Genomic DNA, 55193 nt, shown 5'->3' with positions numbered 1-55193 from the left:
CTCCAGCCACCCTGAACGGTGATAAGCTCTGCCTGAACGCTTCTCAATATCTACTGAGCAGTGTTCAGGTGTCAAGGAGGATCATGAGCGAGACGAAGATCAGCCCACAGACGATCGCGCGGACCTCGCTGCGGTTGCTCAACGAGACCGGCCTGGACGGGCTGTCCATGCGACTGGTCGCCAAGGAGCTGGGAGTGCGCGTCAGCGCCCTCTACTGGCACGTCCGCAACAAACAGGAGTTGCTGGACACGATCGCCGAGACCCTGTTCCTCGACGCGATCGACGGCCTGGAGGCCCCGGCGCGCAGCCAGTCATGGGACGACTGGCTGCGCGCCCAGGCCGGACGGCTGCGACATGGCATGCTGCGATACCGGGACGGGGCGCGGGTGTTCGCCGGCACGCACCTCACCCATCCGGCGCTGTTCCGTATGACGGAGCTGACCTTCCGCACCCTCATGGACGAGGGCTTCACGCTGAGCCAGGCATCGAGCGGCTACCACGCGCTCTACCACTACACCGTGAGCTACACCATCGAGGAACAGGCGAGACAGGGATCGGGCTACGGCGAGGAGAATCCCTACCAGCGGCCGCTGGAGGTGGACCCGGCCAGATACCCGCTCTCGGCACAGATCCTCGGCGGGAGATGGCAGGAAGACCCGGACGCGGGATTCGAGGACGGCGTCAGGTTGATACTGGCCGGTATGAAAGCGACCCGTGCCATCGCCTGAGGGCCGTGCCACGGCCGGCCGTCGTGCTCCCGGCCCGGAGTCCTCGGGCCGGTGAGCGACGACCCCGGCCATGAGACGTTCCGGCACACCGCCAGGGGCCGCCTCGAAGTGACCGGCATGAACGCCGGTCGCCGGTCCTTCAGAGCGTGACCACGATCTTTCCGCGCTGCAGGCCCGCCTTCATGCGTTCGTACGCGGCGACCGCCTCCTCCAGCGGGTACACCCGGTCGATGACCGGGCGGCCGAGCCTGCCGTCGGCGATCCGCTCGGTCACGAAGGCGATCCCGCGCCGCAGGGACTCGGGGTCGCGGACCTCGTTGATCAGCGAGTAGCCGTACAGGCCCGCCCTGCGGTGCACGAGCGACAGGATCGGGAAGCTCACGTCGTTCGTGCCCGACAGTCCCCCGTGAACGTACGCGATCCCGTTGAAGGCGAGCGCGTTCACGTACTCGGCGACGAATCCGCCGCCCACGCCGTCCGAGATGAGCCGGACGCCCTCCCCGCCGGTGATCGACATGATCGCCGCGGTGACGTCCTCCTCCGCCGTCGCGACCGTGGCGTCCGCGCCCTGTTCCATGAGGAAGTCGCGTTTCGCCGAGGTGCGCGTGGTGGCGATGACGCGCGCGCCGAGAGTCTTCGCGATCCGGATCGCGCCGAGGCCCGTGCCGCCGGACGCCGCCGTGATCAGCACCCAGTCGCCCGCGGCGACGGGGAAGATCTCCTTCATCGGGTAGTACGCCGTCAGGTACTGCATCCAGAAGCCCGCCGCCTCGGCCGCCGACCAGCCCTCCGGCCACGGCGTCGTGAACTCCTCGCGGGCCAGGGCGTACTCGTTGGCGCAGGAGTACGGGCCGTCGATGTTCGGGACGGTGCTCACCCGGTCGCCGGCCTTGAAGCGCGTCACGCCAGAGCCGACCGCCGCCACGATGCCGCTCGACTCGTAGCCGAGCCGCATCGGCAGGTCCGAACGCGTGTAGTGGCGGTTGTTCATCAGCAGAATGTCGGCCTGGTTCAGGCCGTACGCGGACACCCGGATGGAGGCCTCGCCGGGACCGGGTTCGGGAACGTCGAGATCGCGGATGACGAGGCCGAGCCCGGACTCGTCGCCCTCGCCGGCGCGATCGTAGACAAGGGCGCGCATGGCCTGTCGCGGTGCTTCGGGCATGGGTGTACTCCTCGGTTCTTTGCGGGGGGTCATGTGCGGGTGGCGGGTCTGCGGTGGTCCCGGCGGACGGTCCCGCCCTGAATGACCATCGCCAGGTTGCCGGAGTAGCGCGTGAAGTCCCACGCGTCCCCGTCCAGGACGATCAGGTCGGCCGCGCACCCCACCGCGATCCGGCCGACGTCATCGAGTTCGAGCAAACCGGCGGCCGATCCGGTCGCGGCGTGCAGGGCCTGCGGCGGGGTCATCCCGGCCTGGACCAGCATCGTCAGCTCGCGGTGACTCGATCCGTGGGCGAAGACGCCACTGTCGGTGCCGCCCGCGTCCCGCGCGGTCGTCACGCCGCTGTCGAGGAGCCTGCGGAGGTTGCCGATCGCCTCGTAGAACGGCAACGAGAACGGCTGACTCTGGATCTTCGCGAAGTCCATGCCGGCGAACATGGCGTGGACGTGGGCGTCGATCAGCCCCGGCGCCACGAGCGCGCCGGTGGCATCGATCACCTCGTCGCCGTCGAGTCCCGTGCCCAGCGCCGCGATCCGGCCCGATTCGATGGCGATGTCGGTGAGGGTCGTCTCGGCGCCGCTGCCGTCGAACACCCGCCCGCCGCGCAGGACCGTCCTGGTCACCGCGACATCTCCTCGACCGGGCGATACTCCATGTCGTAGCCGAAGTGGCGCGGCCCGGCGAGCTCGATGCCCGCCGCGGTCCGCCAGCGGGGGTCGCAGGGCAGCCCGACGACCGCGACGCGGTAGCCGTACCGGATCTCCTCGGCCGGAATCGGCTCGCCGGTGTCGATCTCCATCGACATGATGAGGTCGGGGCTGGTGGCGACCACCTGCCCGTCGCGTTCGGCGGCCAGGTTCTCGTTCTGGAAGTGCACGGTCATCCGGCGCCCGCGGTACTCGTCGAGCCCGCTCAGGTGGGCCTTCCCGATCGTCCAGCCCCGCTCGTTGCGCCGCTCGACCTCCTCCACCTTCCCGGTGAACAGCAGCACGCCCCGCTGCTTGGCGAGCACGGCCGCCACGGGGGAGGTGTGCGCGGCCCGCGCCTCCCGGATCGTCCGGCCGAGGTCTTCGGCGAGCGAGATCGCGCCGTGGACCAGGCGTTCCTTGGCCTCGGCCCCGGTCATCGGATACAGCGCCGTGGCGGCGTTCGCCCCGCTGGCCCCCACGGCCGCCCGGGTGTACGCCTCCGCCCACGCGTTCGTCGCGCTGGTGAGGTACATGACGTTGCCGTGCTCGTCGGCCATGACCATCGGCGTGGCGCGGCCACCGTAGAGCGTCGGCGTGACCAGTTGCAGCTCGGGGAAGGCACGGCCCATCCCGTCGGCGTCCACGATCGGCACGCCCGCCGCCGCGGCGGTCGTGAACGGCGTCACCGCGTTGAGCCCGCCCGCCTCGGCGGCGCAGACGTAGGCGAACGTCTGCCCGGTGAGGCGTTCCAGCTCGCGGAGCACCCGCACGTACTCCTCCGCGCGCGGCAGCTTCTCGATGAGGACGCCCGGCGCGCCCAGCCCGGCGATGAAGACCACGTTCGCGTCGTCGGGGACCTCCTCGATGTCCACGAGCGGGACCGGGCCGTGCCGCCGGATCGCCTCGCGGGCGAGCAGCATGCCGATGTACGGGTCGCCTCCGCCGCCGGAGCCGAGCACCGTGGAACCGAGGGTGATGTCGGCGAGCGCCGCTTCGTCGATGAGTCGCATGGTCAGCGTCCTTCCGGGGTCGTGACGAGGTCGCGGAACGGCCCGACGGCCTTCACCTTGATGCGCACCGCCATGCCTCCCGGCAGGTGCGTGAGCGGGACGTCGTCGGTGTCGATGATCCGCACGGAGTCCGGGTCGGCGCCCGCCGCGACGGCGCGCGCGACCGCTTCGGCCTTGGCGGTTTCCAGGGCGGCGGCACGGGTCGTCCCGGTGAGCGTGTACACCCGGTCCACCTCGCCGCCCGCCTCCGCGAAGGCGGCGCCGACGGCGTTCGCGACGCCCGCGTGCTCGGGGATGATGACGTCCTTGAAGCCGGGAAGGGCGGCGAGGAGCGGCCCGCCGCCCCCGACGACGATCACGGGGATGTCGCCCGCCGTCAGCTTGGCCTTGTCGATGGCCCGGACCAGCCGATCGGTCACGACGTCCAGCGCGCGCCGCACGGTTTCGGCGGGGAGGCCGGAGACCGCCGTGGGGTCCCCGATCGGGTCCGCGCCGCCCGCGACCGCGACGTCCGTGAACGTGAGCGTGTCGCCGCCGAACACCCGCGCCTCGGACATGATGCGGTAGCCGACGCTCTCCGGTCCGACCACCGCCCCGTCGCCGGTGACCTTCGTGCCGCCGCCGAGGGCCAGGGACAGGACGTCGGGCATCCGGAAGTTGCTCCGCACACCGGCCAGGCTCATCGCCACCGTGGACTCCCGGGGGAAGCCGTGCTGGAGCATTCCGATGTCGGAGGTGGTGCCGCCGACGTCGATGACCACGCCGTGGTCGAGGCCGGTCAGCAGGGCCGCTCCCCGCATCGAGTTGGTCGGCCCGGACGCGATCGTGAAGATGGGGAACAGCCGTGCCCGGTCGAGGGTCATGACGGTGCCGTCGTTCTGCGACAACAGGATCGGCGCGGAGATGCCGACGCCGGCGACGACCTCCTCCAGGCCGTCGATCACCCGGCCGGCCAGGTCGAGGAGCGCGGCGTTCAGGATCGTCGCGTTCTCGCGTTCCAGGAGACCGACCCTGCCGACGAGCATGGAGCGGGTGATCGACGCGTGCGGCAGCTCCTCGCGCAGGATCTCCTCCGCGCGGATCTCCGGATCCGGATTGACCGTCGAGAACACCGAGCTGAGGGCGATGTGCCGGACGCCGGAGGCGGCGATCCGCCGGGCGATCTCGCGCAGGCCCGGCTCGTCGAGTTCGTTGAGTGGCGAGCCGTCGAACTGCGACCCGCCGGCGCACACGAAGGTGCCCCCGTCCACGACCTCGCGCAGCCGGTCCGGCCAGTCGATCATCGGCATCAGCGACTGGGGCGGCGTGGCGAGCCGTACCGCCGCGACGCGTTCCAGGTCACGACCCTGGGCGATCGCGTTGATGAAGTGCGTGGTGCCGATGAAGACCGAGGCGATGTCGTCCACGGCCACGGCCTTCCGCACCTCGCCGAGCGCGGTGAGGATCCCCGACGTGACATCTTCCGACGTCGGGGCCTTGGTGGCGGCGACGACCCGGCTCCCATCGAGGACGACTGCGTCGGTGTTGGTCCCACCGACATCGATTCCGACGCGCAGCGGCACGTTGATCCTCCTGTTGGTTCATGGGCTCACACGCCCGGATGGTTCACGCCTCGTGGTACTCGGCGATCGGGTGGAACGGGCGGCCGGCCGCCTGGACGAACAGGCGGAGGGGCCCGCCGGACATATAGGTCACCTGGGTGTCGGCGACCTGGCTGATCCTCGTGTCGGCGGGGTCGGCGCCGGCGAGGATCGCCTCGTCGATCGCCCGCCGCTCGCATTCCGCCAGCCGCCCCGCCCGATCGCCCCCGGCCTCGACGAAGCTCCACACGCTGGCCGAGACCGAGGCGAGCGCCGCGCCCACGGCCGGCGCGACCCCCGGGGCGGACGCCTGCGGGCCGAGCACGGGCAGGTCGCCGACGCGGCGGCGGAGCCTGCCGACGAGCCGGTCCCCAGTGATGGGCGCGGTCATGGGGGCGGGTTTCGGGAAACCGAGCGGCATGGGCTGGTTCGTGCGCACGCCCGCGAGCGTCGATGCCGGTTCGAGTACGAGCCGCCCGTGGCGCAGTACTCCGGCGTCCGCGCTCCGGCCGTCGTCGTCCACGACGATGGCGTCAGTGGCCCCGGCCGGCCGGGCGCGGCCGAGTACGGCCGTCGCCAGGCGTCCCGCGACCAGATGGATGGGAAGGGCCGCCGCGCGCGACGCGGAGACGAGGGTGCCGTCGTTGCGCGCGACGAAGGGCTCCGCGCCGAGGCCGAGTCCGCGAAGGGCCGACCGCGCCCCGGCCAGCGTGCCGCGGGCGTGCCCGCTGAGCGCGGCGTTGAGAATGGCGGCGTTCTCGCGTTCGAGCAGCCCGAACCCGCCGACCTCGCAGCTCAGCGTGATCGGAAGGTCCGTGCCCAGGACCTCCCTGATCAGGGCCGCCGCGACGCGTTCGGGCCGGTCGTCGAGGTAGGAGAAGGAACCCGCGACGGCGATGGCGTCGCAGGCGTCCCGGCAGCGCCCGGCGAACGCGCGGATGGCGTCGACGTCGAGCGCGCCATGGGCCGAACCGTCGATGTCGGTGCCGCCGCCGGTGCCGAGCCAGGGGCCCGCGACCCGCTCCGCGAGGGCCCGGGGCCATCCGGCGAACGGCGGCACGGCGGTCGTGGGCGTCGCGCCGACGCGGAGCACCGCGACCCTGCCCATGGCCTGGTGCTCTTGGAGCCGGTCGGCGAAGGCGGTGGTCGCGAGCATGATCGGCCCGATCGCGTCAGGGCCGACGGGTTCGAGGGCCGCCCGGACGGCGGTGGCGAGGGCTCCGTCGTCCGACGTCCCGGTCGAGACGATGTGGTCCCACTCGTCGATGACGGCGGCGGTGACCAGCGGCCCGGCGGCGGAGATCCCGAGGCGGAGCGGCGTCATCGTGCGGCACCCGCTCGCGCCGCGATCGAGAAGTCGGCGTAGTCCACCCCGTAGCCGAGTGCCCTCGGGCCCGCGAGCCGTAGGCCGCGCTCCGAACGCCAGCGGTCGTGGGCCGGCAGGGCGATGACATGGACATCGCGGCCCGGTGTGGCGTCCTCCGTCGAGAGCGGCTGCCAGGTGTCCCGGTCCGCGACGAGCAGGATGTCCGGCACCGCGGCGATGATCTCGCCCGCCCGGACGGCGAGGTGGAACTCGTTGCGCAGTTCGACCCGGAGCGGTTCCTCGGTGCGGTCGTCGGACTCGATCGCCAGGGACGACCGGGGCCCGAGCCCGTCGGAGAAGGACAGGCGGCCGGTGATGACGCCGCTGCCGATGACCGCGCCGCCGTGGTCCGCGAGCACCGCCGCGGCCTCCGCCTCGCCGAGCGCCGCCAGGCGGCCGAAGACGCGGCCGAGTTCGAGGCACCGGCTGACCGACCCGCGCAGTACGTGGGCCCGGCAGAACCCGGCGCTGAGGGAGGACGTGCTGAGCACCGCGAGCCAGCCCATGGTCTCGACGACCGGACGTACCAGCCGCTCGGAGGAGAGCGCGCCCGACTTCTGGATCGTCACCGTACGGCCGTACGGGTCGCACAGGATGTAGGCGTCCGGCTGGGCGTCATCGAGTTCGAGCGTCGACAGGTCGAGACTCGGCACCCCGCGACCGGCGAAGTCGCCGTCGACGCACGGGACGCCCAGCAGCGCCGCCGCGGCGAGCGGATAGAGGGCGTTCATGCCCGCCATCTCGTAGGGCATCACCGCCGCCGGCGGCCGGCTCCTGAGCGCGTTGCCGGTGAAGAGGATCGGCGGCTCGGCGGTGCCCAGCAGCTTCTCGGAGAGGGCGTGCGGGGAGCCCATGAGCGCGAAGGGGGCCACATCGGCGTCGTCGTCGAGTTCGTCCGCGCCGATGATCTCGATCGGGCCCTGCTCGCGGAGCACCTCGCCGAGCATCACCTCGGCGAGGAACGGGTCACCGGCTCCCCCTCCGCCGAGGACGGCGGCGCCGCGCGCCATGGGGGAGATGTCATCAGCCGTGAATCTCATGGCCAGGTCTCCTTAGCTTGTGTGGAAGCATCGCTTACCAGATGAACGCCGTCAGTGTGCAAGGTGCCCACAGTTTTCCGGGAGACTGGGCACCATGCCGGGGGTAGTGCCATGGTGAACGTACGCGCGATCGTCGAGACGTTCGCCTCGCCGGGCGTCCGCGACACCTTGAGCGGCGGTGACGCCGCGCTGGGGCGGCCCGTCGGGGCCGTCGCGATCGTCTTCCGGATCGAGGAGGTCGAGACACAGCGGCCCGGTTCGCTCGTCATCGTGCCCAGGGAGGTCGTGGCGAGCGGCGATGTCGCCCTTGACCTGCTGCTGCGCCGGGCGGCTGCGGCGCGGGTGAGCTGCGTGGTCGTGGACGCGGGCACCGGCGAGCTGCCCTCGCCCACGCGGCGGCTTGCGGAGCGGTTCCAGATCGCGCTCTGGCGCGAGCCCGGGCTCGATCCCGGCCGGCTGCGTTCGGACATCGAGCGGCTCGTCCAGAATCCGGAGCTGGTGGGCGTCGGGGTGGTCCGCGCGGTCAGCGAGGTCATGCTGCGTCCGGCCCGCGACGTCGGCGAACTGGTGGACCGCCTCGCCCAGGTGATCGCCTTCCCGGTCGCCCTGATCGGCCTCGACGGCCACCCGATCGCCGGTCCCATGCTGGCACCCGCCGATGACCTGGCGCGGGCGTTGCACTCGTTCGGCGGGCAGGCCGGGTTCCGGGGCGCGGTCGTGGAGGGCGGGACGCGGGAGAGCATCGTGGTCGTCGCGGGGTTCCCGCTGGCGGCGGGCCGGCCTCGGCTGTGGCTCGGCGCGCGGGTGCCGTACGGCCTGGACGCCCCGTCCGGGCACATCCTCACGTCGTTGCGGATCGCGTCCCTGGCGTTCTCCGCGCATCTCGCGCAGACCTCACTGGCCTACGAGCGGGAGAACCGGGAGGCCGGTGCCCTGCTGGACGAACTGCTCCGCAAGGGCGACGACGTGGCGCTCGCCGACATCGAACGCGCCGCGGCCCTCGGCTGGCAGTTGGTGGGATGGCACGTCGCCGTGCAGGTGGGGGCCGGTAGCGGCCTGGCCGACCTGCCGTCGGCGGCGCTCGCCCGGTCGCTCACCCAGGCCCTGCGCGCGAACTCGGTGCCCGCCCAGCCCGTGGACACCGGGCGGGCGGTCGTCTTCTGGACGACGACCACCGCCGCGCCGGACGCCGAACAGCTCGCGCTGCTGGCCGGTGGCGTCCGGGCGGCGCTGGAGGAGGTCGCCCGGGGGTACCCCCGCCTCCGGCCGCGCGCCGGGATCGGCGACCCGCACGAGGGCCCGGGCGGGATCGCCCTCTCGCTCGACGACGCCCGGCACGCGCTGGCGTTCGCCGAGTCACAGCAGGGGAGGGCGGTCGTGCAGCGCTCGGCCACGATGACCGCGAACCGCCTGGTACGGACCTGGCTCCCCGAGGGCGCCGCGCGGGACGTCGTCGCGAGCCTGACCGACCCGATCCGCGACGCCGATCCGACGGGCCAGCTCATCGCGACGCTGCGGACGTTCCTCGACAGCGAGTCCAACGTCTCGAAGACCGCGACCGTGCTGCACATCCACCGCAACACCGTGATCCAGCGGCTGCAGCGGATCCGGTCCCTGCTGGACGTGGACCTCGACGATCCCGGCGACCGGCTCGCGCTGCGGCTCGCCCTGCGCTTGACGCCCTAACGGGGGTCGTAGGCCGCGGTGACCAGGGCGGCGTCTTCGCCCGCCCAGCCAGCAGGGCCGATCCGCGGCTGCGCTGAAAGGGCAGCCCGACGTAGGTCAGGCCGGGCACCGGGCTGACCCCCGCAAAGTGGACGGGCTTCCCGTCGGCCGGCGCGCCGGGTACGCGGACCCAGCCATGGTCGGCGTGGTACCCCGTCGCCAAGATCACCGCGGCCGGGGCGATGGCGTCCCCATCGGCGGTACGCAGCCGTGGGCCCGCCGTGGCCGTGCCGGTCAGCCGGTCGACGAACCCTCGCAGGGTGGCCGGGGCGCGCCCGGCCGGAATCTCCAGAGGGACGTGCCGGCGAGTGAGGGCCGGCAGGCCGTCGGCGGGGCCTCGAACGATCGCGTGCGGAGTGTTCGCCGGGATGAGCGTGGCCGTCATGGCGCGCTCGGCGCCGTCGGTGTCCCGCAGGACGAACCCGTCGCCGATCAAATGCTGCACGGCGTGATGGGCGTGCATCCCGGCCGCGCCGATCCGCCCGCCGTCATGGGCGTCATCGCGTGAGGTCAGGGGTTCATGGTTAGCCGTGTGATTATCTCATGCCGAATATGATGGCGCGCATGGGAGACGTGGTCGACGCGATTCTCGGCCAGTGGCGGCGTGAGCGGCCTGATCTGGATCTTTCGCCGATGGGGGTCTTCGCCCGGATGGGGCGGGTGACGCGGCTGGTCGAGACGGCGGTGGATGAGGTCTTCGTCCGGCATGGCCTGCGCTCCGGCGAGTTCGACGTACTTGCCGCGTTGCGCCGGTCCGGAGCACCGTTCACGATGATCCCGTCCGAGCTGTCGGCCGTCCTGATGATGTCACGGGCCGGGATGACCAACCGGCTGGACCGCCTGGAGCAGGCCGGGCTGATCGAGCGGAGGCTCGACGCGGCCGATCGGCGCAGCTTCCAGGTCGTGCTGACGGACAAGGGCCGCACGGTGATCGACGAAACGCTCACCGATCACGCGGCGACCCTCAACAGGCTCGGGACGGCCCTCGGGCCCCAGGACACCGACGCGCTGGATCGGATCCTGCGCGGCCTGCTCGCGTCCTGGGGCTGAGCGCGTCAGAGCGCCGCGTCGCCAGACGTCGGCGATGGCGCGGGTGGCGGTGATGTCGCTGGTCGGGTCGCCGTCCACGAGCAGCAGGTCGGCGCGCATGCCGGGCGCGACCCGGCCCCGGTCGGCCAGACCGGAGTGCGCGGCGGGGACACTGGTGGCGGCGGCCCTGGCAGCCCCCGCGGGTGGATAGGGTCCAGACGTGAACGAGGGGCGATCGCCGATCGGGCGCCGATGGCGGCCGGGGCGCCGGCTGGCGGTGGACATCGCCGTGGCGGTGGTGCTGTTCGGCGCCGGCCTGGCCGTGCCCGAGCTGCTGGCCGGCAAGGTCGCGGCGGCCGGGGTGATCCTCGCCGTCTGGCTGCCCGTCGCGGTGCGCAGGCTGTGGCCGTGGCCGGTGCTAGGCGTGGTGCTGGCCGCCGCCGCGGCCGGGGCGCTGCTGCGGGTGGGCGAGACGTACCTCGCGTCGGCCCTGGCGCTGTACACCGTGGCGGCGCTGGAGTCCCGGCGGCGCGCGGTCACCGGGCTCGTCGCCACGCTGGCCGTGATGGTGCTGCACGGAGCCGGGTGGCCGACGTGGCAGGAGGCGGTCCTGCCGGTCGCGTTCGCCTGGCTGCTCGCGGGCTTCTCATGGACCCTCGGCGTGGCCGTACGCGAGCAGCGTGCCCGCGCGGCCCTGACCGCGCGGCGGGCCGTGGCCGAGGAGCGGCTGCGCATCGCCCGCGACCTGCACGACAGCGTGGCCCACAGCATGAGCCTGATCACCACGCGGGCCGCCATCGCCAACCACCTGGCGGAGTCGCGGCCCGACGAGGCCCGCCGGGCGCTCACGCTGATCGAGGAGACCGGCCACAACGCGCTCACCGAGATGCGCCACATGCTCGGCGTGCTGCGCGTCGGCCCGGCGGAGACGGACGTACCGGGGGAGCGGGGCCCCGGCGGGGTCCCGGCGCCGGGGCTCGGCACGATCGCGGACCTCCTGGCGGCGGCCCGGGCGGCCGGCGTCGAGGTGGAGGCGCGCCTGGACGAAGAACTCCAGGTGGCCGACGGCGTGGGGATGGCGGTGTACCGGATCGTCCAGGAGTCGCTGACCAACGTCGTCAAGCACGCGGGTCCGGTCAGGTGCCGCGTCGAGGTGGCCCCCGGCGGCCCCGGCGAGGTGGTGGTCACGGTGGCCGACGAGGGCGGGTCGGGCCCGCCCGCGGGAGGGCCCGGTGGGGGCGGCCACGGTCTGGCCGGGATGCGCGAGCGGGCCGCCCTGTACGGCGGGACGCTCTCGGCCGGTCCGCGACCGGGCGGCGGGTTCCTGGTGGAGGCCCGGCTGCCCGCCTGGCCCGCCGACGAGCCGCCACCGCCCGCCCCGGACGCGGCGAACGACCCAGGGTGAGGACGGAAGGACAGATGGCGAACGGCAGGCCGCACCGGGTGCTCCTCGCCGACGACCAGCAACTGCTGCGCGTCGGATTCCGGATGCTCATCGACAGCGCCCCCGACATGGAGACGGTCGGCGAGGCGGGCACCGGTCGCGAGACCATCGAGCTGGCCAGGCGGCTCCGGCCCGACATCGTGCTGATGGACATCCGTATGTCCGATGTCGATGGCATCGAGGCCACCCGGCTGATCCGCGCCGACGCCGCCACCGCCACGGTGAAGGTCCTCATCCTCACGACCTTCGACCTCGACGAGTACGTGTACGCCGCGCTCCGGGCCGGGGCGAGCGGCTTCCTGATCAAGGACACCCGTCCCGACGCCCTGCTCGACGCGCTGCGCGTGGTGGCCGCGGGGGAGGCGCTGCTGGCCCCCACGGTGACCCGGCGGCTGATCACCCACTTCGCCCGGCACGCGCCGCACGACCCCGGCGTGCCGGAGGCCGACCTGACCGGCGTCACCGGGCGGGAGCGCGACGTCCTGGTGCTCATCGCGCGCGGCCTGCCCAACCCTGAGATCGCGATCCGGCTCGGGATCGGCCTGGCCACCGTGAAGACCCACGTCCGGCATCTGATGGCCAAACTGGGCGTGCACGACCGGGCCCAGCTCGTGATCGCGGCGTACGAGAACGGCCTCGTGCGGGCCGGGGGAGTACGCCCCAGGGCGTAGGGGGCCGGCCTCCCCGTACCGCCGCGGTGCTGGTCACGCCGGTGGCTCCCGTACCGGGCCTGTGCGCGCCGGGCCGATCGCCTCGCATCCAGGGCTGAGGCCGCGAAAAACGGATGGTCCTGGCGGAGGAGCGGGTGCGTACCGCGGCACGAGGCGCATCCGGGCAGGTCATCGACACACTGAGGGCATGAAGAAGACAGGACTCGCCGCGGTGCTGGCACTGGCCGCGGCCGTGGGGGCCATCGGTGCGGCGCCGGGGGCATCGGCGGCGACCAGGAAGTGCGACACGAAGGCGCTGCAGCATTCGCTCGATGAGATCGTGAAGGCCAAGGGCGCGCCGGGCATCCTCGCGACGGTCGGTTCCCCGGCCTGCGGGCGGGTGTCGCTGGGCAGCGGGGTGGCGGACATCGAGACGGGCCGGCGGATGCGCGGTGACGAGCGGATCAGGATGGGCAGCGTCACCAAGTCGTTCACGGCGACGGTGGTGCTCCAGCTCGTGGCGGAGGGCAAGATCAAGCTCGACGCGCCCGTGACCCGGTACCTCCCGAACGAGAAGATCACCGTTCGCGACCTGCTCCAGCACACCAGCGGGCTGGCGGACTACACCTCCTCCGAGGAGATCGACGCCGAGCGCGACCGCTTCAAGCACTTCGAGCCCGAGGAACTGTTCGCGATCGGGCTGCGCATGCCGCGCTCGGACAAGCCCTGGAACTACTCCAGCACCAACTACGCGCTCCTCGCCATGATCGTGAAGCAGGCCACCGGCAACGACATCGGCAAGGAGATCACCCGGCGGATCATCAAGCCGCTGAAGCTCACCAGGACGTGGTGGCCGGGCGATAACCCGCGCATCCCCGGACGGCACGCGCGCGGCTACCTCTACATCGAGGGCGAGCGCTACGACGCCACCAAGTGGAACATGACCTACGGCGGCGCGGGCGGCGCGCTCGTGTCCACGACCGCCGACCTGAACCGCTACTGGGCCGCGCTGCTCGGCGGCAGGCTGGTGCCCAAGGCCCAGCTCAAGGAGATGCGCAAGACGGTCCCGGCCGATCCGGCGCGCATGTGGCCCGGCGCCAACGCCGGGCTCGGGCTGTACGAGACCAAGCTGAAGCACTGCGCGGGCACCTGGATCGGGCACGGCGGCGGCTTCAACGGCTACCGCACGATCGCGGCCTCCAGCCCCGACGGCCGCCGCCAGGTCACCATCGCCATCAACCGGCACCCGAACGAGATCACGCCCCGGCTGCTGGACCTCGCCGACGCCACCCTGTGCGCGCTGCGCTGACCACCCCGGCGTCTGCGTGAAGGGCGGCAGCGCGCTGCCTGCCGCCCTGGCCGGGGTTCGCCCCGGCAAAAAGGATTGGACGGGCCGATGCCCGGGCTTGTAACTTGCGGTTGACCGTGACACCGCCCGAGGAGGTGAGACCCATGAACGCTGTAGCGATGTGGGTGCTCCCCCTTTCCGTCACGGTGGGGCGATCGACGTAGGTGTCGCCGGGAGCGCCATGCCGACAAGGCACTCCCGAAAGGCATCACCTGTGAACTCCCCTGAATTCGACGTGATCATCGCCGGATGCGGCCCGACCGGCGCGATGCTGGCCGCCGAACTGCGGCTGCACGATGTGCGGGTCCTCGTCCTGGAGAAGGAAGCCGAGCCCGTTTCGTTCGTCCGCATCGTCGGGCTGCATATTCGCAGTCTCGAACTCATGGCGATGCGCGGACTGCTGGAGCGCGTTCTCCAGCACGGAAGAAGGCGTCCGGCCGGCGGTTTCTTCGCCGCCATCCCGAAGCCCGCCCCCAAGGGCCTGGATTCCGCGCACGCCTATTTGCTGGGAATCCCGCAGCCGGTCATCGCCCGCCTGCTCGAAGAGCACGCGATCGGGCTGGGCGCGCAGGTCCGGCGCGGTTGCGCGGTGGCCGGCATCGAGCAGGACGACGAGGGCGTGACCGTCGAGCCGGCAGGCGGCGAACGGCTGCGTTCGCGTTATCTCGTCGGCTGTGACGGCGCGCGCAGTACGGTGCGCAAACTGCTCGGTGTCGGTTTTCCCGGTGAGCCCGCACGGACCGACACGCTGATGGGCGAAATGGAAGTGGGCGTACCCGCGGAAGAGATCGCCGCCACGCTGGCCGGAATTCGCGAGCCCCACCATCGATTCTGGCTCCGCCCTTTCGGTGAAGGGGTCTACAGCGTCGTGGTGCCCGCCGCGGAGGTCGGCGATCACTCGATACCGCCCACCATCGAGGATTTCCGGCAGCGGTTGCGCGCCGTCGCGGGAACCGATTTCGGCGTGCACTCCCCGCGCTGGTCGTCCCGGTTCGGGGACGCCACCCGGCTGGCCGAACGCTATCGGTCCGGGCGGGTGCTGCTGGCCGGAGACGCGGCGCACATCCATCCGCCCATCGGCGGGCAGGGCCTCAACCTGGGCGTTCAGGACGCGTTCAACCTCGGCTGGAAACTGGCCGCGCAGATCCGCGGCTGGGCGCCGGAGACCCTGCTGGACACCTACCATTCCGAACGCCATCCGGTCGCCGCGGACGTACTGGACAACACCCGCGCCCAGTTGGAACTCATGTCCCCCGAACCGGGCCCGCGGGCCGTGCGCGGGCTGCTCACCGAGCTGATGGACTTCGACGAGGTCAACCGCCGCCTGATCGAGAAGATCACCGCTATCGGCGTCCGCTACGACTTCGGCGAAGGTCCCGACCTGGTGGGCCGCCGCCTGCGCGACATCGAGGTGGAACAGGGCCGCCTCTACGATCTGCTGCGCCGCGGCCGCGGCCTGCTGCTGGACCGCACCGGACGCCTGACCCCCGGCGGCTGGTCCGACCGGGTCGATCACCTCGCGGACCCCACCGCGGCGGTGGACGTTCCGTGCCTCCTGCTCCGCCCCGACGGCCACGTCGCATGGATCGGCGACGATCAGCGGGACCTGGACGACCACCTCACCCGCTGGTTCGGCGAGCCCGTCACCTGATCTCGGCCGAGCAGGGCCGGCGGTTCCGCTTGCGCAGGGCATACCGCGTATGCATACTCGGTATCCATGTCGATCAAGCACGGGCTGCTGGCCCTGCTCAGTACGGGGCCCCGGTACGGCTACCAGCTGAGAGGGGAGTTCGAGGCGTTGACGGGGGCGACCTGGCCGCTCAACATCGGCCAGGTCTACACGACGCTGTCCCGGATGGAGCGCGACGGCCTGGTGGAACCGGGCGAGCCGGACGAGCAGTGCCGGGTGGTCTACGCGATCACCGCGGCTGGCCGGACGGAGATGGAGCGATGGTTCAGCACGCCCGTCGTCCAGTCCGACCGCCCGCGCGACGAACTGGTCATCAAGCTGGCCATGGCGGTCGCCGCCAAAGAGGTGGACGTCGCCGAGGTCATCCGCAGGCAGCGGACCGCGACCATGTCCGCGCTGCAACGGCTGACCAAGGCCAAACGGGACACCGCGCAGGGCGCCGCCCAGCGGCTCGTGCTCGACTCCATGATCTTCCAGGCCGAGGCCGAGCAACGGTGGCTGGACCACTGCGAGGCCGTTCTCAAGGAGGAAAGATGACGGTCGTACGGCTGGCCGAGGTGGCCAGAGTCCACGGCGAAGGGGCGACGGCCGTACACGCGCTGCGGGGCGTGAGCCTCGACGTCGGCCAGGGCGAGCTGGTCGCGGTCATGGGACCGTCCGGCGCGGGCAAGTCCACGCTGCTCAACGTCGCGGGCGGGCTGGACCGGCCCACTTCCGGGACGGTGCGCATCGGCGGGCAGGACCTCGCCGCGGTACGCGACCTGGCGGCGCTGCGCCGCCGCAGCGTCGGCTACGTCTTCCAGGACCTCAACCTGATCACGTCGCTGACCGCGGCGGAGAACGTCATGCTGCCCCGCGAACTGGACGGCGTGCGATCACGCCGGGCCCGCGAGGAGGCCATGGCGGTGCTGACGGAGGTCGGCGTGGCCGACCTCGCCGACCGGTTTCCGGACGAGCTGTCCGGCGGCCAGAGCCAGCGGGTGGCCATCGCCCGCGCTCTGGTCGGCGAGCGGTCCCTGCTGCTGGCCGCCACCCGCCTCGCGGCGACCGACATGCGCCCCGAACGGGCCACGATGGCGGCCATCGGCGCCCCGCCGGGCACGTTGCGGGTGATCGTGGCCGGTCAGGCGCTCTACATCTCCGGGCTGGGCGCGCTGGTCGGACTGGCGGCCGGAACGATGACGGGCGTGGCGCTCAGCCGGCCGATGACGTCGTACGGCCCCGGCGATCCCGCCACGATCGCCGTACCGTGGGCATTCGTGATCGCCGTCGTGGCCGGGCTCCCCATCCTGGGGACCGCGGCGGCCCTGATCACCCGCGCGAGCCCGCTCCCCGCCCGCCGCCCCGCCTGACCCTGGTCGCCGCCTGAGAAGGCCCCGGCGTCACCCTCAGACCGCCGGGCTCATCCGGCGGTCAGTGGCGTACGACCACCACGGGGGAGTGGCCGTGGTGGGTGATGGCGTGGGCGATCGAGCCGAGGCCGGGGCGGGTGAGGCGTTCGGCGTGGGCGCCGATGACGACGAGGGACGCGTGGGCCGAGGCGGCGATCAACGCCTTGGCCGGGTGCGCGTGGACGACCCGCCGGGTCGACGGCACATCGGGGAACGCCTCCATCCGTCCGGCCAGGGCCACGGCGACCAGGCGTTCCTCCTCGCGGCCGACCTCATCGATGTCGTAGACCGGCGGCTGTATGTCGCCGGGTGCGAGCCGCGCGGGGTGCCGCCAGGCGTGTACGGCCAGTACGCCCACGCCCCGAAGTCCGGCCTCGCCGAACGCGAAGTCCAGGACGTCGTCCTGGCCGGGCCGTCCGGTGACGCCCACCACGACATCGCCCTGATCGCCTGAATCGTCGCCGGATGTCCACCGGACGACCGCCACCGGGCATGAGGCGCGCGCGGTGACCGTGCGGCTGACCGAGCCCAGCAGCAGTTCGGTGAACCCGCCGCGGCCCCGGTTCCCCACGACCAGCAGCCGGGCTTCTTCCGTGGCGGCGACCAGCGCGTCCGCCGCCCCGCCGTCGACGATCTCAGCGGTGACGTCCAGGCGCGGCCTGCCCGCACGGGCGCGCAGGGTCGCCTGGCGCAGCATTTCCGCCGCGCCGGATCGCGCGTCGGCGTCCCAGCCCGCGGGCTGGGGGACGAGCGGCACGTCGTAGGACCACCTCAGCGCGGCGTGCAGAATCCGCAGCGGCGCCCCATGAAGAGCCGCCTCGGCCCCGGCCCAGCTCGCTGCTTGGAGCGACGGCCCGGAGCCGTCGACCCCGACGATGATCGGTCTTGTCACGATGACGTCCTTCCCGGCCGCCGTCCTCTACCCGTACGCGGACCGGCCATGTTCCGGACGCGGGGATCATGCCGGTGCCGGGTTTACCGGGCCGTTCGCGTGGAACGGGATCGTGTACGACTCGGCAAGGGTCCCTGATGATCGGGACCTTCGACTCTGACGCGTGCGTTCCCCCTCGCAGCAGCATGGTGGCGAGGTGATGACGATGACGAAACCGCACGGAGTGGCCGTCGGCTACGACGGGTCGGATTTCGCGATGCAGGCCCTGGACTGGGCGATGGACGAGGCGGAGCTGAGGAGACTGCCGCTGACCGTCGCGCACGCCTGGCAGTGGCCGTACGGGTCGGCCGCGTCCGGCGCGAAGGAACATCTGCGCAAGGCCGCCTGGCACGTGCTGGAGCACGGCGTGCGCCGTGTCCGCGAGTCCAGTTCCATCGGTGAGGTGCGCGCCGAGCTGCGCGAGGGCCCGGCCGCCGAGCTGCTGATCGAGCTGTCCGGGCGCGCTGAGCTGGTGGTCGTGGGATCGCGCGGGCTGGGCCGGGTGGCCACCACGCTGCTGGGTTCGGTCGCCGTTCAGGTGGCCGGGGAGGCCGACTGCCCGGTCGTCGTGGTACGCGGTCCTGGGCCGCTACCGGGCGGCGCCCATCGTGGGCCGGTGGTGCTGGCGCTGGGGGAGGAGCCGCACGATGAGCAGTTCGCGTTCGCGTTCGGTGAGGCGGAGCTGCGCCAGGTCCCGCTGCTGGTCGTTCATGCCAGGACCCCGGCGCTGATGGCGTGGGGCCCGGCGATGGCTCCGGTGCCGGATGTGGAGGCGACCGTCCGTGCCGGTGAGCGGGCCATGGCCGAACGCCTCGCGCCGTGGCGCGAGGCCCATGCCGGGGTGCGGGTCGAGACGCGGTTCTCGGCGTGCCCGCCGGTGGAGGCGGTTCGGTCCGCGGCCGGTACGGCGAGCCTGCTCGTGGTGGGGCACGGCCCCGGCCGGCTGGGCGGCGTGCCGAAGGCGGCCCTGCGGCACGCCCCCTGCCCGGTGGCGGTGGTCGGCAAGGCCCCGATCATGGCCGCGGGCGGGCGGCCGGACACCAGGACACGGATCTGAGGAGGTCGTCATGTGGATGAAGGTCGGCGAGGTGATGAGCCGGTGTGCGGTGGCGGTCCGGCCGGAGACGCCGTTCGGGGAGCTCATCGCCACGATCCGGCGGTTCGACGCGGGGGCGCTCACCGTCGTGGACGACGCGCGCAGGCCGGTCGGCGTGGTGTCGGAACACGATCTGCTGTTCCACGAGACCGATCCGTACCGCGATGCGGACGATCTGTTCGAGGGGCACGCGTCCTACCGGGACCATCTGAAGGCGCGGGGGTGCACGGCGCGGGAGCTGATGACCACCCCGCCGATCATGGTGACCAGGAACACCACGGTCCGCGAGGCCGCCCGGATGATGGCCGACCACCGCGTCAAGCATCTCCCGGTGGTCGACACGATGACCGGGGTACTGGTCGGCGCGGTGAGCCAGCGGGACCTCCTGAAGGTCTTCGTCCGCTCCGCCGAGGCGATCCGGCAGGACGTGGGCGAGCTGCTGCGGCGGCTGTCGGTCCCGGACGGGGACGTGGTCGTGGAGGTACTGGAGGGGATCGCGACGGTCAAGGGACGGCTCGACCGCCGTTCGCAGGTCGCCGCGGTCGTGGAGTCGATCCGCGGTGTGGAGGGCCTCATCGAGGTCAACGCCGACCTCGACTTCGCCACCGACGACGTCACCTCGGGCAGTCGCGGGGGCTGATACTCCGCCCGGTGCCGACGACGGTGACCTGGGCAGGAGGTTCCGGCCCCGCGGCGGCGGCCGTGCACGCGATCTGCTCGACGGCGCGTTCGGACAGGCCCTTCGCCGGAACGGACAGGTTCACCACCACCTGGCCGGGCGGCCTGACGATCGCCGAGAACGGGCCGGCTTCGCGCGGGACCTCGGTGGTGAACCCTCGCGCCTTCTCCTTGGCGTCGGGTCCGGCCGCCAGCAGCGCGAGCGTGTCCCCGGGGAACAGGGGACGGTCATCGGGCCGAGGCCGTTTCACGGCGCTGAGCCGCCCGTTCTTCAGCAGGTAGAGCGTGACCTTCGCGGGAGGCCGGACGGATCCGCTGGGCGGTTCGCCCGCGGGGATGGGGTCGCTGGGCTGCACGCCGCAGCCGGCCACGGCGACGAGCGCCAGCAGACCCGCGGCGAGCCCGCGTCTCATTCGCGGTCTCCGTCCGCTTCGGGCGCCCGGCGCGGCAGGCGCAGCGTGAAGACGGCGCCGCCGTCCGGGGCGTTGGTGACGGTGAGGTCACCCTCGTGCAGGCGCGCGTTCTCCCGCGCGATGGCCAGGCCGAGGCCGCTGCCCTCGGACCTGGCCCTGGCCGCGCTGGCCTTGTAGAACCGGTCGAAGACATGCGGCAGCACCGCCTCGTCCAGCCCCGGCCCATGGTCGCGGACCTCCACCGTGATCCAGTCCGCGTCGGCGCTCAGCCGTACCGACACCGGCGGCTCGCCGTGCCGCAGGGCGTTGCCGACCAGGTTCGCGAGGACGACGTCCACCCGGCGCGGGTCCAGCCGTACCGTTACCCCGGACGGGACCTCGGTTCGCACCTGCTCCGACCAGCCCCGGGTGCGCAGGGTCGCGGCCACCAGCTCGGCCATGTCGATCTCGTTCAGCGCGAGGGCCGCCACGCCGGAGTCGAACCTGCTGATCTCGATGAGGTCGTTCACCAGCCCGGTGAGGCTGAGCGTCTCCTGGCTGACCAGCCGGGCGGCCCTGCCCGCGGGCTCGGGCAGCTCGGCCGCCTGCTCGTCCAGGACGTCGGCGACCGCGGCCAGCGTGGCCAGCGGGGTGCGCAGCTCATGGGACACATCGGCCACGAACCGGCGGGCGTCGGCCTCCATCGCGCGCAACTGCTCGACATGCCGTTCCAGCTCCGCGGCCGTGTCGTTGAACGTGCGCGCGACGTCGGCCAGCTCGTCGGAGCCGTGTACCGCGATCCTGGTCCGCAGCTCGCCCTGGCCCAGCAGGCGCGCCGCCCGGCCCAGCTCGCGCACCGGGCCCAGTACGCCCCGGGTGGCCAGCAACGCCAGGACGACCGCGAACGCCAGCGCCGCCCCGCCGATGGACCAGGCCCACATGGCCAGCTCGTCGATGCTCTCCTGTTCGGAGAGCAGGCTGCGCGCGACATAGACCTCGATGCCCGACGGCCGCGCCTGCCCATCGCCCTCGGCGATCCGCAACGGCACGCCGATGATCAGCCAGGGCCGGCCCTCCCACAGCACACGCTGCCACCCGACCTCGCCACGGGCCACCAGGTGCCGCAGCCCTTTCGGAACGGCCTGGGGCGTAAGGGCCGGGGGAGCCGTGGCCGGCCTGCCGCGCCCCGGGGGTCCCGGTGGTCCCGGTACCGGCGCGGCCCGCGACCGCACCCCGTCGTAGGTGGCGATCGCGGAGCCGCTGTGGTCGGTCGCCGCGTGGGCGATCATGTCCAGGTCCCGCGGGCCCGGCGTCGCGGTCCGCAGCGGGAACAGCGCCTGCAGGCGGCTGGTCGTCTCCCGCACCGCGGCGTCCTGGGCCCGTTCCAGGATGGAGGTGCGGGCCGGGAGGTACATCGCGCCGGCCACCGCCATCGAGGTGACCACGCACAGCAGAGCGAAGGCGAGCAGCAGCCGGGCGCGCAGCCCCAGGCTCGGCCGAGGTGCCACCGGCGGCTCACACCGGCCCGAAGCGATAGCCGAACCCGCGTACCGTCTGCACGTAGACCGGCGCCGCCGAGTCGTCCTCGATCTTGGCGCGCAGCCGCTGCACGCACGCGTCCACCAGACGCGAGTCGCCGAAGTATCCGTGATCCCACACCGACTCCAGCAGTTGCTGGCGGCTGTGCACCCGGCCCGGCGTGGCGGAGAGTTCGAGCAGCAGGCGCAGTTCGGTCGGGGCGAGGCTGACCGGCTCGCCGCGGTTGGCGACCACCAGCCCGGCCCGGTCGATGGTCAGGTCCCCGTACCGCTCCAGCTCCGCCTGCTCCCGGCCGACCCGCCGCAGTACCGCGCGGATGCGCGCCTCCAGCACCCGCGGCTGCACCGGCTTGACCACGTAGTCGTCGGCGCCCGCCTCCAGCCCGGCCACGACGTCCATGTCGTCGCCGCGCGCGGTCAGCATGATGATCGGTACCTCCCCGGCGGCCCTGATGCGACGGCACACCTCGAACCCGTCGATGCCGGGCAACATCAGATCCAGCACCACGACATCGGGAATGTCCGCCCGCAGCCGGTCCAGCCCCTGCTCGCCGGACTCCACCGCCCGCACCCGGTGCCCATGCTGGGTCAGGGCCAGCTCAAGGCCCTCCCGCACGGCCGGGTCGTCCTCGATCAACAACACTCGCGACACGCCGCCGAGTTTCACCGCACGCTCCGTAACTCGCCCCCCGGTCAACTCCGTCCACTGTCGCCCGGTCGTGTCCCCGCCTCGTCCGCGCGATGTCATGGTCGTGTCACGGTCGCGCCGATGGGGGCCGCCGTCGACGAACGGTGACATGCGGCTGACAGCGCACGCACATTCAGCGCCAATCGTAGTTCGTCATGAACGAGCCATACACCGGCCCACCTGGGCACCACACCTCACGGCCGGGCCGCGGCCCCGGGGGCCGTCCCCTGCGCACGGTTCGAACGGGCGTCGGAAGCGGGCCCCGATCTCCCGTTCCCTGGGTGCTCGGCGCCGCCGTGGCCGCCGTCGTCATCCTGGCAAGCTGCCTGGCCTACAGCGGTGAACAGGCCGAGCCGCTGCCGCTGTCGAACACCAAGCCGGTGCCGATCCCCCTGCCCTGGCCATCGCGGGGACAGGCGGCGGTCGAGGTCACCGGGCGGGTGCACAGCCTCAGCGTGTACGGTGACCAGCGGCCCGTGCCGATCGCCAGCGTCACCAAGGTGATGACCGCGCTGGTGATCCTCCGCGAACACCCGCTCGGCAGGAACGCCGCGGGGCCCTCCATCCAGGTCGACCGGCAGGCGGCGATCGAGTCGGGAAACCGGGACGAGTCCACGGTGCCGCTCAGAGCGGGCCAGAGCTTCACCGAGCGCGAGCTTCTCGAACTGACGCTGATCCCTTCGGGGAACAACGCGGCTCGCCTGCTGGCCCGCTGGGACGCGGGCTCGGAGGAGGAGTTCGTCCGCAAGATGAACGCGACCGCCGCCAAGCTGGGCATGAAGAACACCACCTACACCGGGGCGAGCGGATACGAGGCCACCACGGTCAGCACGGCGGCGGATCAGCTCAAGCTGGCCAGGAAGGCCATGAAGAACCCGGTGCTGCGGGAGATCGTCGCCACCAGGAGGATCAACGTCCCGGGCGTCGAGGGCGAGATCGTCAACGGCAACAGGCTGCTCGCGATGCCCGGGGTGATCGGCCTCAAGACCGGCACCAGCACGCCGGCGGGCGGCGCGCTGCTGTGGGCCGCCCGCCCTGCTTCCGGGGACCGCGGCCGGCTGATCCTCGGGGTGGTACTGCGCCAGGGCGACGCCGACGACACGCTGGAAGAGAAGAAGGAGGCCGCGTTCACCGCGAGCCGGAGGTTGATCATCGCTGCGCAGCGCTACCTGAATCTTGAAGAAGAGCCGGCTTCGTGAACGTATGCGTCCCTGCTCAGGACCGGCCTCCGGTGCGCGGGAGCTAGCAGACGGCGACCCCGCTCGCCTCGTACGCCCACAGGCCGGGCAACCCCTGCCTCTCCTTGTGCCAGAAGCGGTACTTCAGTTTGATCCCGAAGGAGTTCGGGCTGACGCGTTCGCCGACCAGCCGGTAGGCCATGATGGCGCTGCCCTCGGCCGCGATGTAGTCGCCCGGCGCCGTGCACGGGGTCTGCCCGGTGGCCCCCTGCGGTGTCAGTTGCGCGACCGACGAGCTTCCCCCGATGAACTCGCACGTCCCGACGGAGGTGTTCAAAAAGCGCTGCTTGGTGACCCCGCCGGCCAGGTAGTTCTCCTCGGTCAGCCAGTACCGCCGGGTCCGGTTGAGCGTGATGGGGCCGCCCGCGCTCCCGTTGGTCCGCTCACCGATGAACCAGTTGGTCAGTGCCGGCCCGATCGGTGGATTGGTACTGTGACTGCCCATCGTGCAGCGCCAGTCCAGCGCCGCGGCGGATGCGGGTCCGCCACAGACGAGCGTCGTCGCGGCCGTTCCCAGAACCAGCGCGGCCGAGACCGCCCGGGTGATCGCCTTGTTCACTGTCGGCCTCCGAACGATTCGGGTACGCCCCCAAGTCTGCGGGCGCCCCTCATGGCCCGGTCAACGCCGGATCAAGGCCGGCGTGGACGTCCAGCGGCTGATCGTCCCGAGTCCTCCGGCGGAGCCTTGTGCGCGCCGGATCAGTCCAGCAGCGCGGTCGCCTCGACCTCGACGAGCACGTCCGGCTCGAAGAGGTGGTCGACGCCGATGAGGGAGGCCGGCGGCATGGGCAGGCGCAGGCCGATCTCCGCCGCGACGGCCTCGACCCCGGCCATGAAGTCGCCGATCTTCTCCGGGCTCCACCGGGTCACATAGAACGTCAGGCGCACCACGTCCTCGAACGAGGCGCCCGCTCCCGCCAGCCCGAGGGCGGTGTTCCGCAGTGCATGGGCGACCTGCCCGGCGAGATCGCCGGGCGCCACCGGAGTCCCGTCCGCCTGGCGGGCGACCTGCCCGCTGACGTGCACGTGGGTCGTGCCCGTGCCGACGGCCACGTGGTGGTAGGGGGTGGGCCGCAGCATGCCTTCCGGCGTGAAGTGCTTGACGGTCATGGTCGTTTCTCCTTCTCAACGTAGGTATCCGTAAGATATTTGGTGTAAGAAGGGCACTTCAACGAGACCAGGTTTCACCATGGATACCGACGGCGAACTCCGCATCCACCCCACACACCGCGAACTCCTCGATCAGGTGCTCGACAAGTGGTCCCTCGGTGTGCTCAACGAGCTGTGCGAACGCCCCTGCCGCTTCAACGAGCTGCGCCGGGCCATCCCCGCCGTCACGCAGAAGTCGCTGACCGCGACCCTCCGGCGGCTTGAGCGCAACGGGGTCGTCGAACGCGAGGTCGTCTCCACGCGGCCGGTGGCGATCAGGTACCGGATCACGCCACTCGGCAAGACCCTGCGGCAGCCCGTCGACGTGCTGCTGGCATGGGCCTCGGAGCACATGCCCGCCATCGAACGCGCCCGCGACGTCTTCGACGCCCGCGAAGAGACCGGCCTGTGAGCCCCCGGAGCTCGCGTACGGCCTTGTGACGATCGTCCGCCTCAGAGCCGGGATTTCAGCACGGCGATCTCGGGCCACGGGTCGAAGTCGTGCTCGATCAGCCAGCGGACCGTGCGCAGGCCGCGCAGCGACCACCACGCGCGGATCACGTCGAGGTCGACGTCGGCGCCGTAGCCCGCGATGACGTCGCCAAGGCGCTCCTCGTGCCCGAGCGTCAAGGTGGCGAGGTCGAACAGGGCGTCGCCCGGTCCCGCCTCGGACCAGTCGATCACCCCGGTGATCTCGTCGCCGTCGGCGAACACATGGGTGATCTGGAGATCGCCGTGCGTGAACACCGGTTTCCAGGGCCGGATGGCGGCCTCGGCGATCCGGCGGTTGCGGGTGACCACGTCGGTGGGAAGGACGCCGTTCGTGACGAGCCAGTCGCATTCGCCGTCGAGTTCGGATTCGACCTCGTCGGGGCTCCGGCCGGGCCACGGCGGCAGCGGCGCGTCGTGCAGCTTCCGCGCGGCGGCGCCCGCCGCGGCCCATGCCGCCGCGGACGCGGTCGACGGCTCGCCGAGGCGTCCGAGGGCCGTTCCCGGGAGGGCGGCGAGAGCGAGCACGGGCGGCTTGCGCCACAGGATCTCCGGAGTCGGGACCGGGGCCATGGCCATCGCCGCGGCCTCGACGTCGGCGCGGGCCCGATCAGTGTCGATCTTCAGGAACACGTCGCCGACGCGCAGGGTCGCTCGCTCGTGATGGGCGACGACGACCTTGACCTCCTCCACGCCGGCCATTATCGCGAGACGATCACCGGCGTCGCCACGGGTTTATCAGGCGCGGCAGGACCGCCGGTGGTGCGGTCGCGGGCTTCCGGTATGGTACGTGCCATGTCCGGCGCTTCTGCTGCGGCTGCCGCCGCTGTGACCAGGACGCTCCGCTAGCGGCGGGGCGTTCCTCTTCACCTTCTCCTGAACGTTCCGTCGCTTCGTGGTCAACCCGGAGCGGCCGTTTCGTGCTGCCCGGGATCTCTCCCGAGCAACGGAGCATTTCTGTGGGGTCACCTCTTCTTTCCTCTCGCCGCGGCGGTTCGTCGCCGGCGCGGGCCTGGCTGGTGCTGAGCTGCCTGGCCATGCTGCAGTTCCTCATCGCGGTCGACGTGACCGTGGTCAACGTCGCGCTGCCGTCCATCGGCCAGGATCTGGGCGCGGACGCCCGCCGCCTCACCTGGGTGGTCGTCGGGTACACGATCACCGGCGGCGGTCTGCTGATGCTCGGCGGCCGGCTCGGCGACGTGTTCGGCAGGCGGCGGGTCCTGCTGGCGGGCACGGTCCTGTTCGGGGCGGCGTCGTTGCTGGCCGGCCTCGCCCCGTCCTTCTCCCTGCTCGTGGCGGCGCGGCTGGTGCAGGGCGCCGGTGAGGCGCTGGCGCTGCCCGCGGCCATGGCGGTGATCGTGCTCATGTTCCCCGAGGGCCCGCGCCGGTCGCGGGCGCTGGGCGTGTGGGCCGCGGTCGCGAGCAGCGGCCTGGTGCTCGGCTTCGTGCTCTCCGGGGTGGTCACGCAGCTTCTGGGCTGGCGATGGATCTTCCTGGTGGCCGTGCCGTTCATCGTGTTCGTGCTGGCGGCCACGATCCTGCTGGTCCCCGCCGATCCGCCGGGCCGGGGCGCCCGGCTCGACCCGCGCGGCTCGGTGCTGCTGACCGCAGCGCCGCTGCTGTTCGCGCTGGGTGTCGTGGAGGCCGGGAAGGACGGCGGCCTCGGCCCGCTGTCCCCGGTGGCGCTGGCCGGGGCCGCGCTCGCCGGGACGCTGTTCGTCGTGACCGAACGCCGTACCGCCGACCCGCTCATCCCTCCCGGGTTCTTCCGCAACCGGGCCCGCGTCCTGGCCAACCTCGCGACCGCGCTGCTCAGCGCCGCCCTGTCCACCTCGTTCCTGCTGTTCACCTACCACCTGCAGAACCGGCTGGGGCTGAGCCCGCTGGCGGCGGGGCTCACCCTGCTGCCGCTGGCGGTCTCCCTCATCGCCGCCGCGACGTTCGTGCCGCGGCTGCTCGGGCGGTGGGGGGCGCGCGTCTGCGCCGTCACCGGGATCGTGCTGACCGCGCTGGGCATGGTCGCCATCGCCGCCGCCCCGGCGGGGGCGCACGCGCTCGCGACGGTTCCGGCGATGGTGCTGATCGCCGCCGGGATGGGCTTCGGGATCGTCGGCTTGCAGTACGCCGCCGTGACCGGCGTGACCGGAGACGACGCGGGGGCGGCCGCCGGTGTCCAGCGCGCGGCCGACCAGCTTGGCGGCTCCACCGGGATCACGGTCTACATCGGCGTCGGTTTCGCCCCCGCCTTCGCCGGCATCGACCCGTTCGTCACCAGCAGCGCCCTCGCCCTCGCGGGACTCGCCGCCGCCGGGTTCATCGCCTGGCGCATCATCCTGCCCGCGCCCGCTAAGGGATGATGGGAGCGGGCGGGGTTACATCTCCGCCCGCGCGGGGGCTCCAGAGAGAGGTCCGTATCTCCGGCATTTCGGGTACGGTTTTCCATATGGCTGGGATGTCGTTGATATTTCGGCTGCCGCGCAAATCGGTGGTCAAATAACGGGCTGATTCCAGCAGGGTCGTAATATCAGGAAAATGCCGCCATCGTGGAATTAGGGGCTGGAACGGCGTGGCTGCGGCAGTGTCGGGCGGAGAGTGTTTACCTACCTTGTGGCAAGTGTCGATATCGGCCGATCAGCAGTAGCGTCCGGCTAGCACGTCACCGCCCATCCATCGATCGCCGGCAGAGGCGCGTCGTGGACATCGGCGCGCCCGAGAGGATGCGAGGCCGTGATGAAAGTGCTCCAAAGCGAAGCCGAGCTTCGCGAGATAATTCATCGACCGCAACAGTCCGTCTGGGACAAGGCCACCGACAGAATCGACGCCAAAGCCCGCCGATTCATCGAGTTAAGCCCTTTCTTCCTCCTGGCGACCTCCTCCGACGACGGCACCTGCGACGTTTCACCGCGCGGCGACCCGCCCGGCAGCGTCTTGGTGCTCGACGAGCACACCCTGGCCTTCGGGGACCGCAAGGGCAACCGGCGTCTCGATTGCCTGTGCAACATTCTGGAGCGACGGCACGTCGGCATGCTGTTCGTCATCCCCGGCATCACCGAGACCCTGCGGATCAACGGGCAGGCTCGGATCCTCGCGGCGGCGCCGTACATGACGCAGCTCGCGGTGCGCAACGTGGTGCCACCGATCGCGGTGGAGGTCCATGTGGAGGAACTGTTCGTGCACTGCACGCGTGCCTTCGTCCGCTCGGCGCTGTGGAAGACCTCCTCATGGCCCGGCAAGGAACGCTTCCGGGGGCCCCGCCATCCCGAGCCCCGGGCCGGACGCGAAGGCGGAAAGGGTGGTGCGGGCTGATCGCCGCGTAGGCCCGGATCGGGCCGTCCTGCGGCGCGCGCCCGAAGACGCGGTGTGCCGTAGGGCGGCCTCGGCGCTGGTGCGATCCACTTCAAGCCCTGCTATCTTGCACATATGAACAACTCTTCAGATGTGCTGACACTGAGCGGATGTACCGGACCGGAACGCCGGGGGAACCACTGATGGGCGCCGGACACGGACACGGACATGCCGGGGGCCGGCACCGGTGGCGGCTGGCGGTCTCGTTCGGGCTGATCGGCTCCTACTTCGTGGTGGAGCTGACCTTCGCGCTGATCTCAGGCTCGCTGCCGCTGCTGTCGGACGCCGGGCACATGGCCGCCGACGTGGTCACCCTGGGCGCCGCGCTGGTCGCCACCAGGATCGCCATCCGCCCCGACACCACCGGCCGCCGCAGTTACGGCTCCTACCGGGCCGAGGTGTTCGCATCCCTGCCGGCCGTCGTCCTGATGCTCGGCGTCGCGCTCTATGTCGTCGTCGAGGCGATCGGCCGGATCGGCGGCCCTGCCGAGATCGGTACCGGGCCGATGCTGGTCGTCGGCGCGATCGGCCTGCTCGTCAACCTGGTCGCGCTCGGCCTGCTGCGCGCGGGCGCGGCGGAAAGCCTCAACGTCAAGGGCGCCTACCTGGAGGTCCTTGCCGACACCGCGGGGTCCGTGGGCGTTATCGCCGCCGGGTGGCTGGTGGCCGCGACCGGGCAGGCGTACTGGGACACGGTCGTCGCGCTGGCCATCGGCGCGTTCGTCGCCGTCCGCGCGGTCGCGCTCGGCCGGCAGGTCTTCGCCGTGCTGGGCCAGCACGTGCCCGAAGGGGTGGACGCCGCCGACGTCACCGCCGACCTCGCGGCCATCAAGGGCGTACGCGACGTGCATGACCTGCACCTGTGGACGCTGACCTCCGGCATGAACGTCGCCACCGCCCATCTGGTCACCGCCGGGGGCGGTGACGACCACGCCGTCCTGGACCAGGCCCGCGACCTGCTCCGCCATCGGCACGGCGTCGCCCACGCCACCGTGCAGGTCGAACCGGCCGCCCATACCGGCTGCGACGACCTGGGCTGGTGACCCCTTTCCCCATTGAGCCTGGAAGACCCGCATGCCGACTTCGTCCACCCGTCCAGCCCCCCATGCCGAGACCGTCCCGGGCCTGCCCGGCACCTGGCCCTTCCTGTCGCCGTTCGTCGTCTACGTCGTGCACACCCTCGAAGAACTGCCCGGTTTCGCCGCCTGGGCAAGCCGCCACTTCGGGCCCGAGACCACCAGCGCCTTCGCCGGCTACCACATCCCGCTGTTGCTGCTGGTCCTGCTGTGCTCCTGGCGGGCGTCGGCGGCCGGCCGCAACGGCGTCTGGGTGGTGCTCACCACCGCGTTTCAGTGGCAGTTCAGCGTCAACGCCCTGTTCCACCTGACCGCGTGGGTCGTCCTGGGCGAATACTCCCCGGGCGCGGTCACCGCGGCCGTCGTCTCCATCCCGGCCACCGCCTGCTACCTGGCCTGGGTCCGGCGCGAGCGGCGCGCCACCGGCCGGGAGATCGCGCTGGCCATCGCGGTGGGCACGCTGATCGCCGCCGCCGCGATCGGCTTCCTGTTCCTGTAGCCGCACCCCGCCCGGGTCAGGGCGAGGCCGGTCCGGCTGCCCGCCGGTCCAGGCCGGTCAGGCGTACGACGGCCGCGAACCCGTCCTCGGTGCCGGGCCAATGCGCGCGGACGGCCTCCAGGCCGGCCCGGCGTACGACGCCGCGGAGCACGGCGACGACGATGATGGCGTCGTCGGCGTAGCCGAGCACCGGGATGAAGTCCGGGATCAGGTCGATCGGGAACGCCAGATAGGCCAGGAGCAGACCGAGCCGCACCCGCACCCCGCGCGGCAGGGCCCGGTCCGCCGCGAGGCGGCGGACCAGGCGCAGCACGTCCGGCAGCACGCGCAGCGCTTCGCGCAGCAGCCTGCCGCGCGGGCGGACGACGAGCAGCGTGATCAGGAGCACGAGCCAGGTGAGCGCCAGGGCGGCGGCGACGCCGATCATCAGGTCCCACCACCACGACCCGATCATGGCCGCCGTCCCGCGCGTGCCCTGATCGGGGCCTGGCCTGGTCCGCCCGCCTCGGCGTGCAGCGCGGCCTCCTCGAACGCGGCCAGCTCGGCCGCGGCCTGCTCGATCGCGGCGTGGACGGCGGGGCCGCCCGGTGCGTCGAAGTAGTCGCGGGCGGTGATCTTGGCCAGCCAGGTGCGGAAGCGTTCCAGATCGGCCTCGGACTCCTCCACCTCGGCGTAGGTGATGTTGCCCCGTGCCCGTTCGTCGGCCGGTTCCCGCCGTAGCTCGGGCAGGCGTTGCAGCACCTCGGCGTACTCGGCGTCGCGGGCGGCGTTGAACTCGGCGATCACCGCCCGCTCCTCGGCCGAATCGGTGAATGCCATCGACAGGGTCCGAGCGGTGCCGCCCTGATGGCGGATCCGGTCGGTGAGCCGCCGGACCTGCGTGCGGACCTCCGGCCGAGCGGGCAGCAGGCAGACCGACTGCTGCAGGTACAGCGCACCCAGGGAGCGCAGCCTGCGCCATACCTGGACCCGTAGCGTGCCCGCGGCCGTGGCGGTGGAGGCGCTGATCAGCAGCCAGTCCAGGTGTGCATCACTCGTCACAGCACCATGTTACGGACGTTACAACGCGCTGGCACAGGCGCTCTGTGTCGAGGTCTCCAACTTCTCCGGCGGCACGGCGATGAGTTCGGCCCGGCAGGGGAGTCATCACCTTCGACCCATCCATCACGACTTCGACACGAGGGCTTCTGTGGCATACGACGAAGGCCGGCCGGTCTGGCCGCTGGTGCACGCCGAGCGGGCGGCCCTGGCGGCGGATCTGGCGGAGCTGACCGATGAGCAGTGGGCGACGCCGTCGCTGTGCGCCGGGTTGACCGTACGCGAGGTGCTGGCGCACCTCACCGCCGGGGCGAGCCTCAACGCCGTGCGGTGGCTGGCGGGCGTGATCCGCTGCCGGTTCGATTTCGACAGGCAGGTCGCCATGCGGCTGGCCGAGCAACTGGGCGCGAACCCGGCCGAGACGCTCGCGAGGTTCCGCGGCGTCATCACGAGCACCACCAAGGCGCCGATCCCGGTCCTGGCGATGCTGGGGGAGGCGATCGTGCACGCCGAGGACATCCGGCGGCCGCTGGGCGTCCGCCACCAGTACCCGATCGAGACCGTCACCCGGTTGGCCCGGTACTACCAGGGCTCGGACCAGGTCGTCGTCGCCGGGAGACGGATCACCGGCCTGCGGCTGACCGCCACCGACGGCCCTTTCGCCACCGGTTCCGGGCCGCTGGTGTCCGGCCCCACCCTGGCACTGGTGATGGCGATGACCGGGCGTACGGCGTTCTGCGACGACCTTGACGGCGACGGCGTCGAGATCCTGCGCGGCCGGCGCGCGACCTGAACCCGGTGACCGGCCTTCCCGGGTCCGGCCGGGATACGGGTGGAACCGGCCATGAGCCGGCCGTGCGGGGCGTCAGACCGTCATCGGCCCGTCGTCGCCGGAGCGCGCTGGCGAGGGAGCGCCGGTGCGCGATCCCGGAGGCCGTCCCGCCCCGGTGAACGCTGCCTCGATCGCCTGCTTCATCTCCCGTGCGCCGTGTTCGACGCGAATGCGGATCTCGGCGGCCCGCGTGTGCGGCAGCACGTCGGTGGTCCAGATCAACCGGCCCGCTTCGTCGCCTTCTGGGCGAACCTCGAACGAGGCGTGGTGGTGGTCGAGCGCGGGTCTCGCGCCTTCGACGACGGAATAGGCCAGGCGGCGGGAATCGTCATCGATCGCGACGATCAGCTCGCGGATGACGTGCCCGTCGGGAAAGGTGAGGAACCGCTGCTCGCCCTCCAGGCGGGTGCCGATGACCCGGCCCGGCAGCAGGCGCTCGTGCACGGCTCCGACGTCGCGCAGCACATCCCAGATGTGCTCGGGGGACGCGTCGATGACGATCTCGTGGCGGATGGAGGCCATGAGGCCGGCAACTCCTCTCGGGATGGGGCGGCTCCTCACGGGCGGCGACCGCGACCCCGTGGGCGGCGTCTTCTCTGGCCGCCCCTGGGCTCGATCTGGCACTTTATCGGCTTTCATCCGCATCTCGGCTGGACCGCTTCCGTCGTCGCCCAAAAAGTGATATCACTTTGCTAGCAAGGTGAAGTCACAGAGAAAGGACGGACGATGGCGAACGCATCGGGCGAGGCCGCCCTTGAGGCCACCGTGGTGGACATGCCCGCGCCGCGCACGAGCGAGCACCCCGTGCGGGCGGCCAACGGGTTCGTGATGCTGGGGGTGGCGACGGCGCTGGTCCTCGCCGGGATCGCGGTGCTCGTCGTGGGGATCGTCATGCTCGCCTCGGGGGCCGGGCAGGGCGGTATGTGGGTGGTCATCGCGAGCGTGCTGATGATCCTGCTCGGGTTCTTCACGTGCTTCGGCCTCACCGCGGTGGCGCCGGGCGAGGCCAGGGTGGTGCAGATGCTCGGCCGGTACATCGGCACGCTGCGCACCCCCGGCTTCCAGTGGGTCAACCCGATCACCGTGCGCCGGCGGGTGTCCACCAGGATCCGCAACCACGAGACCGACGTGACGAAGGTCAACGACGCGGACGGCAACCCGATCCAGATCGCGACCGTGGTGGTCTGGCAGGTGCAGGACACCGCGCAGGCCGTCTTCGAGGTGGACGACTTCGTGGAGTTCGTCGCCATCCAGGCGGAGACGGCCGTGCGGCACATCGCGGGCGCCTACCCGTACGACGCGCACGGCGAGCCGAGACTGTCGCTGCGGGACCACGCCGACGAGATCAACGAGCGGCTGTCCACGGAGATCGCCGCCAGGGTCGCCTCCGCCGGGGTGAAGGTCATCGAGTCCCGCATCATCCACCTGGCGTACGCGCCCGAGATCGCCCACGCCATGCTGCGCCGCCAGCAGGCGGGCGCGGTGGTCGCGGCCCGGCAGCGGATCGTCGAGGGCGCGGTCGGCATGGTGGAGATGGCGCTGGACCGGCTCGCCGAGCACGACGTGGTCGAGCTGGACGAGGAGCGCAAGGCGGCCATGGTCAGCAACCTGCTCGTGGTGCTGGTCGGCGACCGGGACACCCAGCCCGTGGTCAACACGGGCACCCTCTACCAGTAATCACCGTGGAGCGGAAGAAGATCCTGCTGCGGCTCGACCCGGTGGTCCACGACGCGCTGGCCAGATGGGCGTCCGACGAGCTGCGCAGCACGAACTCGCAGATCGAGTTCCTGCTGCGCAGAGCCCTCACCGAGGCCGGGCGCATGCCCGACGGGGTGGGGCGGATGCGCCCGCGCGGACGGCCGAGGAAGACACCAGAGGACGACACAGGGGACGACACGGATCAGGACTCAGAAGAGGAGTGGACGGATGGAGGCGGCGCGAGTGAAGCAGGGTGAGTCACTGACCCGATCGGCCTTCCTGCTGGCCTTCGACCCGCGCAGGGAGAAGCTGACCCAGCGGGGCGAGCTGGGCTACCTGCTGCGCGCGGCCACCCTCGCCGAACTGCTGCTGGCGGGCAACCTGGCGGACGAATCCGGCAAGGCGCGGGCGCTCACCCCACCGGCCGCCGAGCCGGGTTCGCTGCGAGCCGTGGTCTGGGAGCAGATCTCGACCTCGCCGCCCCGCTCGTGGCGGCGGTGGGTGCAGAAGGACAACGGCAAGGCGGTCCGCCTGGTGCGCGACGAGCTGGCGGCGGCCAAGGTGATCGACGTGCGGCGGCGCCGGGTCCTGCTGTTCCCGGTCGAGCGGATCACGCCGCGCAAGGCGTACCTCTCGCGCAGGCCGGCCGAACGCGTCGGCCGGGCCATCCGCGGCGGCCGCCCGGTCGGGCACCTGGACGAGGACGTCCGCGTCCTGGCGGCGCTGGCCACGGCGGCCCGGCTCAAGACGGTGATCCCCTCCTGGCGGGAGGCGCGTCAGCGCATGGACCGGATCCAGCAGCTCTCCGCGCCCATCGAGCCGATCACGACCGCGTTGCGCAAGAGCGTCGAGGCGGCCCGATCGGCGGACGCCGGAGGCGGCTGACTCCGGCGCCGGCTCGTGGCGCCGGCGGTCCTCCCGCGTGCAATTGACCTTCGACGTCGTTTGTACTTTGGTTGTCGTCAGGAGAGAACGCAGGCGCCACCGTGTCCGGGCGGCGCGACCTGCGCCGGGCGACCGCGCGTTCGCCCTGATCGATGCAGCACCTGCTCAACGTGGCGGGTCCCATCCCCGCCACCGGCACGTTGCCGTCACGTACCTCGCACGACTTGGCTGACCACGGCCGCGACCACATCGCGGCGTTCACCTCGTAGGAGGCATCACGTGATCCGAACGATCAAGATCCTTGGCGCGGCCCTCGCCGTACTGCTGCCGGTGCTCGCCACCGGCGGTCCCGCCGGAGCCGCGTCCGGCGGGTCGGCGGTACAGGTGTCGGCGTCCCCGACGCCCCCGAAGTACCCCACGGTGATCTCGTTACCGAACGGGTTCCGGCCCGAGGGCATCGCCACCGGTCCCGGCCCGTACGCCTACTTCGGCTCCCTGGGCGATGGTTCCATCTACCGCGCCGACCTGCGCGACGGAAGCGGCGCGATCATCAGCACCGGGCCCGGCACGTCGTCCGTCGGGCTCAAGACCGACCGGCGCGGGCGGCTGTTCGTGGCGGGCGGCGGGAGCGGTGGCGCGCGCGTCATCGACACCCGTACCGGCCGGATACTGGCCTCCTACCAGCTGTCCGCCACCCAGGCGTTGATCAACGACGTGGTGGTCACCAGGGACGCCGCGTGGTTCACCAACTCCACCAATCCGGTGCTCTACAAGGTGCCGCTGAAGGGCCGCAGGCTGCCCGCCGCCGCGACGCCGGTCCCGATCACCGGGGACCTGGTGTACCAGCCCGGATTCAACGCCAACGGCATCACCCCGACCCCGGACGGCCGGGGCCTGATCGTCGTGCAGTCGAACACCGGCAAGCTGTTCCGCGTCGAGCCGTCCGGTGCGACGCACCAGATCGACCTGCACGGTGAGACGCTGCCCGCGGGCGACGGGCTGCTGCTGATCGGCCGCACCCTGTACGCGGTGCAGAACCAGCTCAACTCCGTGGCCGTCATACGGCTGAACGCGGACGCGACCGAGGGCCACGTCGAGCGCCGGGTGACCGACCCGCGGTTCGACGTACCGACCACGGTGGCCGCCTTCGGCGACCGCCTGTACCTCCCCAACGCCCGCTTCTCCACCCCGCCGACCCCGGACACCCCGTACACCGCCGTCGCGATCCCGCGCCCCTGACCCCCGCCCGGCGCTGACCAGAAAGGCCGCGCTCGCGGCGGCGGCACGCGAGCGCGGCCCCTGGGCGGCCGCGCGGCGCCCTCATGGCCCTATGGCCTGATCAGCGAGGCGTAGGCGGCGCGCACGTCCGCCGTGGAGGACTTCACGTACTTCTCCGGCGGCGCGCCGGGGTCGATGCCGTAGAAGGTGTAGTGGATGCGGGCGGGGCAACTGGCGCCGCCGATCTGGATGCTTCTCTTGGACACGAGCTTCCCGGTCCGTACCTCATAGACGCGGACGGAGACCTTCCGCTTCCGGAACGCCACGCTCTCCAGCGGGCCCGACCTGTGGATCGGCTCGTAGTAACAGGACCTGACCGTGCTCCCGAAAGTGGACTTGCCGACACAGATCACCAGCACCGCGTCCGCGGGGTCCTTGGCCAGCCAGGACGAAGGCAGCTTCCTGCGGTGCCCGTCGTTGCCGAACACCATCGCGCGGTGCGGTCCCGAGCCCCGGTAGGGGTCCGCGCCGTGGTAGGGGGCCGGGTCCTCGCAGTACGCCGGCTTCCCGCCCGAAGCCGGACGCTTCACGAGACGCCGGAACTCGGCCAGCTCGATCTCCAGGGTGGCCCGCTCTTCCCCCTGCCTGGCCCGGCCCGCGATGGGGTGCCCGGGGTACTGGTCGAGCAGTTGCCGGTACTGGGCCCGGGCATCCTTCCAGTCCTTGTCGTCCGCGAGGTCGTCGCCGCATCCCACGATCGCGGCGGGGGCGACGCGGGCGACGGCGTCGCCCACATGATCCAGCGCGCCCCCGCCCGCCGCCTGCTCGCCCAGCCAGTCGGTGATCGTCCTGGTGGCGCAGGCGTCCTTGAGCGGCAGGCCGCCGAGGAAGCCGTCCAGGACCGCCTGGACCTTCGCCTCCTGGCCGGTGAACTCCGCGAGCACCCGGGACAGCCGGCCGAAACCGGTCTCCAGGGCCGCGGTGTCGCCGGTCAGGGCGGTGCCGAGTTCCTGCGCGGCCTGTGCCAGGAAGAGGTCGGCCCGGCGGACGTTCACGCCCGGCCACAGCGCCCCCGGATGAGCGGCGTAAGCCCGCAGGGTCTCGGTGGCCGCCAGCCGATCGCCCGCGGCCTGCCGTTCGGCCTTGATCATCAGTTGGCAGGCCGCCACGTTGTCGTCGGTGCGGGCGCTCAGTGGCGCGTCGGCCACCCGGTGGCCGAACCACAGCCGCCGCAGAATCGGCACCGCCTGCGAGCACCGGCCCGCGCGGTGGGCCGCGGCGGCGTCCTGCTCGATGCGCGCGGCATCGAGCCGCAGCCAGCCCACGGCGAGCAGGACCGGGACCAGGAGGCCGAGGGCGATCAGCCGCTGCCTTCCCGCCCCGTCGGACCGGCCGTGTTCTCTCGCCAGCCACCAGCCGTGCACGGTGAGGGCCGCCCACCACAGCAGCACCACGCCCTGGAACCACGCGGACCGTGCGACCAGCGCGAGGCTGAGGATCAGCGCGACCGTGACCGCCCCGGTGATGAGGGCGAGCCTGCGCCGTCCCAGCATCACGTATCCGGCGCCGAGCAGCGAGGCGTTGGCGAGCGCCACGGCGTACGGATCGCGGGCCCTCATATCCGGCCGCGGTCCCTCAGGACGGTCGCCGGAAACCTCCGGTATCGGCTCCATCGTGGCCCCACCTCCCACGAATCGTCGTGGACCACCTCCCGGCCGCCCCCAAGGTAAGCGCCGATGCCGGGGAGGGGTCCCCGCGTCAGGTCGCCGATCAGATCGGCGTTGCCGCCGAATTCCGACTGATGATGATATTGGGGGTGGCGCTATTTTGGCCTGGACCCGAAAGCCATGATAAGAGAGACACGACCTTCTCGTTAAGTCCGGCTTTGACAGGGGCAAAGGCCGAAGTGAATCATCCCCGGCCGAATTACCCGCAGGCATGCCTGAGCGTGCGCGTCGATCGCGCGCGCAGCGCCCCCAACCGCGGCGCTTCGGCGGTCGAGCAGCGGCAGGCGCTTTGCCGGATTTCGTTACTTAACCAGCTTGTTGGGGTGTCTGTGCCTGTTATAGGGCGTTTGCCGGTAAAAGAATCGTGTGGCTGTTTTGGGACTACGGCGGAAAATGTCCGCCGGTGGCTCTAGCATCACTCGCATGACTGAACTGACCCCGCCACCGGGGTATCGCATTATCACCGCGGAAGAGGCGGAAGAGCTTTTCTCCGTCTCGGACGAAGTGGCTTTTCCCTACGAGGATTTCACCGACGAGCAGGAGATCCGCCTTTACGAGGGCGACCTGCGGGTGGCGGGGGATCTGGAGCCGGACTCCGACGGCGACTGGGTGCTGTTCAACATGATCGTGGACGGCGACCTGGTCGTGGACGGGACCCTCATGTGGTCGGACTGGTCCTGCGGCAACTTCGTCCTCGTCACCGGCGATCTGCGGGCGCGCAACGTCGTCCTGCTCGGCTGCCCCGACGTCGCCGTACGAGGCGACCTCGTGGTGAGCGGCGGAGTCGTGGGCAAGGACGGCGACAACGGCGGGGTCCTCACGGTGGGCGGCCGGACACAGGCACAGATGATCATCAACACGACCTACTTCAACATGTCCTTCGGCACGCAGCCGGAGGCGGTGCTCATCGGGGATCCCTACAGCACGAGCTGCCCGGTCGACTTCACCAGCAGGGAGCTGAAGGCCATCCTGCGGCCCAAGCTGCTCAAGGACGACTCCATGGACACCTGGAAGGTCGTGGAGGCGCTGTCCGCCGGGCGGCCGGTCCTGCGGCCGGACGTACTGCCGAGTCACAAGGCCGTGCTCGAGGAGCTGGATGCGCTGTCGGAGCGCGCCGCGGAGGTCACCACGCTCGATCTCTCCAACCGCAAGCTGCGCCGCCTGCCCGATCAGTTGTTCGCGTTCGGCAACCTCCGCGCGCTGTCCCTCGCCGGCAACACCGACATCGACGAACTCGAACTGCGCATCGGGGATCTGGCGTCGCTGGAGGAACTGAACCTGTCCGGCATCGGGCTGCGCAGCCTGCCGGCGACCATCGGCCAGTTGACCAACCTGCGGGTCCTCGACATCTCCGGCAATCGGCTTGAGCGTCTTCCCGACGCGATCCGCCATCTGACCCGGCTGGAGGTCCTCCGCGCGAAGCGCCTGAAGTGCGCGGTCCCCGGCTTTCTGGACCGGCTGGTCAGCCTGCGCGAAGTCAACCTCTCCGGCCTTCAGCCGGGCGAGTACAACGAGCAGGTGGACTTCCCGCGGGCCGTCACCCGGCTCCGCGGCCTGAAGTCGCTCGACCTGTCGCATGTATGGCTGTCGTCCATCCCCGACGACCTGCTCAAACTGACGGAGCTGGAAGAACTGGCACTGCGCGGCTCACTGTCCGCCGGGATCGAGCGGCTTCCGGACCTGGCGAAACTGCCTCGCCTGCGCGTACTGCGACTCAGCGGAAACACCCCGTGGATCTTCCAGCCGGAGCCGAGCCAGGACCTGCTCGCCGGGGTGTGGGACATCACCACGCTGGAGCACCTGGAGATCGACCGGTGGGGCGAGAAGATCGATGAGGGCGAGGTGCTACGCCCCGCGCTCACCTCTCTCGCGGACGACGCCTTCGCGCGCATGCCCGGGCTGCGGCGGCTGGACCTGTCCTTCAACGAGCTCACCGAGCTGCCGGAGTCGTTCTTCGCCCTGAGGCGACTGGAGACCGTCGATGTGCGGTACACCAAGCTGACCAAGGCGGCGCTCCGCCGCCTGCGCACCACGTTTCCGCAGGTGAAGATGGATCTGCGCGATGTGGAGACGACGACGGAGCCCGACGACGACGACCCCACCTGGCAGGCCGTGCACGCCCTGGTCGAGACCGGCGCGGCGGCACTTGCGGACGGCGAGCGGCGGGAGGCGGTGCGTGTCTTCGAGGAGGCGCTGACCCACTGTGTTCCCGGCGCCGCCTTCTCCGCCTACGACCGCCTCTACGCCCTGTACGGACTCATCGACGCGCTGGGGCACCTGGCCGACTCCGCGGATGATGACAGGCCCGCCCTGGTCGAAAAGCTCATCGGCTACGCCGAGCAGGCGCTCTCCCTGGTGCCCGACACGATCTGGCACTACACCGACGAGGGGGCGTTCCAGGAAGAGGTGTTGCGTCAGGCGGGGAACGGGCTCGCCTGGCATCTGCTGCAGGCGGGGGACCTTGAGCGCGCGCTCACGACCGTCGAGCGGGCCCTCCAGGTCGCCGAGGGGCCCGAGCACGACCCCATCCGGGACACGCAGGTGCGCATCCTGCTCGCGATGGGCCGCACCGAAGAGGCGTACGTCATCGTGGACCGGGTGCTGACCCGCGCCCCCGGCTTCCGGGATTTCGCGGACCTCGCCGCGTCTCCGGACTTCCAGCGGTGGCGCGGAGGCAAGCTTTCGTTTGACTAGCCATTAAATTGAATGTATCCATGACTCCATGGAAAGTGGGTCCAGGCGCCCCTACCGGATGACCGCCCGCACCGCGGCCATGGAGGTCACGCGTACGCGCGTAATGGAGGCGGCGGCCGCGCTGTGGATGCGGCAGTGGTTCGACGACGTCACGTTGCAGCACATCGCCGATGAGGCGGGGGTGTCGGTACAGACGATCGTCAACCACTTCGGCGGCAAGGACGGGCTGGCCGACGCCGTCGCCGAGCGGGTGGCGTCGCAGACGGCGGACGCCCGCCAGGCGCCGGCCGGCGACGTGGCGGCGATCGTCGCCGTGCTCTTCGCCGACTACGAGCGGCACAGCGAGGCCAACGTCCTCTGGACCGCGCAGATGGACCGCGTCCCGGTGGCCGCCCAGGTGGCGGCTCACGCCCGCGCCCAGCATCGGGCGTGGCTGGAGCGGGTCTTCGCCGACCGCCTCCCGCCCCCGGGCCCCGAGCGCGAGCACGTCCTGAACCTGCACCACGCCGTCACCGACATTTACCTGTGGAAACTGTGGCGGCACGACCTCGGCCTGTCGCGCGTGGACGCCGAACGCGCCATGCGCGACCTGCTGACCTCGATCGACCCCCGAAAGGGAAACGATGCGTAAGAACTTCCTGTTCGCCGCCTGGGCCGGTGGCGGAGCCGTGCCGCCCACCCTCTCGGTCGTCCGCGCGCTGCGCGAGCGCGGCCACGGCGTCCGGGTGCTGGGCGACCGATCGCTGCACGACGAGATCGCCGCCGGTGGCGCCGAGCCGATCGCCTGGACGACTGCGCCCCAGATCGAGACCAACGACCCGTCCGCCGACCTGCTCAAGGACTTTGAGGCCCGCACGCCGATGGGCGCGTTCGCGCGGCTCCGTGACCGCCTGGTCTGCGGCCCCGCGGCGGACTTCGCCCGCGACACCCTGGCCGAACTGCGCGCCCGTCCGGCCGACGTGCTGGTCGCCGACTTCTCACTACTCGGCGCGATCACCGCGGCTGAGGCCGCCGGGGTCCCGGTGGCCGCGCTGGGCACGACCATCTACCCGTTCTCCACTCCGGGCGCGCCCCCGTTCGGTCCCGGGCTCAGGCCCGCCACCGGTGCGCTGGGACGGCTGCGCGATCGGTTCCTGGCCAATATGATCGACAAGCCGTGGGCCAAGGGGCTCCCGGCGCTCAACGCCGCCCGCGCCGCCAACGGCCTGCCGCCGGTGGACTCGGTCATCAAGGCGTTCGGCCGCGTCGATCGGTTCCTCGTACTGTCCCCGCGGGCGCTTGACTACCCCGGCCGGCAATTCCCGCCCTACGTCCGGCATGTCGGACCGCGGCTCGACGATCCCGCCTGGGTCGGAAAGCTGCGACTGCCCGAGGGGGACGCGCCGCTGGTGCTGGTCGGGCTGAGTTCGACGTTCATGAACCAGCGCGCACTGCTCCAGCGCATCGCCGACGCCCTCGGCGGCCTGCCGGTACGCGCGCTGCTGACCACCGGCCTGGCCGTTGACCCGGGAACGATCCACGCGCCCGGCAACGTCCTGGTCACCGCGGCCGCCCCACACGCCGCCGTGCTGCCCCACGCCGCGCTGACGATCACGCACGCGGGTCACGGGACGGCCGTCAAGTCGCTGGCGGCGGGCGTTCCGCTGGTGTGCGTACCGCTCGGACGCGACCAGGGCGAGGTGGCCATGCGAGTGGAACTCGCCGGGGCGGGGATCACCATACGCAAGACCGCCTCATCCGGCACCATCGCCCGGGCGGTCGGCCGCGTCCTGCACGACCCCTCCTACCAGCGCCAGGCTCAGCGCCTGGCCACCGAGATCGCCGCCGAAACGGCCACCGACCGGGCCGTCGCCGAACTCGAAGACCTCGCTGAACGAGCCTCCGGCACACCACGGACGCTGCCCGGGCGGCGATAACCTCTCGGCCATGACGGCCTTCGAGGTGATTCGGCGGTTCCCGGCGGCGATGGCCGACCGGGCCGGAGCGTGGGACTTCATCCGCGGGTTCGCGGCGACATGGAGGTGTCCGCTGACCGAAGGCGACGGCTGGCCCGAGGCGAACCTGGACGCCGCCGAGGCGCGGCTCGGCCTGCGCCTGCCCGCGGCGCTGCGCGAGGCGTACCGGCTCCTCGGCCGCCGTACCGACCTGACCAGCCTGCAAGACGTGCTGCTCAGCCCGGCCCAGCTCACCGTTGAAGATCAGGCGCTGGTGTTCCGCGTCGAGAACCAATCCGTATCCCTCTGGGGCATCCCGGTCAGCCACCTGGAGCAGCCCGATCCTCCGGTGGTCGTTCGGATGGAAACGGCCGACCACGCCGCCGAGACCTGGAACGGGTGGCTGGACCGTTTCTCCCACGCGTGCGTGGAGATCGTGCTGTCGGAATCGCTCTTCTCCTGCGAGCAACTCGGGGACAACCGGGAACTCGCGGATGAGGAGGCCGGCACGTTGGAGCGGCGCTTCACGCGGCTGCCGCTGCCCGAGTACTCGACGTCCCAGGCCACGGTCCCGGGCGTGCGCTGGTTCGCCGGGCCGGACCTCATCATCCGCGACGACCACCGCGCCTGGATGTGGGTGCGAGCCCGCACCGCAGACGCGCTCGCCCGCATCCGCCGCGAACTACCCGGTGAATGGATGATGGACCACTCCTACTGAGCCCCCCACCGGTCGTGATGGACGGCGGCCTGCACCGGGCGGCGCCGTCGCCAGCCGTGTCGTTCCAGGTCAGGGTCGTCCTCAAGGTGGGTGACCGGGCCGAGGCACAGCCAGGCGACCGGGCGGATCCCAGCCGGGATGCCGAGCAGGTCCCGGACGAAGGGCTCGCGATAGAACGACACCCAGCCCACGCCGAGCCCTTCGGCGGTCGCGGCCAGCCAGAGGTTCTGGATGGCCAGGCACACCGAGTACAGGCCGGCGTCGGCGATGGCATGGCGGCCGAGCACCGCGGGGCCGCCTCTGTCCTGGTCGTAGGTGACCACGACGGACAGCGTCGACTCGCGCACCCCGTCGATCTTGATGTGCGCGAACCGCCGGGCGGCCTCACCGTCGAGCGTGGCGGCGTACGCGGCCCGTTCGTGCTCGACGTGGCCGTGGAAGGCGGCGCGGATCGCGGCGTCGCGTACCACGATGAAGTCCCACGGCTGGGACAGCCCGACGCTGGGGGCGGCGTGCGCCGCCGCCAGCACCCGGTGCAGCACCTCCGGCGGCACGGGCGCGCCGGTGAACTGGCCGCGCACGTCGCGGCGGCGGTGGATGACGTCGTACAGATGGCCGTTCATGGGCAGGCTCCCGCTGCGCGGCCCCCCTCACAGGGGGCGGTGGGCGCGAGGCCGGTCTTCGGACTCCCGGATCGACGCCTGACCGCCCGCCTTCCCGGCCCTTACGGGCCAGTGGCCGTGCTACGCACCTGGGCGGGGACTCCCCGGTCACCGCGGCGGGCCCGTGCCGGAATCACACCGGCTTCCCGATTCTCCTCGCGATCGCGAGGCACCTCGCAACAGTTCGCCGGGCAGTACCGTACCGCGATGACGCGCACCGCGCCGCACACGGGCCCCCGATTCGATCGTGGGCACGCGTGCGGCGGCGGATGGTGAGATCGGGTCAGTGGGCGAGGGTGAGCACCGTGACGCTGTGGGAGCCGGTGTTGGTGAGGTAGAGGAACCTGCCGCCGGGGCCGGAGGCGGTGTAACGCGGGTCGTCGCCGACGGCGACCTCGCCCAGAATGGCGTTGGTGCGGGTGTCGAAGATGTTCACGGTGTCGGAGCCGGAGTTCGCGACATAGGCGATGCGGTTGCCGGCGTGCAAGGCCAGGCCGCGCGGGTTGACGCCCACGGTGATGGTCGCGGTGACGGTGTTGCTGCGGGCCTTGATGACCGAGACGGTGCCGCCGATGGTGTTGCTGACGTAGACGGTACGGCTGTCGGGGGTGACCAGGACCCCGCGAGGCTCATCGCCCACAGGGATGGTCGCGGTGACGGTGTTCGTGGCGGTGTCGATGACCGAGACGGTGTCGGAGTCGGAGTTGGCGATGTACGCCGTTTCTCCCTTGGGGGTGAACGCGATGCCCCTCGGGGACAGGCCGACGGGAATGGTGGCGCTGACGGCGTGGGTGGCGGTGTCGATCACGGTGATCGCCCCGGAGCCGGTACTGCTGACGTACGCGTAGCGGCCGTTGGGGGCGATCGCCACCCCACGGGGGGCGTCGCCGACCGGGATGGTCTTGACGACCTCGCGGCGCGCGGTGTCGATCACGGACACGTCGTCGGAGTCGCGGTTGGCGATGTAGGCGAACGCGCCCTTGCGGACGAAGCCGATGCCGTACGGGAAGGTGCCGACCGGGATGGTGCCGATCTCGGTGCGGCGGCGTACGTCGATGACCGAGACGGTGTTGGAACCGGCGTTGGAGGCATAGGCCAGCCGCCAGCCGGGGGCGAAGGCGACCATGCGGGGGTTGAGACCGACCTTGATGGTGGCGAGCACCACAGGGCGTACCGAGCCGGGGTGGGCTGCGGACGCCGCGCCGGGAACGTTGCCGGGCGGCGCGGCGACGGCCGCGGCCGGTGCGCCGGTCGTGGCCAGCACGGCGCAGGTCAGAACGGCCGGCAGCAGGCGGCGGGCGAGGCTCCGGCGGGGACCGGGACGGTCAGGGGACATGGATGCGGTGACCTTTCGTGAAAGGGGGATGCCCCGGATGGGGGGCGGGTCGTCAGGCGGGGGCGCCGGGGGCCGGGGTCGGTGGGGACACCGGTTCGGTGCGGCCGCGCTCGTGGGCCAGGGCGTAGGCCGCTGCGCTGATGTACAGCCCGATCGGCAGCACGTAGTCGCCGTCGCGCTCGACGAACTGGAACCACTCCTGGCCGACCAGCGGGCGCAGTAGCTCGGTGCCGAGTTTCCAGACCAGGACGAACACCAGCAGCGAACGCCACGGCTTGACCAGGATCGCCAGGCCGAGCAGGATCTCGAACCCGCCGACCAGGACCATCAGGTTGGCCGAGTCCACGGTGGCCGGGCCGATGCCGAAGAAGGCGAAGAAGTCGTACCAGTAGCGCTTGTGCTCGAAGGCGCCGAAGCCGCCGTGGCCGATCAGCAGCAGGGCGAGTCCGCCGCGCATGGCCCAGTGCATGGCGATGAGGGTGCGGTCGGAGATGGCGGCGGGCTCGTCCACGCGCTCCAGCCAGCGGCGCAGCGACCAGCCGCCCCAGCCCGCCATGATCAGCAGGGCCAGCGGCATGCCGTAGTTGCCGCCGCGCTCCAGGAACTCCCACCAGCCTTCGCCGACGGTGGGGCGGAGCAGGGCGGTGAAGACGCCCCACACGGTGGTGTGCAGCAGCAGGATGCGGGCGGGCCAGAACAGGATGAGCAGGCCGACGGTGATGTCGATGGCGCCGGTGATGTACATCAGGTGGTTCAGGGCGGTGTCGGCGGAGATGCCGAACAGGTCGTAGTAGGGCAGCCAGGCCCGCGAGCGGCTCAGGCCCGCCCAGCCGTGCCCGATGAACTCGATCGACACCCCGATGCGCAGCAGCCAGTAGAGCTTGGTGGTGACCGAGGCCCCGGCGAGGGTTTCGCGGAGGGATTTACGGCCTTCGGAAGCGACGGTTCGGCTCATCACGGATGCCCCAATCTTGGGCAGTGGGGTTGATATCCGAAAAATAGGCTTAAGTGATGAGCAGGGAAAGAGGGAAAAGGGGCCCATATTTAGCTGACCGTGCACTCATCAATTAAGGAGGGCACGTCAAAACCGTCGCCGAACCGTTAATTCGTCAACGTGTCGATATGTCATCGAGCGGGATCAACGTGTGACGAATCGCTTGTGCCGCTGCTTCGCGGGCGCAGTGCAGGAGATGGGCGGCCGGTTTTCGGCTCTTTCTATTCCGGATAAGGGGGATGAGAAATCCTTCCGCTGTCCGTGTCGCCGGGGCGGCGTTGACTCATGAAAACACCTCAGCCAGCATTGACTCAATGGCGATTGACAGAAATGTCCCACCGGAGCGTGTCGCCCTGCACCAGGCCCTGGCCGACCCCGCCAGACTGGCGATCGTCGACGCCCTGGCCCTCGGCGACCTGGCGCCGGGGGAGTTGGGCCGCCACCTGGAGTTGCCGTCCAACCTGCTGGCCCACCACCTGCGCGTACTCGCCCAGGTGGGTCTCATCACCCGCGCCCGTTCCCATGCCGACCGCCGCCGGGTCTACATCCGGCTGGTCCCCTCGGCACTGGAGGCCGTCGATCAGCGGCGGGTCGTGACGGCGTCGCGGGTGGTGTTCGTGTGCACCGGCAACGCCGCCCGCTCGCCGCTTGCCGCCGCGCTGTGGACGTCGCGCAGCGCCGTACCGGTCACCTCCGCCGGCACCCGCCCCGGCCCCGGTCTCAACCCCCGCGCCGTCAGCGCCGCCCACCGGCACGGCCTGAGCCTGGAGCGGCACGGCACCGCGGACGTCCGCGACGTGATCACCCCCGACGACTTGGTCGTCGCCGTCTGCGACAACGCCTACGAACACCTCGCCCCCGGCCTGCGGCACGTGCACTGGTCGGTCCCTGATCCCGGCCCGGTCGACACCGACGAGATCTTCGAGGACGTCCTGGCCCTGCTCACCGAACGCGTCGACCGGCTGGCCACCCTGACCGCCCCCTCGTGAGCCACCCGCCGAGCGGGACCTCGGCGGCGGCGGTGATCATTCCCCGAGCGATATCAGGAGCTTGCGCAGCAGTGCGGCTAGCTGAGCCTGCTCCTCGCGGCTGAGACCGTCGATGAGGCGCAACTCGTTGGCGAAGTGGCCCTCGATGAGGTCGTAGGCGAGCCGGCGGCCCTCGTCGGTGAGGGTCGTCTTGACCGTGCGACGGTTGTCCGTGTCCGTCTCGCGGGTGACCAGTCCTCTGGCGACGAGGCGGTTGACGCGGTTGGTCAGCGCGCCGGGCGTCAGCATCGCGGCCCCGGCCAGGTCGCTCATGCGCAGCGTGCCGTCCTCACCGGAACGTAGCAGGGTGGCGAGCACGTCGTACTCCCACGGCTCCAGGCCGTGGGCCGTGAAGTAGTCCTTCAGTCCCGCTTCGAGGTGCCGAGCGGCGCGGAAGATCCGCACCACCACCCCCACCGGCCAGGAGTCCAGCTCGGGCCGGATGGCTCCCCACTGCTCCATGATCGCATCGGCCGCGTCACCCATGCGCCGACCCTACCAAAACACTTCAACGCTATACAGTTTGACATCGACGGGAGAGGTGGCCTAGCGTCTGGCTTGAACACTTTAATACTTAAGTGTTCAAGCTCAAAGTGAAGGGGCAGGACATGCACTACGTGGTCTTCGTCAGGACCGACAACACTCCCGACAGCGACCTGGGCCACTACCTGGCCAACGTCGGCGCGACCCTGGAGCCGTTCGACGGCGAACTGCTGGCGTTCGCCGCGCCGGAACGGCTGGAGGGCCGAGCGGACTACACCAAGACGGCGATCGTCCGGTTCCCCACGGAACAGGCCGCGCGCGGCTGGTACGCCTCCCCGCAGTACCAGGAACTGGTGGACTGGCGCGCCTCCATCATGGGCCACCCGGTCGACGTCAACCTCGTCGCCGGTATCACCGGCTGAAGGCCGGCCCAGCAACCTGGCGCGCGAGGCTTGCCCAGGGGGAGGGGATCTCGCATAGCGTCGTCAGGTGCGGCCTTTGCGCGGCTGTAGCTCTTGTCGCCGTGCGACTTGGCGGGCCGCCGACACCGAGGTCCGTGGCGGGGGCGGATCGGCGGAATGGACCGTACCAGCCTGTGCTGGACGTTGCGCCGGGGTTCGTCAGCGTCGGTGATCGACGTGCAGGTCACCGGGCGGCCGGTTCGGGCAGGGGAAACGCCGGGGAAACGCGGCGGGGGATTTGATCACGTGCTGGACGCGGTCCATTCCACGATCCCGAGGAGACCCTGCCATGGCACTGACCCCTCCGCCTCAGGTGTCCCGGCGCGCCGCCATCAGTGGTGTCCCGAAAGAGCTGAGGCCCGGTGGTGAGTACGACCGGTTCATCGCGGAGCGAGCCGCCGCGGACCGATTCTCCGGCACGGTGCTGCTGACTCACCACGGCAGACCTGTGCTGGAACGCTCGTACGGGCACGCGGACGAAGAGCGCGCCATCCGGAACACGGCCGGCACGCTCTTCGACGTCGCCTCGATCACCAAGTGCTGCACGGCCGTGGCCATCGCGCAGCTCGCCGAGCGGGGCGAGGTGGCCTACCACGAGAAGCTGGGCACCTACCTGGACGGATTCAAGCCCGAGGCCGCCGGCGCCGTCACCGTTCACCACCTGCTCACCCACACCTCCGGCCTGGACCGTCCGGGCCCGCCGAGCAACGGAAACAGCGTCGAGGAGGTCTGGAACCGCGACCTGGAGAGCATCCGGGCCATGGCGCCCGCCTTCCCTCCGGGGGCGGAGTTCCGCTACAGCAACGGCGGCTATTTCCTGCTCGGCGCGATCGTGGCCGAGGTGTCCGGGCAGTCCTATTACGACTACATCCGCGACCACGTGCTCACCCCGGCGGGCATGGCCCGTTCCGGCTTCTACACCAGGCCGCAGATCCGGGCCGACCGGAGGATCGCCCACCGGTACACGACCGACCGGCAGACCGGCCGGCGTTACGACTTCACCGAGAGCGACCACCTGGGCTTCATCGGCAGGCCCGACCACGGCCTGTATTGCACCGCCGGGGAACTGCTCGCGTTCGCGCGAGCCCTGCGGAGCGACAGGCTGATCGACCCGTCCCTGATCACCAGCGGCAAGATGGTACTGGCACCCTCGGTGAAACCGGACCTGACCCGCCAGATCATGCACTACTGCTACGGGTTCTTCCACACCGTGCTCAACCGGCGGGAGATCATCTCCCACTCCGGAACCGGCCCCGGCATGGCGAACATGCTCGACATCCATCCCGGCTCCGGCTGGACGTCGGTGATCCTCGGCAACTTCGACACCCCGGTGGACCCCATCGTCAACCTCGGGCGCGAACTCATCACCCGCTTCACCCGATGAACGGAGATCACCGCATGATCCGGCAACCGTCCCGACGTTCCGCGCTCGGCCTGATGGGGGCGATTCCCGTCGCCGGCGCGCTACCCGCCGCTCTCACCTCGCGCGGCCGGACACCCCGAGAACTGGCACCTGGCGGGGAGTACGACGAGTACATCGCCGCGCTGGCCGCCAAGGACGAGTTCTCCGGGACCATACTGCTCGCCCATCGCGGTGAAACGGTCCTGGCGCGCGCGTACGGCATGGCCGACAAGGCGCGGTCCATTCCCAACAGGGTGGGCACCATCTTCAACCTCGCCTCGGCGTCCAAGCCGTTCACCGCCCTGGCGATCATGCAACTGGTGGCGCGGGACAAGGTGAAACTGCACGAGACACTCGGCACCTACCTGGACGGTTTCCCGCCCGAGTCCGCCGGCCACGTCACCGTTCATCAGATGCTCACGCACACATGCGGTCTCGGCGACTTCCAGCTCGACCAGGAGTACCAGGACAACGCGGAGACGTGGACCACCGAGGCCACGACAATGGACGGCATCATGGCCGCCGTACGCAGGACGCCGCCGAAGTACACGCCCGGCACAAGGTACGAGTACAGCAGCTCCGGCATCGCCGTGCTCGGCGCGATCGTGGCCAGGGTCTCCGGACAGTCGTACTACGACTACGTCCGCGAGCACATCTTCACCCCGGCCGGCATGACCAGAACAGACTTCTTTGACAAGCCGCGATGGGAGAAGGACGCCCGTTTCGCCCACCCGTACTGGCACGACCAGGCGGGCCGGCCCATCGACGGCCTGCACCGGCCCCCGCCGCCGCTCCCCAGCGGGCACAGGGGCTTCGCCCCGTACATCGGCAACCCCGGAGGCGGCGGGTTCTCGACCGCCGGCGATCTGGTACGCCTCGACCGCGCACTACGGCGGGGCAGGCTGCTCGACGCCGCCTACACCGAACTGTTCATGACCCTGAAGCACCCCACCCCTCCAGCAAGCCCGTCCGTCCAGGTCACCGGCAGTGCGTACGGGCTGATCGCGACCATGTACGACCACCGGTGGCTGGCAGGGCACGGCGGCAGCATGGTGGCAGGCGGTACAACAAACTGGACGATCTACCGTGACCTCCACTGGACCGGTGTCATCCTCACCAACTATTCCAAGACTGACATTCGGTCGATCATGAACAGGGAGCGGAGCTTCGTCACCCGCTATGCGACCCGGCCCTCCCGTGAATGAACGCGCCTGGTCGCCAGGCGCTTGGCGTGTTGAGAGGTGACGGCGACGGTAGTGGCTGGTGGACGAGCGATGCTGCCGCGATCGTGCAGACCGGGCGCGAAGACGCGCTCCCGCGGCGAAGGTGCCGTGAACGCGATCACGGGACAGCAGGCGAGTGCCGCCTGCTGCCGCGCCGTCCCAGACCAGAATGCACGCAAGCAGCACTGCCGAGGCGGCCGGACCGGCCCTCGCATCAACGGCGGAGCGCGACCGGCCATTCGCATGTCCAACGCACGCCGAACCATCTCCCGGTAGCCTTCGGCGAGATGCCAGGTGCGGCGACATGGAAAGGAGTCAGCTCGACGCAGCGTGCTCCGAGCTGATAACGGCTGCCAATATCGCAGGCACGGGTAGCGTGCATCTGTAAATCGGCGTGTCCCGACCAAAGTAATGGCGCGAAGAAATGACTCGAATACCGCCCGCGATGGGCAATCTCGTCGGCCGAGATCGGAGTCAAGCGGGGTGCAGGGCCGCCCAGGGGGAATCGGACTCGCTCAGGAGAGAGGCACGGGTCACCGTAAGGAACGTCAGGGCGAGCATGGTCAAGGTCATATACCGATACCCGGTGGGATAGAGCCTGGCCTGGTAATGATCCACACTGGTCTCGTTCTTGCCCGCCTGGAAACATTCCTCGATACTCCAGCGCAGACCGGCCACCTTCACCAGCCGGTTCAGCGACACCTGTGTCGTGGTGTGACACAGGAAAAACGCCGGCTCAGACGGCTTGTGGATGGATCGGCGGAGCAGCAGGTGGCGACCAGGTCCCAGTCATGGCACGCGCGCCTTCGGCGCCCTTGCCGTGAACCGGCGGTCTTCCAGTGTCGGCGGAGGTGGTACGTCAAGACGGCATCGAAGCGGGGATGGACGGCGGGGATGCCGAGGCCCCCTTCTTGGACGCGGGCACGCGGGCTGAGCGTGGGGTTGTGGACCTGCATAGGGCCGTCTGGCGGTGGGCGCAGGAGAATCGTCTTCCTGATGGGGCGCTGCTGCCCGGGAGGGTGATCGCGGCGTCACGGCGGTATTGAGATGGCCGATCGCCTTATTGGGATCGCCGTGCCTCTCGCCGAAGCGAGGATCGGCCGGATCGGTCACCCGGGTCGCCTCTACGTAGCACGCCACCGGCCGCATCCCAGGCAAGCCCGCACAGGGCCACCGCAGGTGATCCAATCAACCGCGCTGTGGCCGAACTCCGCGAGCGCCGCGTTCAGAGGAGTCCGGAAAGCAGCCTACAAGGCTTGCGATCTACTTTGTAAAGGGGCGGTGATGTGTGAAACATCAAGAGATACACCGGAATACGACAATAACGGGACGCTCTCTTGATCATCAATCGTTAGACTCCTTGAAGGCCTACCACTGCCCGAAGCTCAAGGACGCGCCTGCGGTGGTCTCCGAGCACATTCGAGAGGTGATCGGTCTGCCGGAACGAGTCGCCGATCCGATCGCGGCTCCCGACTCCACCTTCCCTTTTCGCCCCCTATAGTGGCCGCCACAGCACGCCGCAGGGGCAGACGATCGGAACATCATGAGCCGCGAACCAGACCCCGCCGCCCTCTACTCGGACGTGGCCGCCCACGGCAGCCTCGCCGCAGCGCTCCAAGCCGCAGGCGCCGACCAGGGTCTGTCGCTTCCTCTGGCCGTCACCCCGTCCGATCCACTGCGTCATGCGACGATCGCGGGCATTGTCCCGCATCGCCATGCGTCCTATGTCACAGCGTGGCATCACGAACGGTGCTGGAGCATCAGGGGTTCGTCCAACGGCAGAATCATGATCTCCGGGGACACCAAGGACCTTCGTGAACTTCCTCCAGTGATCCACGGTTGGGCCGAGGGAGCCGGCCTCGACGAGATCGGGAAGGCCGCCTCCTTTGACGTCCTGACCGGACGTTTCGAGGTCCCCGACAAGAACTCCGCCGGCGTCATCGCCTCAGAGTGGCAGTGGCTATTGAAGAGCGCCGTCGACGCTGGCTGGCCGCAGTACCAGGCGCTCATCGAGTCCGCCCACGCCGAATCGAAGCTCCGCAGGCTCTACCCCTTCACCAGCCACTGGGCGCTGAGCTTCTCGACCACACCCGACTACCCGTTCTCCCCGCCGTTCGTCTCGATCGACCCACCACGGGGAACCGGCGACTACACCATCAGGGAGTGGTGGAACGGCCCCGCCCTGAACTACGTCACCACACCTGCCGAAGCGATCGCCATTGCCGTAGACCGAATCCCCGCCGCCCTACTTGAGACGCCTTCTGAGGTCCCTGCGCAGGACTCCTGAGATCAACACCGGACGACCTGGGAAGGGACGCGATCGGTGATGACCGACCGCATCTACCTTCGGCATTCCACCGACGAGCAGACCGACGCCCGCCAACGGCACGCCCTGGCCGCCCCCCGCCTATGAGGTCCAGCTGCCGGTTCTCCCTGGCGCGTTCACGAGAGTGGTTGAGCAGCGACGACGACGCCCTGACAAAGATCGCTGCCCAAGATACCTGAGATCGTTTCCCAGCCGAGCGCTCAGGGGTTCAGTGTGCCGCGTCGGGCATGCGGACCGTTATGTACGGGTGTGGTTGTGCCAGCCACTGGCTGGTCAGCCTTGCCCCTGTGGTCTGGTCGATGACCGCGAGCATGGCGGCCTGCCAGTCGTAGTGCTGGTCGCGTTCCTCGAAGTCGACGAAGAAGTCCGTCATCGCCTGCAGTTCAGGCCATTGGCCGATGCCGGCATGGTCTTCCGGGCGGCAGGGGAAGAGCGCGTCGATCGTCAGGATGAGCTCGCCTCCGGCTGCGAAGCTCAGCCGGTTGTGAGAGTTGACGCTCCACCAGGCACTGTATGTCCGGGCTCCCTGGCTGAGCCGCTGCAGCACTGCGGGAGTTGATCCGAGGTGGTCCTGCTCCAAGAGCATGGTGGTGGGACCGCACCGATCGACGAGCACGGGACGGTCGGTGTCGTAGGGGAGCATGACGGCGCCGGGTAGTGCCGGCTCGTGGAGTTGGTGTGGCGTGTCCCCCGCGAGCCGGGCGGCGATCTGGTCCAGACTGAATGCTCGTCCGCTGTCCGGGACCACTACCGTCCAGCACATGGCCACATCCAGCCATACGTGGCTGGAGTGGAGTTGCCGGTAGTGCTCATGCAGTTCGGATGTGGGCGGCTGTCCGGTTCTCACGCATCGCTCCTTGCCCCGCGATGAGCGTCAGCAGGGAGATCGTCATGCTCGAGCGGTTCGGCATCGGCGCGACCCAAGAACTGCAGGCCTACGCCGGCGAGATGGCCAACGACCCACTCGAGTCCTGGCTGGAGGATATGCCCGCCATCGCCGCGGACGAACGGTTCGACCTTGGTCTGGACTACCTGCTTGACGGCATCGCCGCCAGGCGCCCCGCCAGCCGGTGATGTGCATGATGCCCGATCCGTACCGGACCTCTTCGGCGTCGCGGAAGTCTGAAGATCGGCAGACGCCCTTAACGCGGGGATCGTCAAGATGGGGGCCGCCTTGCTCTTTCTACCCTCAGGAACGCAGCAGATGGCGGCTGGTGGGGCGGCCTTCCGACAGGCCAAAGGACACACCGGACGTACGGTACACGCATCATCGCCGCCGAACAGCAACCGCCGAACGTGAATCTCGACGAATGCGCCGCGGTCAGCCCTCGGCGCCTCGATCCGGTCACGGCGGCGGGCGGTGGGGGCGTACTGCCCCACGATCCATCAGCAGATCGGCTTCCACGATGTGGCCTTGCCCGGCGTCGTCAAGCGCACGCCCCGGTTGGGGGATGTCGTGCCGGCGTTCCAGGCAGGCGCGGCAGCACGTCGCAGTGGCGTGCTGCGCGACGAACAGGGGATGCCCGCAATAAGGCGTCTGACGGCCGTCGTCGCGCGGTTCGGCCGGGGTCGGCCTGCGCTCGACCAACTGCCCGGCGTGTCTGCGGACGGTTGAGATGCCGCACAGATCGATCACCGCACGGTCCGTCCCGGCCACGGAGCCGGAACTTCGCGCGGAAGTGGTCCCGCCCGATCCGCCGCGGCCTGGCATGCAACTCGTCCGTCACCGATCCGGGGCCGCTTCCAGGGGCGATCAGGACTGCTGCCGGGCGATGTTGACCATCCAGGTGATCCCGAACCGGTCCACGAGCGAGCCGGCCTCGTCACCCCACGACTGCTTCTCCAGGGGCAATGTCACGGTGCCGCCGACGGACAGCCTCTCGAAGTAGCCGCGGAGTTCGGGGTCGCCGCCGAGGAAGACCGCGACGTTGTTGCCCGGGGTGTGGGGCATCTCTTCCCGGATGTCCCAACCCATCAGCGTGTAACCGTCCGCGGTGCGGAGCGTGGCGTGCATGATCTTGTCGGCGGGTGCGTCCGGCGAGCCGAACTCGGCGTACGTGCCCATCTCCAGCTTGCCGCCGAAGACGTCGCGGTAGAACTCCATCGCCCGCCGTGCGTTCCCGTTGAAAGCGAGGCACGGGTTGAGTTGAGATCTCATCTGATACTCCTTCATGTGAGTGAAGCGCGAACGGCCAGGACCGCAGCAGCGAGCACCGACGGTTATCCGAACCTGGAAGTGCTCGACCGCCGAGGTTCGAACCCGGTGCTGTTTGCGGCCCCTCGACCGTCTGGAGTGGCCGCTGCGAGCGTCTGAGAGCGTGTTTGAGAAGATCGTTCATGTCCGGCGTGGCGGCGTGATCATCGGACCCGGGACCGCCAAGCTGGCCCGGTGTCCCCTGATCGCTACCCCTCCGACCTCACCGACGCCCAATGGGAACTGATCGAGCCCCTGCTACCCGAGCCGAACACCGGCGGGCGACCGGAAAAGCACCCGCGCCGGGAGATCGTCAACGCCATCCTGTACGTCGTGCGTTCCGGATGCCCGTGGCGGTACCTGCCC

The 55193-nt window shown here is 70.7% G+C and carries 58 protein-coding genes, 1 pseudogene and 1 riboswitch; of the genes and pseudogenes, 34 read left to right on the top strand and 25 right to left on the bottom strand.

Annotated elements, in window-relative coordinates:
• Positions 1-83: 83 nt before the first annotated feature.
• Positions 84-728 carry a TetR/AcrR family transcriptional regulator C-terminal domain-containing protein gene (locus tag DP939_RS33045; protein WP_113984767.1) on the top strand — a complete coding sequence of 215 codons (645 nt, stop codon included), beginning with the start codon at positions 84-86 and terminating at the stop codon, positions 726-728.
• A gap of 139 nt (positions 729-867) precedes the next feature.
• Here the strand turns inward: DP939_RS33045 and DP939_RS33040 are convergent, their stop codons facing one another.
• Genes DP939_RS33040 through DP939_RS33015 form a run of 6 tightly spaced genes read right to left on the bottom strand, consistent with a single transcriptional unit; the run spans position 868 to position 7578 of the window.
• Positions 868-1893 (bottom strand): zinc-dependent alcohol dehydrogenase family protein, encoded by a 1026-nt coding sequence (locus DP939_RS33040; RefSeq protein WP_158578823.1) that lies wholly within the window; start codon positions 1891-1893, stop codon positions 868-870.
• 29 nt (positions 1894-1922) lie between these two features.
• A complete protein-coding gene (locus tag DP939_RS33035; protein WP_113984765.1) occupies positions 1923-2516 on the bottom strand; it encodes an amidohydrolase family protein in 594 nt (197 codons plus the stop codon).
• The gene (locus tag DP939_RS33030) at positions 2513-3592 is read right to left on the bottom strand and encodes a DUF917 domain-containing protein (RefSeq protein WP_113984764.1); all 1080 of its coding nucleotides are present in this window, start codon (positions 3590-3592) and stop codon (positions 2513-2515) included. The genes DP939_RS33035 and DP939_RS33030 overlap by 4 nt, the downstream gene beginning before the upstream one ends.
• 2 nt (positions 3593-3594) lie before the next feature.
• Positions 3595-5154, bottom strand: coding sequence for a hydantoinase/oxoprolinase family protein (locus DP939_RS33025; RefSeq protein ID WP_225878649.1), 1560 nt, complete (start codon positions 5152-5154; stop codon positions 3595-3597).
• Between the two features lie 43 nt (positions 5155-5197).
• Positions 5198-6496 carry a hydantoinase/oxoprolinase N-terminal domain-containing protein gene (locus DP939_RS33020; RefSeq protein ID WP_113984763.1) on the bottom strand — a complete coding sequence of 433 codons (1299 nt, stop codon included), beginning with the start codon at positions 6494-6496 and terminating at the stop codon, positions 5198-5200.
• Positions 6493-7578, bottom strand: a complete 1086-nt coding sequence (locus DP939_RS33015) for a DUF917 domain-containing protein (RefSeq protein WP_113984762.1) — start codon at positions 7576-7578, stop codon at positions 6493-6495. The genes DP939_RS33020 and DP939_RS33015 overlap by 4 nt, the downstream gene beginning before the upstream one ends.
• Before the next feature lie 111 nt (positions 7579-7689).
• On the opposite strand from DP939_RS33015, the gene DP939_RS33010 reads away from it, so the two are divergent.
• The 9 genes from DP939_RS33010 (at position 7690) to DP939_RS48170 (ending at position 16816) form a co-directional block, all read left to right on the top strand.
• Entirely contained in the window at positions 7690-9264 is a 1575-nt protein-coding gene (locus tag DP939_RS33010) for a PucR family transcriptional regulator (RefSeq protein WP_113984761.1), read from the top strand.
• Positions 9265-9601: 337 nt separating this feature from the next.
• Positions 9602-9811, top strand: a complete 210-nt coding sequence (locus DP939_RS33005) for a hypothetical protein (protein WP_113984760.1) — start codon at positions 9602-9604, stop codon at positions 9809-9811.
• 56 nt (positions 9812-9867) lie between these two features.
• The gene (locus DP939_RS33000) at positions 9868-10353 is read left to right on the top strand and encodes a MarR family winged helix-turn-helix transcriptional regulator (RefSeq protein ID WP_199565579.1); all 486 of its coding nucleotides are present in this window, start codon (positions 9868-9870) and stop codon (positions 10351-10353) included.
• A gap of 199 nt (positions 10354-10552) precedes the next feature.
• The gene (locus DP939_RS32990) at positions 10553-11737 is read left to right on the top strand and encodes a sensor histidine kinase (RefSeq protein WP_199565578.1); all 1185 of its coding nucleotides are present in this window, start codon (positions 10553-10555) and stop codon (positions 11735-11737) included.
• Positions 11738-11751: 14 nt separating this feature from the next.
• A complete protein-coding gene (locus DP939_RS32985; protein ID WP_113984758.1) occupies positions 11752-12447 on the top strand; it encodes a response regulator in 696 nt (231 codons plus the stop codon).
• A 187-nt stretch (positions 12448-12634) separates the two neighbouring features.
• Positions 12635-13735, top strand: coding sequence for a serine hydrolase domain-containing protein (locus DP939_RS32980; RefSeq protein WP_113984757.1), 1101 nt, complete (start codon positions 12635-12637; stop codon positions 13733-13735).
• A 253-nt stretch (positions 13736-13988) separates the two neighbouring features.
• The gene (gene rox, locus DP939_RS32975; RefSeq protein WP_404828618.1) at positions 13989-15425 is read left to right on the top strand and encodes a rifampin monooxygenase; all 1437 of its coding nucleotides are present in this window, start codon (positions 13989-13991) and stop codon (positions 15423-15425) included.
• Between the two features lie 66 nt (positions 15426-15491).
• Positions 15492-16001 carry a PadR family transcriptional regulator gene (locus DP939_RS32970; protein ID WP_113984755.1) on the top strand — a complete coding sequence of 170 codons (510 nt, stop codon included), beginning with the start codon at positions 15492-15494 and terminating at the stop codon, positions 15999-16001.
• Positions 15998-16816: an ABC transporter ATP-binding protein/permease gene (locus tag DP939_RS48170; RefSeq protein WP_113984754.1), complete on the top strand. Its 819-nt coding sequence runs from the start codon at positions 15998-16000 to the stop codon at positions 16814-16816. Before DP939_RS32970 ends, DP939_RS48170 begins: the two co-directional genes overlap by 4 nt.
• A 61-nt stretch (positions 16817-16877) precedes the next feature.
• Here DP939_RS48170 and DP939_RS32960 read toward each other — a convergent pair whose 3' ends face one another.
• Positions 16878-17747, bottom strand: a complete 870-nt coding sequence (locus tag DP939_RS32960) for a universal stress protein (protein ID WP_113984753.1) — start codon at positions 17745-17747, stop codon at positions 16878-16880.
• Positions 17748-17952: 205 nt separating this feature from the next.
• Here DP939_RS32960 and DP939_RS32955 point away from each other — a divergent pair, with 205 nt between their 5' ends.
• Complete coding sequence (locus tag DP939_RS32955) at positions 17953-18843, top strand: universal stress protein (RefSeq protein WP_113984752.1); 891 nt, start codon at positions 17953-17955, stop codon at positions 18841-18843.
• A 10-nt stretch (positions 18844-18853) separates the two neighbouring features.
• Complete coding sequence (locus DP939_RS32950; protein WP_113984751.1) at positions 18854-19522, top strand: CBS domain-containing protein; 669 nt, start codon at positions 18854-18856, stop codon at positions 19520-19522.
• Here the strand turns inward: DP939_RS32950 and DP939_RS32945 are convergent.
• The 3 genes from DP939_RS32945 to DP939_RS32935 are packed head-to-tail and all read right to left on the bottom strand — an operon-like array spanning position 19497 to position 22142.
• On the bottom strand, positions 19497-19973 hold the full coding sequence (locus DP939_RS32945; protein WP_113984750.1) for a hypothetical protein: 477 nt from the start codon (positions 19971-19973) through the stop codon (positions 19497-19499). The genes DP939_RS32950 and DP939_RS32945 overlap by 26 nt on opposite strands.
• Positions 19970-21460, bottom strand: a complete 1491-nt coding sequence (locus tag DP939_RS32940; protein ID WP_199565577.1) for a sensor histidine kinase — start codon at positions 21458-21460, stop codon at positions 19970-19972. The genes DP939_RS32945 and DP939_RS32940 overlap by 4 nt, the downstream gene beginning before the upstream one ends.
• A gap of 7 nt (positions 21461-21467) precedes the next feature.
• A complete protein-coding gene (locus tag DP939_RS32935) occupies positions 21468-22142 on the bottom strand; it encodes a response regulator transcription factor (RefSeq protein WP_158578821.1) in 675 nt (224 codons plus the stop codon).
• Between the two features lie 317 nt (positions 22143-22459).
• On the opposite strand from DP939_RS32935, the gene DP939_RS32930 reads away from it, so the two are divergent.
• Entirely contained in the window at positions 22460-23377 is a 918-nt protein-coding gene (locus DP939_RS32930) for a D-alanyl-D-alanine carboxypeptidase family protein (protein WP_199565576.1), read from the top strand.
• A gap of 43 nt (positions 23378-23420) precedes the next feature.
• On the opposite strand, the gene DP939_RS32925 is transcribed toward DP939_RS32930, so the two are convergent.
• Both DP939_RS32925 and DP939_RS32920 read right to left on the bottom strand, forming a co-directional pair.
• Positions 23421-23975: a hypothetical protein gene (locus DP939_RS32925; RefSeq protein WP_113984747.1), complete on the bottom strand. Its 555-nt coding sequence runs from the start codon at positions 23973-23975 to the stop codon at positions 23421-23423.
• Positions 23976-24115: 140 nt separating this feature from the next.
• Positions 24116-24526, bottom strand: coding sequence for a RidA family protein (locus tag DP939_RS32920; RefSeq protein WP_113984746.1), 411 nt, complete (start codon positions 24524-24526; stop codon positions 24116-24118).
• A gap of 79 nt (positions 24527-24605) precedes the next feature.
• Between DP939_RS32920 and DP939_RS32915 the strand changes: the two genes are divergently transcribed.
• Positions 24606-24977 carry a winged helix-turn-helix transcriptional regulator gene (locus DP939_RS32915; RefSeq protein ID WP_113984745.1) on the top strand — a complete coding sequence of 124 codons (372 nt, stop codon included), beginning with the start codon at positions 24606-24608 and terminating at the stop codon, positions 24975-24977.
• 41 nt (positions 24978-25018) lie between these two features.
• Here the strand turns inward: DP939_RS32915 and DP939_RS32910 are convergent, their stop codons facing one another.
• Positions 25019-25756 (bottom strand): phosphotransferase family protein, encoded by a 738-nt coding sequence (locus DP939_RS32910; protein WP_225878648.1) that lies wholly within the window; start codon positions 25754-25756, stop codon positions 25019-25021.
• A 257-nt stretch (positions 25757-26013) separates the two neighbouring features.
• Between DP939_RS32910 and DP939_RS32905 the strand changes: the two genes are divergently transcribed.
• From DP939_RS32905 to DP939_RS32890, 4 genes are all read left to right on the top strand, one after another.
• Positions 26014-27411 (top strand): MFS transporter, encoded by a 1398-nt coding sequence (locus DP939_RS32905; RefSeq protein WP_225878647.1) that lies wholly within the window; start codon positions 26014-26016, stop codon positions 27409-27411.
• A 373-nt stretch (positions 27412-27784) separates the two neighbouring features.
• Positions 27785-28360, top strand: coding sequence for an MSMEG_1061 family FMN-dependent PPOX-type flavoprotein (locus tag DP939_RS32900; RefSeq protein WP_113984744.1), 576 nt, complete (start codon positions 27785-27787; stop codon positions 28358-28360).
• A 182-nt stretch (positions 28361-28542) separates the two neighbouring features.
• On the top strand, positions 28543-29442 hold the full coding sequence (locus DP939_RS32895; RefSeq protein WP_113984859.1) for a cation diffusion facilitator family transporter: 900 nt from the start codon (positions 28543-28545) through the stop codon (positions 29440-29442).
• 31 nt (positions 29443-29473) lie between these two features.
• Positions 29474-29974, top strand: a complete 501-nt coding sequence (locus DP939_RS32890; RefSeq protein ID WP_113984743.1) for an HXXEE domain-containing protein — start codon at positions 29474-29476, stop codon at positions 29972-29974.
• 16 nt (positions 29975-29990) lie between these two features.
• On the opposite strand, the gene DP939_RS32885 is transcribed toward DP939_RS32890, so the two are convergent.
• Together DP939_RS32885 and DP939_RS32880 are read right to left on the bottom strand one after the other, a co-directional pair.
• Positions 29991-30428, bottom strand: coding sequence for a YkvA family protein (locus DP939_RS32885; RefSeq protein ID WP_113984742.1), 438 nt, complete (start codon positions 30426-30428; stop codon positions 29991-29993).
• On the bottom strand, positions 30425-31015 hold the full coding sequence (locus tag DP939_RS32880) for a Chromate resistance protein ChrB (protein ID WP_113984741.1): 591 nt from the start codon (positions 31013-31015) through the stop codon (positions 30425-30427). Before DP939_RS32880 ends, DP939_RS32885 begins: the two co-directional genes overlap by 4 nt.
• A 148-nt stretch (positions 31016-31163) precedes the next feature.
• Between DP939_RS32880 and DP939_RS32875 the strand changes: the two genes are divergently transcribed.
• A complete protein-coding gene (locus DP939_RS32875; RefSeq protein ID WP_225878646.1) occupies positions 31164-31805 on the top strand; it encodes a maleylpyruvate isomerase family mycothiol-dependent enzyme in 642 nt (213 codons plus the stop codon).
• Between the two features lie 72 nt (positions 31806-31877).
• On the opposite strand, the gene DP939_RS32870 is transcribed toward DP939_RS32875, so the two are convergent.
• Positions 31878-32366 (bottom strand): SRPBCC family protein, encoded by a 489-nt coding sequence (locus DP939_RS32870; protein ID WP_225878645.1) that lies wholly within the window; start codon positions 32364-32366, stop codon positions 31878-31880.
• A 204-nt stretch (positions 32367-32570) separates the two neighbouring features.
• Here DP939_RS32870 and DP939_RS32865 point away from each other — a divergent pair, with 204 nt between their 5' ends.
• The 4 genes from DP939_RS32865 (at position 32571) to DP939_RS32850 (ending at position 35666) form a co-directional block, all read left to right on the top strand.
• The gene (locus DP939_RS32865) at positions 32571-33521 is read left to right on the top strand and encodes an SPFH domain-containing protein (RefSeq protein ID WP_113984739.1); all 951 of its coding nucleotides are present in this window, start codon (positions 32571-32573) and stop codon (positions 33519-33521) included.
• Positions 33522-33526: 5 nt separating this feature from the next.
• Complete coding sequence (locus DP939_RS32860) at positions 33527-33799, top strand: hypothetical protein (RefSeq protein ID WP_318656333.1); 273 nt, start codon at positions 33527-33529, stop codon at positions 33797-33799.
• A complete protein-coding gene (locus DP939_RS32855) occupies positions 33771-34427 on the top strand; it encodes a GPP34 family phosphoprotein (RefSeq protein ID WP_113984738.1) in 657 nt (218 codons plus the stop codon). The genes DP939_RS32860 and DP939_RS32855 overlap by 29 nt, the downstream gene beginning before the upstream one ends.
• Positions 34428-34706: 279 nt before the next feature.
• A complete protein-coding gene (locus tag DP939_RS32850) occupies positions 34707-35666 on the top strand; it encodes an NHL repeat-containing protein (protein WP_113984737.1) in 960 nt (319 codons plus the stop codon).
• A gap of 89 nt (positions 35667-35755) precedes the next feature.
• Here DP939_RS32850 and DP939_RS32845 read toward each other — a convergent pair whose 3' ends face one another.
• Entirely contained in the window at positions 35756-37264 is a 1509-nt protein-coding gene (locus tag DP939_RS32845) for a tol-pal system YbgF family protein (RefSeq protein ID WP_113984736.1), read from the bottom strand.
• 531 nt (positions 37265-37795) lie between these two features.
• On the opposite strand from DP939_RS32845, the gene DP939_RS32835 reads away from it, so the two are divergent.
• The 4 genes from DP939_RS32835 to DP939_RS32820 are packed head-to-tail and all read left to right on the top strand — an operon-like array spanning position 37796 to position 42718.
• Positions 37796-40066, top strand: coding sequence for a leucine-rich repeat domain-containing protein (locus DP939_RS32835; protein WP_158578819.1), 2271 nt, complete (start codon positions 37796-37798; stop codon positions 40064-40066).
• Between the two features lie 28 nt (positions 40067-40094).
• Complete coding sequence (locus tag DP939_RS48915) at positions 40095-40697, top strand: TetR/AcrR family transcriptional regulator (RefSeq protein WP_113984733.1); 603 nt, start codon at positions 40095-40097, stop codon at positions 40695-40697.
• A complete protein-coding gene (locus DP939_RS32825) occupies positions 40690-41982 on the top strand; it encodes a glycosyltransferase (RefSeq protein ID WP_113984732.1) in 1293 nt (430 codons plus the stop codon). The genes DP939_RS48915 and DP939_RS32825 overlap by 8 nt, the downstream gene beginning before the upstream one ends.
• A 10-nt stretch (positions 41983-41992) precedes the next feature.
• Positions 41993-42718, top strand: a complete 726-nt coding sequence (locus DP939_RS32820) for an SMI1/KNR4 family protein (RefSeq protein ID WP_113984731.1) — start codon at positions 41993-41995, stop codon at positions 42716-42718.
• Here the strand turns inward: DP939_RS32820 and bluB are convergent.
• The 3 genes from bluB to DP939_RS32805 all read right to left on the bottom strand — a co-directional run bounded on the left by bluB (position 42712) and on the right by DP939_RS32805 (position 45671).
• Positions 42712-43341 (bottom strand): 5,6-dimethylbenzimidazole synthase, encoded by a 630-nt coding sequence (gene bluB / locus DP939_RS32815; RefSeq protein WP_113984730.1) that lies wholly within the window; start codon positions 43339-43341, stop codon positions 42712-42714. The two genes, DP939_RS32820 and bluB, sit on opposite strands and share 7 nt — an antisense overlap.
• A 43-nt stretch (positions 43342-43384) precedes the next feature.
• A riboswitch (cobalamin riboswitch) is annotated at positions 43385-43560 on the bottom strand.
• 103 nt (positions 43561-43663) lie between these two features.
• Entirely contained in the window at positions 43664-44716 is a 1053-nt protein-coding gene (locus DP939_RS32810) for a beta-propeller fold lactonase family protein (RefSeq protein ID WP_113984729.1), read from the bottom strand.
• A 52-nt stretch (positions 44717-44768) separates the two neighbouring features.
• Positions 44769-45671, bottom strand: a complete 903-nt coding sequence (locus DP939_RS32805) for a hypothetical protein (RefSeq protein ID WP_113984728.1) — start codon at positions 45669-45671, stop codon at positions 44769-44771.
• Between the two features lie 353 nt (positions 45672-46024).
• Here DP939_RS32805 and DP939_RS32800 point away from each other — a divergent pair, with 353 nt between their 5' ends.
• Positions 46025-46699, top strand: a complete 675-nt coding sequence (locus DP939_RS32800) for an arsenate reductase/protein-tyrosine-phosphatase family protein (protein ID WP_113984727.1) — start codon at positions 46025-46027, stop codon at positions 46697-46699.
• Between the two features lie 36 nt (positions 46700-46735).
• On the opposite strand, the gene DP939_RS32795 is transcribed toward DP939_RS32800, so the two are convergent.
• Positions 46736-47224 carry a MarR family winged helix-turn-helix transcriptional regulator gene (locus tag DP939_RS32795; RefSeq protein WP_113984726.1) on the bottom strand — a complete coding sequence of 163 codons (489 nt, stop codon included), beginning with the start codon at positions 47222-47224 and terminating at the stop codon, positions 46736-46738.
• Positions 47225-47316: 92 nt separating this feature from the next.
• On the opposite strand from DP939_RS32795, the gene DP939_RS32790 reads away from it, so the two are divergent.
• From DP939_RS32790 to DP939_RS32780, 3 genes are all read left to right on the top strand, one after another.
• Positions 47317-47643, top strand: coding sequence for a DUF1330 domain-containing protein (locus DP939_RS32790; protein ID WP_113984725.1), 327 nt, complete (start codon positions 47317-47319; stop codon positions 47641-47643).
• A 328-nt stretch (positions 47644-47971) separates the two neighbouring features.
• A complete protein-coding gene (locus DP939_RS32785) occupies positions 47972-49066 on the top strand; it encodes a serine hydrolase domain-containing protein (protein WP_113984724.1) in 1095 nt (364 codons plus the stop codon).
• Positions 49067-49080: 14 nt separating this feature from the next.
• A complete protein-coding gene (locus tag DP939_RS32780; RefSeq protein ID WP_199565575.1) occupies positions 49081-50289 on the top strand; it encodes a serine hydrolase domain-containing protein in 1209 nt (402 codons plus the stop codon).
• Positions 50290-50808: 519 nt separating this feature from the next.
• Here DP939_RS32780 and DP939_RS32775 read toward each other — a convergent pair.
• Positions 50809-51090, bottom strand: a pseudogene (locus DP939_RS32775) (IS701 family transposase); the annotation flags it as partial.
• A gap of 760 nt (positions 51091-51850) precedes the next feature.
• Between DP939_RS32775 and DP939_RS45620 the strand changes: the two are divergent.
• Positions 51851-52594, top strand: coding sequence for a DUF6193 family natural product biosynthesis protein (locus DP939_RS45620; RefSeq protein WP_147268232.1), 744 nt, complete (start codon positions 51851-51853; stop codon positions 52592-52594).
• Positions 52595-52841: 247 nt separating this feature from the next.
• Here DP939_RS45620 and DP939_RS32760 read toward each other — a convergent pair whose 3' ends face one another.
• Positions 52842-53480, bottom strand: coding sequence for a DUF6461 domain-containing protein (locus DP939_RS32760; protein ID WP_147268231.1), 639 nt, complete (start codon positions 53478-53480; stop codon positions 52842-52844).
• A gap of 44 nt (positions 53481-53524) precedes the next feature.
• On the opposite strand from DP939_RS32760, the gene DP939_RS32755 reads away from it, so the two are divergent.
• Complete coding sequence (locus tag DP939_RS32755) at positions 53525-53707, top strand: hypothetical protein (RefSeq protein ID WP_147268230.1); 183 nt, start codon at positions 53525-53527, stop codon at positions 53705-53707.
• Positions 53708-53978: 271 nt separating this feature from the next.
• Here the strand turns inward: DP939_RS32755 and DP939_RS49420 are convergent, their stop codons facing one another.
• On the bottom strand, positions 53979-54344 hold the full coding sequence (locus tag DP939_RS49420; protein ID WP_225878644.1) for a DUF4186 family protein: 366 nt from the start codon (positions 54342-54344) through the stop codon (positions 53979-53981).
• Positions 54345-54386: 42 nt separating this feature from the next.
• A complete protein-coding gene (locus DP939_RS32745; RefSeq protein ID WP_113984717.1) occupies positions 54387-54791 on the bottom strand; it encodes a VOC family protein in 405 nt (134 codons plus the stop codon).
• 231 nt (positions 54792-55022) lie between these two features.
• On the opposite strand from DP939_RS32745, the gene DP939_RS32740 reads away from it, so the two are divergent.
• On the top strand, positions 55023-55193 hold a 171-nt coding region (locus tag DP939_RS32740), incomplete at its 3' end, for a transposase (RefSeq protein ID WP_147268229.1).

This window comes from Spongiactinospora rosea (genome assembly GCF_003315795.1).
Lineage (GTDB): Bacteria > Actinomycetota > Actinomycetes > Streptosporangiales > Streptosporangiaceae > Spongiactinospora > Spongiactinospora rosea.
This window is presented reverse-complemented; position numbering and strand designations above follow the sequence as displayed.

What these genes read in the sequence shown, in the direction of transcription:
- DP939_RS32985 (WP_113984758.1), top strand. Translation starts at nt 11,752, where the DNA reads ATGGCGAACGGCAGGCCGCACCGGGTGCTCCTCGCCGACGACCAGCAA.
- DP939_RS33000 (WP_199565579.1), top strand. Translation starts at nt 9,868, where the DNA reads ATGGGAGACGTGGTCGACGCGATTCTCGGCCAGTGGCGGCGTGAGCGG.
- DP939_RS33030 (WP_113984764.1), bottom strand. Translation starts at nt 3,592, where the DNA reads ATGCGACTCATCGACGAAGCGGCGCTCGCCGACATCACCCTCGGTTCC.
- DP939_RS45620 (WP_147268232.1), top strand. Translation starts at nt 51,851, where the DNA reads ATGAGCCGCGAACCAGACCCCGCCGCCCTCTACTCGGACGTGGCCGCC.
- DP939_RS33010 (WP_113984761.1), top strand. Translation starts at nt 7,690, where the DNA reads ATGGTGAACGTACGCGCGATCGTCGAGACGTTCGCCTCGCCGGGCGTC.
- DP939_RS32820 (WP_113984731.1), top strand. Translation starts at nt 41,993, where the DNA reads ATGACGGCCTTCGAGGTGATTCGGCGGTTCCCGGCGGCGATGGCCGAC.
- DP939_RS32865 (WP_113984739.1), top strand. Translation starts at nt 32,571, where the DNA reads ATGGCGAACGCATCGGGCGAGGCCGCCCTTGAGGCCACCGTGGTGGAC.
- DP939_RS32825 (WP_113984732.1), top strand. Translation starts at nt 40,690, where the DNA reads ATGCGTAAGAACTTCCTGTTCGCCGCCTGGGCCGGTGGCGGAGCCGTG.
- DP939_RS32745 (WP_113984717.1), bottom strand. Translation starts at nt 54,791, where the DNA reads ATGAGATCTCAACTCAACCCGTGCCTCGCTTTCAACGGGAACGCACGG.
- DP939_RS32785 (WP_113984724.1), top strand. Translation starts at nt 47,972, where the DNA reads ATGGCACTGACCCCTCCGCCTCAGGTGTCCCGGCGCGCCGCCATCAGT.
- DP939_RS32855 (WP_113984738.1), top strand. Translation starts at nt 33,771, where the DNA reads ATGGAGGCGGCGCGAGTGAAGCAGGGTGAGTCACTGACCCGATCGGCC.
- DP939_RS33020 (WP_113984763.1), bottom strand. Translation starts at nt 6,496, where the DNA reads ATGACGCCGCTCCGCCTCGGGATCTCCGCCGCCGGGCCGCTGGTCACC.
- DP939_RS32810 (WP_113984729.1), bottom strand. Translation starts at nt 44,716, where the DNA reads ATGTCCCCTGACCGTCCCGGTCCCCGCCGGAGCCTCGCCCGCCGCCTG.
- DP939_RS48915 (WP_113984733.1), top strand. Translation starts at nt 40,095, where the DNA reads ATGGAAAGTGGGTCCAGGCGCCCCTACCGGATGACCGCCCGCACCGCG.
- DP939_RS32915 (WP_113984745.1), top strand. Translation starts at nt 24,606, where the DNA reads ATGGATACCGACGGCGAACTCCGCATCCACCCCACACACCGCGAACTC.
- DP939_RS33015 (WP_113984762.1), bottom strand. Translation starts at nt 7,578, where the DNA reads ATGAGATTCACGGCTGATGACATCTCCCCCATGGCGCGCGGCGCCGCC.
- DP939_RS32955 (WP_113984752.1), top strand. Translation starts at nt 17,953, where the DNA reads ATGACGAAACCGCACGGAGTGGCCGTCGGCTACGACGGGTCGGATTTC.
- DP939_RS32835 (WP_158578819.1), top strand. Translation starts at nt 37,796, where the DNA reads ATGACTGAACTGACCCCGCCACCGGGGTATCGCATTATCACCGCGGAA.
- DP939_RS32780 (WP_199565575.1), top strand. Translation starts at nt 49,081, where the DNA reads ATGATCCGGCAACCGTCCCGACGTTCCGCGCTCGGCCTGATGGGGGCG.
- DP939_RS32805 (WP_113984728.1), bottom strand. Translation starts at nt 45,671, where the DNA reads ATGAGCCGAACCGTCGCTTCCGAAGGCCGTAAATCCCTCCGCGAAACC.
- DP939_RS32895 (WP_113984859.1), top strand. Translation starts at nt 28,543, where the DNA reads ATGGGCGCCGGACACGGACACGGACATGCCGGGGGCCGGCACCGGTGG.
- DP939_RS32970 (WP_113984755.1), top strand. Translation starts at nt 15,492, where the DNA reads ATGTCGATCAAGCACGGGCTGCTGGCCCTGCTCAGTACGGGGCCCCGG.
- DP939_RS32890 (WP_113984743.1), top strand. Translation starts at nt 29,474, where the DNA reads ATGCCGACTTCGTCCACCCGTCCAGCCCCCCATGCCGAGACCGTCCCG.
- DP939_RS32795 (WP_113984726.1), bottom strand. Translation starts at nt 47,224, where the DNA reads ATGGGTGACGCGGCCGATGCGATCATGGAGCAGTGGGGAGCCATCCGG.
- DP939_RS33040 (WP_158578823.1), bottom strand. Translation starts at nt 1,893, where the DNA reads ATGCCCGAAGCACCGCGACAGGCCATGCGCGCCCTTGTCTACGATCGC.
- DP939_RS32910 (WP_225878648.1), bottom strand. Translation starts at nt 25,756, where the DNA reads ATGGCCGGCGTGGAGGAGGTCAAGGTCGTCGTCGCCCATCACGAGCGA.
- bluB (WP_113984730.1), bottom strand. Translation starts at nt 43,341, where the DNA reads ATGAACGGCCATCTGTACGACGTCATCCACCGCCGCCGCGACGTGCGC.
- DP939_RS33045 (WP_113984767.1), top strand. Translation starts at nt 84, where the DNA reads ATGAGCGAGACGAAGATCAGCCCACAGACGATCGCGCGGACCTCGCTG.
- DP939_RS32950 (WP_113984751.1), top strand. Translation starts at nt 18,854, where the DNA reads ATGTGGATGAAGGTCGGCGAGGTGATGAGCCGGTGTGCGGTGGCGGTC.
- DP939_RS32800 (WP_113984727.1), top strand. Translation starts at nt 46,025, where the DNA reads ATGGCGATTGACAGAAATGTCCCACCGGAGCGTGTCGCCCTGCACCAG.
- DP939_RS32945 (WP_113984750.1), bottom strand. Translation starts at nt 19,973, where the DNA reads ATGAGACGCGGGCTCGCCGCGGGTCTGCTGGCGCTCGTCGCCGTGGCC.
- DP939_RS49420 (WP_225878644.1), bottom strand. Translation starts at nt 54,344, where the DNA reads ATGCCAGGCCGCGGCGGATCGGGCGGGACCACTTCCGCGCGAAGTTCC.
- DP939_RS32845 (WP_113984736.1), bottom strand. Translation starts at nt 37,264, where the DNA reads ATGAGGGCCCGCGATCCGTACGCCGTGGCGCTCGCCAACGCCTCGCTG.
- DP939_RS32900 (WP_113984744.1), top strand. Translation starts at nt 27,785, where the DNA reads ATGAAAGTGCTCCAAAGCGAAGCCGAGCTTCGCGAGATAATTCATCGA.
- DP939_RS48170 (WP_113984754.1), top strand. Translation starts at nt 15,998, where the DNA reads ATGACGGTCGTACGGCTGGCCGAGGTGGCCAGAGTCCACGGCGAAGGG.
- DP939_RS32870 (WP_225878645.1), bottom strand. Translation starts at nt 32,366, where the DNA reads ATGGCCTCCATCCGCCACGAGATCGTCATCGACGCGTCCCCCGAGCAC.
- DP939_RS32885 (WP_113984742.1), bottom strand. Translation starts at nt 30,428, where the DNA reads ATGATCGGGTCGTGGTGGTGGGACCTGATGATCGGCGTCGCCGCCGCC.
- DP939_RS32980 (WP_113984757.1), top strand. Translation starts at nt 12,635, where the DNA reads ATGAAGAAGACAGGACTCGCCGCGGTGCTGGCACTGGCCGCGGCCGTG.
- DP939_RS32920 (WP_113984746.1), bottom strand. Translation starts at nt 24,526, where the DNA reads ATGACCGTCAAGCACTTCACGCCGGAAGGCATGCTGCGGCCCACCCCC.
- DP939_RS32755 (WP_147268230.1), top strand. Translation starts at nt 53,525, where the DNA reads ATGCTCGAGCGGTTCGGCATCGGCGCGACCCAAGAACTGCAGGCCTAC.